Annotated in this window: 48 protein-coding genes and 1 pseudogene (1 of these 49 running past the window's edge); 20 read left to right on the forward strand and 29 right to left on the reverse strand. The window is 72.0% G+C overall.

The genetic code is table 11. The features are described 5' to 3' along the window. Positions 1–450: 450 nt before the first annotated feature. Positions 451–2,484 carry a thioredoxin domain-containing protein gene (locus KUM38_RS24235; RefSeq protein ID WP_217131548.1) on the reverse strand — a complete coding sequence of 678 codons (2,034 nt, stop codon included), beginning with the start codon at positions 2,482–2,484 and terminating at the stop codon, positions 451–453. A gap of 144 nt (positions 2,485–2,628) precedes the next feature. On the opposite strand from KUM38_RS24235, the gene KUM38_RS24240 reads away from it, so the two are divergent. The 3 genes from KUM38_RS24240 to KUM38_RS24250 all read left to right on the forward strand — a co-directional run bounded on the left by KUM38_RS24240 (position 2,629) and on the right by KUM38_RS24250 (position 10,740). Next, positions 2,629–3,003: a hypothetical protein gene (locus KUM38_RS24240; protein ID WP_217131549.1), complete on the forward strand. Its 375-nt coding sequence runs from the start codon at positions 2,629–2,631 to the stop codon at positions 3,001–3,003. Further along, on the forward strand, positions 3,000–7,424 hold the full coding sequence (locus KUM38_RS24245) for a caspase family protein (protein WP_217131550.1): 4,425 nt from the start codon (positions 3,000–3,002) through the stop codon (positions 7,422–7,424). Before KUM38_RS24240 ends, KUM38_RS24245 begins: the two co-directional genes overlap by 4 nt. Positions 7,425–7,539: 115 nt before the next feature. Next, positions 7,540–10,740 carry a tetratricopeptide repeat protein gene (locus KUM38_RS24250; protein WP_217131551.1) on the forward strand — a complete coding sequence of 1,067 codons (3,201 nt, stop codon included), beginning with the start codon at positions 7,540–7,542 and terminating at the stop codon, positions 10,738–10,740. 173 nt (positions 10,741–10,913) lie between these two features. Here the strand turns inward: KUM38_RS24250 and KUM38_RS24255 are convergent, their stop codons facing one another. Continuing rightward, positions 10,914–11,159: a hypothetical protein gene (locus KUM38_RS24255; RefSeq protein WP_217131552.1), complete on the reverse strand. Its 246-nt coding sequence runs from the start codon at positions 11,157–11,159 to the stop codon at positions 10,914–10,916. After that, complete coding sequence (gene mca / locus KUM38_RS24260; RefSeq protein WP_217131553.1) at positions 11,152–12,033, reverse strand: mycothiol conjugate amidase Mca; 882 nt, start codon at positions 12,031–12,033, stop codon at positions 11,152–11,154. The genes KUM38_RS24255 and mca overlap by 8 nt, the downstream gene beginning before the upstream one ends. A 149-nt stretch (positions 12,034–12,182) precedes the next feature. On the opposite strand from mca, the gene KUM38_RS24265 reads away from it, so the two are divergent. After that, complete coding sequence (locus KUM38_RS24265) at positions 12,183–12,581, forward strand: DUF4307 domain-containing protein (RefSeq protein ID WP_217131554.1); 399 nt, start codon at positions 12,183–12,185, stop codon at positions 12,579–12,581. A gap of 167 nt (positions 12,582–12,748) precedes the next feature. Next, positions 12,749–13,246: a transcription elongation factor GreA gene (gene greA, locus KUM38_RS24270; protein WP_217131555.1), complete on the forward strand. Its 498-nt coding sequence runs from the start codon at positions 12,749–12,751 to the stop codon at positions 13,244–13,246. 57 nt (positions 13,247–13,303) lie between these two features. Here greA and KUM38_RS24275 read toward each other — a convergent pair whose 3' ends face one another. The 3 genes from KUM38_RS24275 to ilvA form a co-directional block, all read right to left on the reverse strand. Next, on the reverse strand, positions 13,304–14,149 hold the full coding sequence (locus KUM38_RS24275; RefSeq protein WP_217131556.1) for an ABC transporter permease: 846 nt from the start codon (positions 14,147–14,149) through the stop codon (positions 13,304–13,306). Further along, entirely contained in the window at positions 14,146–15,141 is a 996-nt protein-coding gene (locus KUM38_RS24280) for an ATP-binding cassette domain-containing protein (protein ID WP_217131557.1), read from the reverse strand. Before KUM38_RS24280 ends, KUM38_RS24275 begins: the two co-directional genes overlap by 4 nt. A 184-nt stretch (positions 15,142–15,325) precedes the next feature. Then, a complete protein-coding gene (gene ilvA / locus KUM38_RS24285; RefSeq protein WP_217131558.1) occupies positions 15,326–16,555 on the reverse strand; it encodes a threonine ammonia-lyase in 1,230 nt (409 codons plus the stop codon). Between the two features lie 174 nt (positions 16,556–16,729). Between ilvA and KUM38_RS24290 the strand changes: the two genes are divergently transcribed. From KUM38_RS24290 to KUM38_RS42095, 3 genes are all read left to right on the forward strand, one after another. Next, on the forward strand, positions 16,730–17,218 hold the full coding sequence (locus tag KUM38_RS24290) for a MarR family winged helix-turn-helix transcriptional regulator (RefSeq protein WP_217131559.1): 489 nt from the start codon (positions 16,730–16,732) through the stop codon (positions 17,216–17,218). A gap of 246 nt (positions 17,219–17,464) precedes the next feature. Continuing rightward, positions 17,465–17,968, forward strand: a complete 504-nt coding sequence (locus KUM38_RS42090) for a sigma factor-like helix-turn-helix DNA-binding protein (protein ID WP_254397684.1) — start codon at positions 17,465–17,467, stop codon at positions 17,966–17,968. Beyond that, positions 17,965–18,213, forward strand: coding sequence for a hypothetical protein (locus KUM38_RS42095; RefSeq protein ID WP_308409032.1), 249 nt, complete (start codon positions 17,965–17,967; stop codon positions 18,211–18,213). The genes KUM38_RS42090 and KUM38_RS42095 overlap by 4 nt, the downstream gene beginning before the upstream one ends. A 3-nt stretch (positions 18,214–18,216) precedes the next feature. Here the strand turns inward: KUM38_RS42095 and KUM38_RS24300 are convergent, their stop codons facing one another. Further along, complete coding sequence (locus tag KUM38_RS24300) at positions 18,217–19,374, reverse strand: cystathionine gamma-synthase (RefSeq protein ID WP_217131560.1); 1,158 nt, start codon at positions 19,372–19,374, stop codon at positions 18,217–18,219. Between the two features lie 177 nt (positions 19,375–19,551). On the opposite strand from KUM38_RS24300, the gene KUM38_RS24305 reads away from it, so the two are divergent. Continuing rightward, positions 19,552–20,670 (forward strand): hypothetical protein, encoded by a 1,119-nt coding sequence (locus tag KUM38_RS24305; RefSeq protein ID WP_217131561.1) that lies wholly within the window; start codon positions 19,552–19,554, stop codon positions 20,668–20,670. A gap of 308 nt (positions 20,671–20,978) precedes the next feature. Here KUM38_RS24305 and KUM38_RS24310 read toward each other — a convergent pair whose 3' ends face one another. Next, positions 20,979–22,022 (reverse strand): NAD(P)-dependent alcohol dehydrogenase, encoded by a 1,044-nt coding sequence (locus KUM38_RS24310; RefSeq protein ID WP_217131562.1) that lies wholly within the window; start codon positions 22,020–22,022, stop codon positions 20,979–20,981. Positions 22,023–22,194: 172 nt separating this feature from the next. Between KUM38_RS24310 and KUM38_RS24315 the strand changes: the two genes are divergently transcribed. Continuing rightward, entirely contained in the window at positions 22,195–23,112 is a 918-nt protein-coding gene (locus KUM38_RS24315) for a helix-turn-helix domain-containing protein (RefSeq protein WP_217131563.1), read from the forward strand. Positions 23,113–23,221: 109 nt separating this feature from the next. Here KUM38_RS24315 and KUM38_RS24320 read toward each other — a convergent pair whose 3' ends face one another. The 5 genes from KUM38_RS24320 to KUM38_RS24340 form a co-directional block, all read right to left on the reverse strand. Next, positions 23,222–26,485, reverse strand: a complete 3,264-nt coding sequence (locus tag KUM38_RS24320) for a S8 family serine peptidase (RefSeq protein WP_254397693.1) — start codon at positions 26,483–26,485, stop codon at positions 23,222–23,224. A 447-nt stretch (positions 26,486–26,932) separates the two neighbouring features. Then, the gene (locus KUM38_RS24325) at positions 26,933–27,616 is read right to left on the reverse strand and encodes an ABC transporter ATP-binding protein (protein ID WP_217131564.1); all 684 of its coding nucleotides are present in this window, start codon (positions 27,614–27,616) and stop codon (positions 26,933–26,935) included. A 77-nt stretch (positions 27,617–27,693) separates the two neighbouring features. Next, positions 27,694–29,163 (reverse strand): ABC transporter permease, encoded by a 1,470-nt coding sequence (locus tag KUM38_RS24330; RefSeq protein ID WP_217131565.1) that lies wholly within the window; start codon positions 29,161–29,163, stop codon positions 27,694–27,696. A gap of 150 nt (positions 29,164–29,313) precedes the next feature. Next, the gene (locus KUM38_RS24335; RefSeq protein ID WP_217131566.1) at positions 29,314–30,564 is read right to left on the reverse strand and encodes an Ig-like domain-containing protein; all 1,251 of its coding nucleotides are present in this window, start codon (positions 30,562–30,564) and stop codon (positions 29,314–29,316) included. A gap of 240 nt (positions 30,565–30,804) precedes the next feature. Then, positions 30,805–31,164 carry a hypothetical protein gene (locus KUM38_RS24340; protein WP_217131568.1) on the reverse strand — a complete coding sequence of 120 codons (360 nt, stop codon included), beginning with the start codon at positions 31,162–31,164 and terminating at the stop codon, positions 30,805–30,807. Between the two features lie 109 nt (positions 31,165–31,273). On the opposite strand from KUM38_RS24340, the gene KUM38_RS24345 reads away from it, so the two are divergent. Beyond that, positions 31,274–31,588 (forward strand): hypothetical protein, encoded by a 315-nt coding sequence (locus tag KUM38_RS24345; RefSeq protein ID WP_217131570.1) that lies wholly within the window; start codon positions 31,274–31,276, stop codon positions 31,586–31,588. Positions 31,589–31,635: 47 nt separating this feature from the next. Here the strand turns inward: KUM38_RS24345 and hutH are convergent, their stop codons facing one another. From hutH to KUM38_RS24360, 3 genes are all read right to left on the reverse strand, one after another. Then, positions 31,636–33,174: a histidine ammonia-lyase gene (gene hutH, locus KUM38_RS24350; protein ID WP_217131791.1), complete on the reverse strand. Its 1,539-nt coding sequence runs from the start codon at positions 33,172–33,174 to the stop codon at positions 31,636–31,638. Between the two features lie 82 nt (positions 33,175–33,256). After that, positions 33,257–34,405, reverse strand: coding sequence for a GGDEF domain-containing protein (locus tag KUM38_RS24355; protein ID WP_217131572.1), 1,149 nt, complete (start codon positions 34,403–34,405; stop codon positions 33,257–33,259). Between the two features lie 64 nt (positions 34,406–34,469). After that, the gene (locus KUM38_RS24360) at positions 34,470–35,270 is read right to left on the reverse strand and encodes an enoyl-CoA hydratase/isomerase family protein (RefSeq protein ID WP_217131581.1); all 801 of its coding nucleotides are present in this window, start codon (positions 35,268–35,270) and stop codon (positions 34,470–34,472) included. Between the two features lie 217 nt (positions 35,271–35,487). Between KUM38_RS24360 and KUM38_RS24365 the strand changes: the two genes are divergently transcribed. Beyond that, entirely contained in the window at positions 35,488–36,087 is a 600-nt protein-coding gene (locus tag KUM38_RS24365; RefSeq protein WP_217131805.1) for a hypothetical protein, read from the forward strand. Positions 36,088–36,203: 116 nt separating this feature from the next. Here KUM38_RS24365 and KUM38_RS24370 read toward each other — a convergent pair whose 3' ends face one another. Both KUM38_RS24370 and KUM38_RS24375 read right to left on the reverse strand, forming a co-directional pair. Then, positions 36,204–37,310 (reverse strand): adenylate/guanylate cyclase domain-containing protein, encoded by a 1,107-nt coding sequence (locus KUM38_RS24370; RefSeq protein WP_217131583.1) that lies wholly within the window; start codon positions 37,308–37,310, stop codon positions 36,204–36,206. Positions 37,311–37,475: 165 nt separating this feature from the next. Further along, the gene (locus KUM38_RS24375) at positions 37,476–38,360 is read right to left on the reverse strand and encodes a biotin--[acetyl-CoA-carboxylase] ligase (protein WP_217131585.1); all 885 of its coding nucleotides are present in this window, start codon (positions 38,358–38,360) and stop codon (positions 37,476–37,478) included. A 300-nt stretch (positions 38,361–38,660) separates the two neighbouring features. On the opposite strand from KUM38_RS24375, the gene KUM38_RS24380 reads away from it, so the two are divergent. The 4 genes from KUM38_RS24380 (at position 38,661) to KUM38_RS24390 (ending at position 41,434) form a co-directional block, all read left to right on the forward strand. After that, positions 38,661–40,250: an acyl-CoA carboxylase subunit beta gene (locus tag KUM38_RS24380; protein ID WP_217131587.1), complete on the forward strand. Its 1,590-nt coding sequence runs from the start codon at positions 38,661–38,663 to the stop codon at positions 40,248–40,250. Positions 40,251–40,268: 18 nt separating this feature from the next. Then, positions 40,269–40,475 carry an acyl-CoA carboxylase epsilon subunit gene (locus KUM38_RS24385; RefSeq protein ID WP_217131589.1) on the forward strand — a complete coding sequence of 69 codons (207 nt, stop codon included), beginning with the start codon at positions 40,269–40,271 and terminating at the stop codon, positions 40,473–40,475. Between the two features lie 178 nt (positions 40,476–40,653). Beyond that, a complete protein-coding gene (gene mmpB, locus KUM38_RS42985; RefSeq protein ID WP_106979509.1) occupies positions 40,654–40,782 on the forward strand; it encodes a morphogenic membrane protein MmpB in 129 nt (42 codons plus the stop codon). Between the two features lie 31 nt (positions 40,783–40,813). Next, entirely contained in the window at positions 40,814–41,434 is a 621-nt protein-coding gene (locus KUM38_RS24390; RefSeq protein ID WP_217131591.1) for a nucleoside triphosphate pyrophosphatase, read from the forward strand. On the opposite strand, the gene KUM38_RS24395 is transcribed toward KUM38_RS24390, so the two are convergent. Continuing rightward, positions 41,403–41,894, reverse strand: a complete 492-nt coding sequence (locus KUM38_RS24395) for a hypothetical protein (protein WP_217131596.1) — start codon at positions 41,892–41,894, stop codon at positions 41,403–41,405. The two genes, KUM38_RS24390 and KUM38_RS24395, sit on opposite strands and share 32 nt — an antisense overlap. 364 nt (positions 41,895–42,258) lie before the next feature. On the opposite strand from KUM38_RS24395, the gene KUM38_RS24400 reads away from it, so the two are divergent. Further along, positions 42,259–44,031 (forward strand): acetyl/propionyl/methylcrotonyl-CoA carboxylase subunit alpha, encoded by a 1,773-nt coding sequence (locus KUM38_RS24400; RefSeq protein ID WP_217131604.1) that lies wholly within the window; start codon positions 42,259–42,261, stop codon positions 44,029–44,031. Positions 44,032–44,400: 369 nt separating this feature from the next. Here KUM38_RS24400 and KUM38_RS42100 read toward each other — a convergent pair. From KUM38_RS42100 to KUM38_RS24420, 5 genes and pseudogenes are all read right to left on the reverse strand, one after another. After that, positions 44,401–44,517 (reverse strand): annotated as a pseudogene (locus KUM38_RS42100) (ABC transporter); the annotation flags it as partial. A gap of 128 nt (positions 44,518–44,645) precedes the next feature. Further along, complete coding sequence (locus KUM38_RS24405; protein WP_217131606.1) at positions 44,646–45,035, reverse strand: DUF1048 domain-containing protein; 390 nt, start codon at positions 45,033–45,035, stop codon at positions 44,646–44,648. Between the two features lie 2 nt (positions 45,036–45,037). Further along, a complete protein-coding gene (locus tag KUM38_RS24410; RefSeq protein ID WP_217131608.1) occupies positions 45,038–45,367 on the reverse strand; it encodes a PadR family transcriptional regulator in 330 nt (109 codons plus the stop codon). Positions 45,368–45,988: 621 nt separating this feature from the next. Continuing rightward, positions 45,989–46,933 carry a DeoR/GlpR family DNA-binding transcription regulator gene (locus KUM38_RS24415; protein ID WP_217131610.1) on the reverse strand — a complete coding sequence of 315 codons (945 nt, stop codon included), beginning with the start codon at positions 46,931–46,933 and terminating at the stop codon, positions 45,989–45,991. 110 nt (positions 46,934–47,043) lie between these two features. Beyond that, complete coding sequence (locus KUM38_RS24420; protein WP_302181265.1) at positions 47,044–48,591, reverse strand: NAD(P)H-quinone dehydrogenase; 1,548 nt, start codon at positions 48,589–48,591, stop codon at positions 47,044–47,046. Here KUM38_RS24420 and KUM38_RS24425 point away from each other — a divergent pair. The 3 genes from KUM38_RS24425 (at position 48,590) to KUM38_RS24435 (ending at position 51,996) form a co-directional block, all read left to right on the forward strand. Next, positions 48,590–49,030 carry a gamma-glutamylcyclotransferase gene (locus KUM38_RS24425; protein ID WP_217131614.1) on the forward strand — a complete coding sequence of 147 codons (441 nt, stop codon included), beginning with the start codon at positions 48,590–48,592 and terminating at the stop codon, positions 49,028–49,030. The two genes, KUM38_RS24420 and KUM38_RS24425, sit on opposite strands and share 2 nt — an antisense overlap. 91 nt (positions 49,031–49,121) lie before the next feature. Next, on the forward strand, positions 49,122–49,946 hold the full coding sequence (locus KUM38_RS24430; RefSeq protein ID WP_217131615.1) for a purine-nucleoside phosphorylase: 825 nt from the start codon (positions 49,122–49,124) through the stop codon (positions 49,944–49,946). A gap of 415 nt (positions 49,947–50,361) precedes the next feature. Beyond that, positions 50,362–51,996, forward strand: a complete 1,635-nt coding sequence (locus tag KUM38_RS24435; RefSeq protein ID WP_217131618.1) for a phospho-sugar mutase — start codon at positions 50,362–50,364, stop codon at positions 51,994–51,996. Between the two features lie 264 nt (positions 51,997–52,260). Here KUM38_RS24435 and KUM38_RS24440 read toward each other — a convergent pair whose 3' ends face one another. From KUM38_RS24440 to KUM38_RS24460, 5 genes are all read right to left on the reverse strand, one after another. Next, on the reverse strand, positions 52,261–53,649 hold the full coding sequence (locus KUM38_RS24440) for a lytic transglycosylase domain-containing protein (protein ID WP_217131620.1): 1,389 nt from the start codon (positions 53,647–53,649) through the stop codon (positions 52,261–52,263). A 222-nt stretch (positions 53,650–53,871) separates the two neighbouring features. Continuing rightward, positions 53,872–54,699 (reverse strand): phosphate ABC transporter ATP-binding protein PstB, encoded by an 828-nt coding sequence (pstB, locus tag KUM38_RS24445; RefSeq protein WP_217131793.1) that lies wholly within the window; start codon positions 54,697–54,699, stop codon positions 53,872–53,874. Between the two features lie 116 nt (positions 54,700–54,815). Beyond that, positions 54,816–55,757, reverse strand: a complete 942-nt coding sequence (locus tag KUM38_RS24450; protein WP_217131622.1) for a sortase — start codon at positions 55,755–55,757, stop codon at positions 54,816–54,818. An 80-nt stretch (positions 55,758–55,837) separates the two neighbouring features. Beyond that, complete coding sequence (locus KUM38_RS24455) at positions 55,838–57,310, reverse strand: Ig-like domain-containing protein (RefSeq protein WP_217131625.1); 1,473 nt, start codon at positions 57,308–57,310, stop codon at positions 55,838–55,840. 110 nt (positions 57,311–57,420) lie between these two features. Continuing rightward, on the reverse strand, positions 57,421–57,551 hold the 3' end of the coding sequence (locus KUM38_RS24460; protein ID WP_217131627.1) for a hypothetical protein. Its footprint extends 868 nt past the window's final position; the window shows 131 of its 999 coding nt (coding positions 869–999); its start codon lies off the right edge, out of view — the gene reads right to left on this strand; the stop codon is at positions 57,421–57,423.

Consider the following 57,551-nt stretch of genomic DNA (forward strand, 5'->3'; position numbering starts at 1 on the left):
GGGGAACCACGGTCCGCCGCAAGGAACCGCAGGTCCGGCGCGGGGAACCACGGCCCGCCGCAAGGAACCGCAGGTCCGGCGCGGGGAACCACGGCCCGACGCAAGGAACCGCAGGTCCGGCGCGGGGAACCACGGCCCGCCGCAAGGAACCGCAGGTCCGGCGCGGGGAACCACGGCCCGCCGCAAGGAACCGCAGGTCCGGCGCGGGGAACCACGGCCCGCCGCAAGGAACCGCAGGTCCGGCGCGGGAAACCACGGCCCGCCGCAAGGAACCGCAGGTCCGGCGCGGGGAACCACGGTCCGCCGCGGAGAGCCGCGGGCCCGACGCGGCTGGTCGCGCCCGCGTGGCGGAGCCGCGTACCGGTACGGCCCCGCGCCCTCGTGGGGGGCTCGGCGCACCGCCGGACCGTTCTCGTCCGGGTGCGGCGGGCGGCCGGTACGGCCGCCGGTTCAGCCGCCCAGCGCCACCCGCAGCCGGTCGGAATCGGTCGTCGGCGCGTCACAGGTGAAGTTGCGGCAGACATAGGCGGCCGGTTCGCCCTGGACCAGCGGGCGGTCGGCGAGCAGCGGGAACTCGTCACTCCCCGGCGACCCGACGGCGACCACCGCGCCGGGCGCGGAACACAGGAGCGCCGTGCGGTGCAGGTCGGTCGTGGCCGGGTCGTCGAGCGCCGGACCGACCACCGCGACCTCCCGCGGCCCGTCCAGTACGGCCTCGGCGACCGCGAGCCCCCACCCGATGAACCGCGGGACCCGCGGGCCGAGCGCCTTCACCACGCCCAGCGCCCGTTCGGCGGCGATGCGGTGCGGCTCGGAACCGGTGTGCGCGGCATAGCTCAGCAGGGCGCCCGCGGCGGCGGTCCAGCCGGACGGGGCGGCGTTGTCGGTCGGGTCCTGCGGCCGCCGGATGAGCCGCTCCGCGTCGGACGCCGTGTCGTACAGGGCGCCCGACTCCGGGTCGGCGAAGCGGGCGAGCACATGGTCGAGCAGCAGTCCGGCGAACTCCAGCCACACCCCCTCCCCCGTCACCGACGCCAGCGCCAGGAAGCCCTCGGCGACATCGGCGTAGTCCTCCAGCACCCCCGCGTTGGCGCCCACCCGGCCGTCCTTGCTGGTGCGGGCGATCCGGGCCCGGTCGTCCAGGTGCAGCCGGACCAGCAGGTCACCGGCGGCGACGGCGGCCTCCGTCAGGTCCGGCCGGCCGAAGTAGGCGCCGGTCTCCGCGAGCGCGGCGATCGCCAGCCCGTTCCAGGCGGCGACCACCTTGTCGTCCCGGCCGGGCGCGGGCCGCGCGGAACGCGCCGCGAGCAGCCGATCCCTGATGCCGTCGATCCGCCCGGCGTCGAACACCTCGTCCCGCTGCGGGAGTTGCAGCACCGAGGCGCCCTCCTCGAAGGTGCCCTCCACGGTCACCCCGAAGTACCGCGCGGCGAGTTCCGCGTCCTCCTCCCCGAGGACCTCGCGCAGCTGCGCGGGCGTCCAGACGTAATACGCGCCCTCGACATGGCGCCCCGTGCCGTCGTCGCTGTCGGCGTCCAGCGCGGACGCGAACCCGCCCTCGGGCGTGCGCAGTTCGCGCACCATGAAGTCGGCGGTCTCCAGCGCCACCCGGCGGGCGAGCTCCGAGCCGGTGGTCCGCCACAGGTGGGCGTAGACCCGGCACAGCAGCGCGTTGTCGTAGAGCATCTTCTCGAAGTGCGGCACCACCCAGTCCCGGTCCACGGAGTAGCGCGCGAAGCCGCCGCCGAGCTGGTCGTAGATCCCGCCGCGCGCCATGCGCTCACAGGTGTCCTGCGCCATCTGCAGCGCGCCCTCGGCGCCGGTGCGGGCGTGGTGGCGCAGCAGGAACTCGATCACCATGGACGGCGGGAACTTCGGCGCCCCGCCGAACCCGCCGCGCTGCGGGTCGTACTCGCGGGTCAGCCCGAGCAGCGCCTGCGCGAGCTCCTGCTCGCCGGGCAGCCGGTCGTCGCCGTAGGACAGCTCCCGGCCGGCCAGGTCCCGGGTGATCTTCCCCGCCACCTCGTCGACCTCGCCGCGCCGCTCGTCCCACGCCTGGTGGACGCCCTGGAGCACCTGCCGGAAGGACGGCATGCCGTGCCGGGGGGCGGGCGGGAAGTACGTACCGAAGTAGAACGGCTCGGCGTCCGGGGTGAGGAACACGGTCATGGGCCAGCCGCCCTGCCCGGTCGCCGCCTGCACCGCCTCCATGTAGACGGCGTCCACGTCCGGGCGCTCCTCGCGGTCCACCTTGACGCTGACGAAGTGCGCGTTCATGTCGTCGGCGGTGGCCTGGTCCTCGAAGGACTCGCGCGCCATCACATGGCACCAGTGGCAGCTCGAGTAGCCGACGCTCAGCAGCACCGGCACATCGCGCCGCCGCGCCTCGGCGAACGCCTCCTCGGACCAGGACCACCAGTCGACGGGGTTGTCGGCGTGCTGGAGGAGATAGGGGGACGTGGCCTGCGCAAGTCGGTTCGCCATACCTCCATACTCGCGCACCCCGGCCGCGGAGACGCGCAGGCGATCGTCCGTCGTCCCGAACCTGCGCAAACCGGTGGTGGCGGGCACCACCGTCGCTAAGCTCACAACGGCGGTTGCACGTTCATCTGCGCGGGACGGTGGGGGATGAGGTTTCACATTCTGGCGGACGGCGACGAGGAAGCGCTGGTCGACCTTCAGTCGTGGCTGGCCGACGACCCGGGCACCGCCGGGGTGCCGGTCGCCACGGTCGGTGGCCACGGCCCCACGATGGGGGTGCTGGAGGCGCTGGACGTCGTACTGGGCAGTGCGATGGACATCGCGAACTTCGCTCTCGCCTATGCGACCTGGCGCTCCGTGAAGCGCGACGAGCCGCCCGGGAACGCCCAGGGCGGAGGGGCGGGCGCTCAGCGCCTGGTGCACGGGGACAGCACGGTGGACATCGGCCATCTCTCCGCGGAGGAACTGGCGGACCTGCTGCGCCGCCTGAACGGCACCCGGCCCGAGGGAGCGGACGAGTGACCACCGGCACCGGCCGGTCGCGGGCGGTGCTGTTCGGCGTCCACGACTTCACCGAGCTGACCCGGCTCGACGGCGTCCAGCACAATGTGCCGGCCCTGCACACCCTGCTGACCAGCACGGACGTCGGCGGATTGGCGGAGGAGGACTGCACCGTCGTACCGCCCGACGGAACGCAGCAGCAACTGCTGGACGCCTTGCACGACGCCGCGCAGGAGGCCACCGACCTCCTGCTGGTCTACTACGCGGGTCACGGGCACTTCGGCGGCCGGGACCGCTCGTTCCTCCTCGCCACGCGGGAGTCCAGCGGAAAGCGCCCCTACCACTCGGTGAAGTACAACGACATCCGGGATCTCGTCTCGGGGTCGGCCGCCCAGCGGAAGGTGGTCGTCATCGACTGCTGCTTCAGCGGCCGGGCGCTGTCCATGGCGGACGAGCAGACCCCGACGCAGCTGGACATGGAGATCACCGGTGCCTGCGTCCTCACCTCGGCGGCGGAGACGGAGCGTTCCCTGTGCCTGCCGGACGGCAGTGTCTTCACCCTGGAACTGACCGGGCTGCTGCGTGAAGGGCTCAGCGGCGAGCTGACCGGCGGGCGCCGGGGCGAGCACCTGCCCGACCTCACCATGACCGACGTCTTCAACGCGCTGCATCACAGACTGCACGGCAGGGAGGTCGACGGCCTGCGCGTCCCGCAGCCCAGGATGAGCACGCGCGACCTCGGTCACCAGATCGTGCTCGCCCGGAACCGCGCGTACACGGGAGCGCCGGACGACATCCTCGGGTACGGGGCGGCGGAGCCGTCCGAGGAGCACGAGTGGGTGACGGCGACGCGTGATCACCCCTTGTGGAACTACGCGTCGGACGAGCGCGGATTATCCCTCCTGCGCGACACCGCGACCGCACTCGTCGGCCGGGCCGCCATCGCGGCGGTACGGGAGAACGGGGCGCTCACCGGTGATCCGTGGCACTCGCCATCCTTCACCGACCGGCTGGCGGAGTGGACCGACAGCCTACTGCTCGACAGCAGCCTGCGCCCCGAGGAGCTGGAACTCTCCGCCGCCGAGATCTTCCTGCTCGTCACGCATCCGTACCTACACGCCGCGTTCTGGCACCACAATGCGAGCCAGTACAGCGCGCTCGACCCCACGGCCCTCGACGCGCAGAGCACGTCCCCGGCCCGGCAGAGTTACGAGCGCTTCCTCCAGAGCCAGCCGCGACTGGTGCGCCGGGCACTGCGCTGCAAAGACCGCGACGCATCCCACGCGATCGGCTGGTGGCTCTTCCACCGCTGGCTCGCCCGGCAGGCCAGGCTCTATGAACCCACCTCCGTCGAGACTCTGCTGGACCGGCTCGCGGTCCCCCTGGGCAAGCGCTCCCCGAGGGAGAAGCGGCTCATCGAGGACGTGCTGGAGCCCTCACTGATCGCCCAGCTCCTGCGCGCGCCTCAGTTCCCCGGACAGCCCGAGAAATCCGCTGCCACGCCCCGGGGCGTGGGAGCGGCGGAAACCGCACAGCTGGTCCGGGCGCAGCAGCTCGCGGAGCTGCTGCGCATCGCCCACCTCTTCGCCATCGACCCGATCGCCCTGCCCGACGTGGTGGCGGACCACATCGGCATCGGCTACGCCGTGGACCTCCACGACCTGCACCGCACCCTGGACGGCTTCCGGTGGGAACCGAACGGCAGGACCCGGATTCTGAGCGCCACCTGCCACCACCTCGCCGTCGACCTGGGGCTGCGCCACCACGCAGCCGCCCTGGACACGCTGCTGGCCCGGATCGACATCAGCACCGGCGACGAGGGGCGGCCGACGCTGCTGCGCAACCTCCCGTCGCACGTCACCGCCGACCGGGTGACGCCCGCGGCCGAGGCCCACGGCCGCGCGGCCTACGAGTCGACCGAACTGCGTTTCCGGCTGGCCGACGACCGTATCCAGGAACTGCTGATGGGCGAGGAGCTCTACGGAGATCCCGCTCTCGCCATCCGGGAGCTGTACCAGAACGCCCTGGACGCATGCCGTTACCGGGAAGCACGTACGGCGTACCTACGCGCCACCGGCTCCCAGATGGCACCGTACGACGGGAGGATCACCTTCACCCAGGGCGTCGACGAGAAGGGCCCCTACCTGGAGTGCCGTGACAACGGAATCGGCATGGGGGAGATCGAACTACGGGACCTTTTCTCGCATGCCGGAATGCGGTTCACGAACCTTCCGGAATACATCGAGGAGAAGGCCAGGTGGCGAGAGAAGAACATCTTCATGTACCCGAACAGTCAATTCGGGGTGGGTGTACTCAGTTATTTCATGCTGGCCGACGACATCACCGTCACCACCTGCCGCCTCACGCCCGACGGGCTGCCGGGCGAGCATCTCAGCGTGGAGATCGCCGGCCCCGGCTCGCTGTTCCGCATCCAGCGGCTGGAACGCTGCGCCGACCCCTACACCAGCGTCCGGCTCAGGCTCCGCTCGTCCGACGTCACGTCCTGCGTGGACGTGCTGCGCCGCATCCTGTGGCTGTCCGACTTCGACGTCACGGCAAGCGACGACCGGGGGCAGACGCAGATCTGGAAAGCGAAGACCCTCTGCGACGCGGCCCCCGCGGGCGCGTCCGATCCCCACCAACCGGGAGCCGTTCGCGAAGAGGGGACGGTCACAGTCGCCGGTTCCACACCAGCGGTGTGGTGGTGCAACACCAACGGCGCGGTACTGGCCGACGGCCTGTGGGCGGGTGAGCACCGTTTCGGGGCGGTGGTCAACCTGTCCGGCAGGCACACACCACGCCTGACCGTGGACCGGCGACGGATCATCGCCCCGGACACCGCGGAGATCGAACGACTGCTGCGCCAGGAGATTCCCAGCCTGCTCGCCGCGGGGGACACCGTGTTGCGGCATGACTGGCTGGCACAGGTCCTCCACGAAAGCCCGGGGCTGGCCGACGACATCTTCGCCGAAGCGGTGCGTGCTCGCTTCGCGCCGTGGAGGATCGCAGGCCGGGAGGTGGACATCACCGAATGCGGATACTTCGCGGGGGACGACTCTCTGGCAAATTGGGAGAACGTCCCTCCGAGAAGGGTTCCCACCCCCAACCTGAGAGGTGTCACCGAGTTCAGGGTAAAGGCTTTGACGAGATCTGGTTTCTTTCCAGGGTTCGTTGCCTCTGCTCCTCCCTCTTCGACACTCCCGGTACCCTCCGACGTTTACGTGCTGGCACCGACATGGAGGCCCTCTCGTGATATTTGGTCCTGGGTCGAGTTGATGTTCTTCTACCAATCCGTGGCGAGTATCGGGCTGATCTCACAGGCGGCGGACAGGCTGGGAAAAAGCCCCGAGGAGGTCGCCGCTCGTCTGAGAGAACTCGGCTTCAGCACCCCCGCCCCACCCCTGCCGAACCCCCAAGAGGACGACCTCCGCATCATCAGCCATGACCTGGACACACGCGCCCCCTGGCTCGAACCCGACAGCACCGTCAGCATCGCTCACATCATCCGAGCCGCCACCGCTGTCGGACACAGCCCCGACGAGATCGCCGCCCGCCTGAGAGAACTCGGCTTCAACACCCCCGCCCCACCCCTGCCGAACCCCCAAGAGGACGACCTCCGCATCATCAGCCGTGACCTGGACGCAGAGGCCCCCTGGCTCGAACCCGACAGCACCGTCAGCATCGCTCACATCACCCAAGCCGCCACCGCTGTCGGACACAGCCCCGACGAGATCGCCGCCCGCCTGAGAGAACTCGGCTTCAACACCCCCGCCCCACCCCTGCCGAGCCTCCAGAAGGACGACCTCCGCATCATCAGCCAGAACGCGGACGAAGCCTCACCTTGGCTCGACCCCGACAAGCCGGTGCACATCGCTCACGTCATCCGGGCCGCCGACCGGACGGAAAGCACCGTCGACCACATCAAGGCCCGCCTGACCGCACTCGGCCACCACGCGCCGGCCACTCACGTGCCGGACTTCGGACGGGACGACCTCCGCATCCTCAGCCGCAACCTGGACGGGCAAGTCCCTTGGCTCGATCCCGACAAACCGGTGCACCCCGCTCACATCGTCCAGGCCGCCGACCGGACGGAAAGCACCGTCGACCACATCAAGGCCCGCCTGACCGCACTCGGCCACCACGTGCCGGCCACTCATGTGCCGCTGCCGGAACCGGAGGATCTTCTCCTCATCAGCGCCGACCTGGATTCGAGGGCTCCCTGGCTCGACCACGACGATCCGGTCCAGCCCGCCCACGTCCTGCGAGCCGCCCGCGTCACGGCGCGCACCCCGCACGCCATCGTCACCCGCTTGACGGAGCTCGGGTACAGGCTGCCCGACTCCATCACCCTGAGCCCGGAAGCACACGCTTCGGAGTCGCCGACCGCCGCGCCCGCCAAACCCGTCCCCGATGGGCCGGTCCGTGCGGGCAAGTCGCCGTGAGAGGGGCGCCGTTCCCGCCCCTCCCGTCCCGGCACTGATCGTCGCCCCCTCGCGCTGACGCCCCGCCCGAAGCACACTCGTACGCAAAGGAGTCGCCGCCGGAGGGGGACATGTCATGCGGGACAGTCAACGGGCGGACGCCGAGCGGCTGTTGGCGCGGGCCGTGGAGGAGGAGGTGCGCAGATCGGGCGGGCGCACCGACGGCAGGGTGCTGCTCGCGCGGGCGCGCGGGGCACTGGACGCGATGGTGCGGACGGCGGCCGAGGAGTACGAGGCGTACACGCGCGCCCTGGACGAGGCGGAGGCCGGGCAGCTCACCTTCCGGCAGCGTTACGCCCGCGAGGGCGCCGGGACCCCGCTGCTGGTGGCCGGGGTGGCGGGGGTCGCGGCCGTGGTCGCCGACATGGCGCTGGGGACGGGCACCGGGACGGCGCTGGGCGCGGGCGTGACCGTCGGGGTCGTCGGCGCGGCGGCGACGGTGGTGAAGGTGGCGGGCGCGCACGTGCCCGCCGCGCACCACCGGGCCGGTGCGGTGAGCCAGCCGGGCGGGCCGGAACAGCTGCGGCTGCAGTGGCTGACGGCACTGGAGGTGCGGGGGATCCGGCCGTTCCTGGACCAGCAGCGGGTGCTGGCCGCGTCCACCGGGCCGAAGCAGACGGGGCCCCGGCTGCGCGGCGCGGACAAGAGCGCGGCGGCCCGCGGGCGGAGCGTGCTGGAGCAGTCGTTCGGGCAACTGCCGGAGCCGCTGGGATTGTTCGCGGGGCGGCGGCAGGAGATGGCGCGGATCCGGCAGTGGGTGCGGGCGGCCCGCGCGACCACGGAGACCCGGCCGACGGTGGTCGTGCTGCACGGGGCGCCCGGCAGCGGCCGTACGACGCTCGCGGTGCGCGCCGCGCACGACCTGAAGGACCACTTCCGCGGGGCCTGTGTCGTCGACCTGCGCGGCGACGGCCCGGGCGAGCCCCCGCTGTCCACCCGGGACGCGCTGCTGCACCTGCTGAACCGGCTCGGAGCGCCGCGCGAGCAGCTGCTGTTCCGCGAGCGGTCCTCCCCCGACCAGCAGGTCAAGCGGCTGAGCGAGTTGTACCACCAGCATCTGACCGGGATGCCGGTCACGATCGTCCTGGACGACGCCTCCGATCCGCAGCAGGTCCGCACGCTGATCCCGGAACGGTCCGACAGCCTCGTCCTCGTCACCTCCCGCGCGCCGCTCGGGCTGCCGGACGATCTGCCGGCCCGGGTGTACCAGCTGCCGGTGGAGCCGCTGGACCCCGCGGGTGCGGAGGAGCTGCTGACGGCCGCCGCGCAGGACTCCTCGGGGCCCTACGACGCCGAGTCCACCGAGCGGGTGCGGGAGCTGTGCGGAGGGCTGCCGCTGGCGCTGCGGGCCGCCGGCGCGGCCCTCGGTCCGCGCTCGCCCCTCGCGCTCGCCACCGACCTGGCCGCCTACGGGCCCGTCGAGCCGGTCGAGCGCGCCCTGTGGCTGCGCTACACCGACCAGCCGGAGACCCTGCGGCGGCTGCTGCGGCGGCTGGCGCTGGCCGGCCGGGCCTCGCTGGGCGCCGCCGCGGCCGCGGCCCTCCTCGCCACCGACGAGGCGGAGGCGACCCGGCACCTGGTCGCCCTGAACCGCGCCGGCCTGATCGACCGCGTCCGGCACAGCCGCTACCGGCTGCACGACCTCGTCCGCGCCTTCGCCCTCGCCCGCCTCCTCGACGAGGAGGACCCCGCCGAGCGCACCGCGGCGCAGGAACGGCTGATCGTGAACTACGCCGAGCTGGCCGACTCGGTGCTGCGGCTGGTCGACGGCAACATGTCGACCCGCTCGGACCGCTTCAGCCCGTACGGCTTCACCTCGCTGGACGAGGCGCTGCGCTGGCTGGACGACGAGTCGAGCTTCATCACGGCGGCGCTGCGGCACGCGGAGGGCGTCGACCGGCGGGCGGTGCTGAACCTGCTCGGCGCGCTGTGCGACTACTGCCTGCTGCGCGGCGACCTGTACCGGCTGGGTGAGATCAACGAGCTGGCGCAGGCCGTGGACGAGGGGCTGCTGGTGCGCTCGGTGCAGTGGCGCACGGGCATCGCGGCACGGCAGCTGGGCGAGCTGGACACGGCGCGGACCACACTGACGTCGGTGGTGGACCTGTACCGGGAGTCGCAGCACGACGCGGGGGCGGCGCGGGCGCTGACCTCGCTCGGGATCACGCTGCACCACCAGGGCAATCTGACGGAGGCGTCGGCGAGACTGCGGGAGGCGCTGGACCTGCAGGCCGCGCCCGAGCTGGCCACGGACCGCGCCTGGACGATGCACGCGCTGGCGGCGGTCGAGCGGGACCGGGCCCGGCTGGCCGAGGCGCTGGACCTGCTGACCGAGTCGCTGGTGCTGCACCGCGCGGGCGAGTCCGTGCACGGGCAGGCGTGGGCGCACTTCCAGCTGGGCCAGCTGAACCTGCGCAGGGGCGACGTCCCGCGCGCCGAGACCGAGCTGCGCACCGCCCTGGAGCTGTACGGCCGTACCCGCGACGCCCGCGGTGAGGCATGGGCGCTGACCGAGCTGGCGCGGGCCCGGCTGGTCGACGGGGACGCCTCACCGGCGGTGGAGGACCTGCGCCGGGCCGCCGCCCGGCACCGGGACAACGAGGACGTGCGCGGTGAGGCGTGGACGCTGTACTACCTGGGCCAGGCGCTGGAGGAGACCGGCGACCTGGACCGGGCGGTGCGGGAGCTGGAACGCGCCCGCACGATGTTCTCCCGGATGCGGGACGTGTACGGCCTGGCCTGCGCCCGGCACCACTCGGCGCGGGTGACCCGCGACCAGCGGGCCGCCCGGACGGGGTCGCTGCGGAACTCCGGGTTCGCCCGGCAGCTCCTCGTGGACGCGCGCGCCGACTTCCAGCGCATCGGGGTGGCGCACGGCGAGGCGTGGACCTGCCTGGAGCTGGCGGTCGTCGACGCGGGCAACGCGCGCACGCAGCAGGCGCTGGCGCTGTGCGACGAGGCGGTGTCCCTGTTCGTGTCGTACGGCGACCGGCGCGGCGAGGACTGGGCGCGCTTCCTGCGCTGCACGCTGCTGCCGTACGCGGCGCCGGGCGGCACGGAGGTCGGTACGGCGGTGGCGCAGGAGGAGCTGTCCCGGCTGGGCCGGGCCGGCCACGACTTGCGCGACGGAAAACTGGCCGACTGCGTGGAGGCGTACCAGCTCCTCCTGGAGCGGGGCGTCAGCCTGGAGGCCGGCTGGCAGGCCTGGCACCTGGGCATGGTCCCGAGCCGCCACGCCCGCGAGGTGATGGGCGTACCGGTGAACGAAAAGGCGTAGCCACCCACGCAATCCGCGGGCAGTCGTGCCGCTGGGGCGGCACGGGTGGGCGGTGGGGGAGGCACCCCGCGAGCGCCGGGCCGCGCGAACACCCCCCGCCCCACACCAACACCGGGCGCCCGGACTCACACGACCGTACGGCCCTCCAGCGCCTCCGGAGGGCCGTACAACGCTCAGCCCCGCTTCTCCGCGGCGGCCGCCGCCTCCGCCTTCTCCGCCCCGGGTCCCTCGGACTCGACGAAGTCGACGCGGCCCATGTGCCGGTTCATGGACTTCATCAGGGCCCACACCGCCAGAGCCATCACCGCGAACACGATGAACCCGAGGACACCGGGGGTCACCTTGTCCTCGTCGAGTTCCTTGGCCAGAGGCACCAGGTGGGTCATTGCCAGGCTTGCGCTTGCGCTCATGTCAGGCATTGTCCCGGATGCCCGCGAAGAGGTCGTCCTCGGGGAGGGACGTATCGACGAGCGACTTCGCGAGCTCGTACTCCTCCGTCGGCCAGACCTCCCGCTGGAGGTCCATCGGCACCCGGAACCAGCCCCCGTCGGGGTCGATCTGCGTCGCGTGCGCGATCAGCGCCTTGTCACGGATCTCGAAGAAGTCGGCGCACGGCACGTGCGTGGTGAGCGTGCGCTCCTTGCGCTCGAACTCGCTCCAGCGCTTCAGCCAGTCCCCGTACGGCGACTCCAGGCCGCGGTCCAGCATCGCCTGGTGCAGCGCCTCGGTGCGGGGACGGTTGAAGCCCTGGTTGTAGTACACCTTCAGCGGCTGGTACGCCGGGCCGTACTCGCCCTCCGGGTACTTCTCGGTGTCCGCCGCGCCCTCGAACGCCACCATCGTGATCTTGTGGGTCATGATGTGGTCGGGGTGCGGGTAGCCGCCGTTCTCGTCATAGGTGGTGATCACCTGGGGACGGAAGGAGCGGATCTTCCGCACCAGCTCACCGGCCGCCTTGTCGACGTCCTCCAGGGCGAAGCAGCCCTCCGGCAGCGGCGGCAGCGGGTCGCCCTCGGGCAGCCCGGAGTCGACGAACCCGAGCCACTCCTGCTTCACGCCCAGGATCTCCCGGGCCTCGTCCATCTCCTTCCTGCGCACCTCGTGGATGTGCTCCTCGATGTAGGCGTCGCCCTGCAGTTTCGGGTTGAGGATGGAGCCGCGCTCCCCGCCCGTGCAGGTCACCACCAGCACGTCCACCCCCTCGGACACGTACTTCGCCATGGTGGCCGCGCCCTTGCTCGACTCGTCGTCGGGGTGGGCGTGCACGGCCATCAGTCGCAGCTGGTCAGTCAAGACTCAATCCTCAAGTCGGTCGGCGCCCTCAGTGCGGCGGCGCAGTAGCAGGCTTCTATAGTGACCGAATCGGGGGACGAATAATTCCGGGGTTTTCCACTCCGGGGCCTGCCAAGGGACACCGGTTCCCTCCTGCCGAGGAGACGATCATGAGTACGCCGAGCGCGCGGCTGCCCGAGGGCCGTTACGGCCGCTCCTCCGACCAGCAGGCCGACCGCACCCTCAAGGCCGTCGGCGCCGTGCTGTCGGTGCTGATGCTCGCGCTGATCGGCTGGTTCGGCTACCACCACGTCGTCCAGAACGAGATCAGCGCCGAGGTGATCGGTTTCGACACCGCCGAGGACTCGGTGAAGGTGCACCTGGAGGTGCACAAGGACGCGGGGACCGCCGGCTACTGCACGGTCCGCTCCCAGGCCGAGGACGGCGCCGAGGTGGGCCGCGCCGACTTCCGCTTCGACGAGGACGCCACGCGCGTCGACGAGGTCGTCACGCTCCGCACCACCTCGCGGGGCACCTCGGCCGAGCTCGTCGGCTGCCACACGGACTGACACCACGGGGAATACCTGGCCACTGACCTGCGCTGACATGAGTCTGGTGGCTTATGTCCTCCCCCTACGGGCACTCAATTGTTAGGCTCGTGGTTTCGCCCATCCCTGAAGGAACATCCTTCAGAGAGGGCGATGCTTTGTATTCCCAGCACCTACGAGGAGCACCTGTGACCCAGACCAGCGAGAACGTCACCTGGCTGACCCAGGAGGCGTACAACAAGCTCAAGGACGAGCTTGAGTACCTTACTGGTCCCGCGCGCACGGAGATCGCCGCCAAGATCGCCGCCGCGCGCGAGGAGGGCGACCTGCGGGAGAACGGCGGGTACCACGCGGCCAAGGAGGAGCAGGGCAAGCAGGAGCTCCGTGTACGCCAGCTCACCCAGCTCCTCGAGAACGCCAAGGTCGGCGAGGCCCCGGCGGCCGACGGTGTCGTGGCGCCCGGCATGGTCGTGACGATCGCCTTTGACGGCGACGAGGACGACACCCTGTCTTTCCTGCTCGCCTCCCGCGAGTACGCGAGCGCCGACATCGAGACCTACTCGCCGCAGTCCCCGCTCGGCTCGGGCGTCATCGGCCACAAGATCGGCGAGGACGCGGAGTACGAGCTGCCGAACGGCAAGAAGGCCTCGGTGAAGATCCTGGAGGCGAAGCCGTACACCGGCTGACCCGCCCCCGCGAGTCCCCGACGGGCCCCCGGCACCCCTGTGGTGCCGGGGGCTTCGTCATGCCGCCGCCGAGCGGTACTTGCGCACGGCGAGCGTCCGGAAGAACGCGATGATCAGAATCGAGTAGATCAGCGACGCCCACACCGGGTGCTGCATGGGCCAGGCGTCCGAGGTGGAGACCCCGGGGTTGCCGAAGAGCTCGCGGCAGGCCTGCACGGTGGCGCTGAACGGGTTCCAGTCGGCGATGTGGCGCAGCCAGGGCGTCATGTTGCTGGAGTCCACGAACGCGTTCGACACGAAGGTCACCGGGAAGAGCCAGACCAGTCCGCCGGAGGTGGCCGCCTCCGGGGTGCGCACCGACAGGCCGATGAGCGCGCCGATCCAGGTGAACGCGTACCCGGCCAGGAGGAGCAGGGCGAACGCGCCGAGCACCTCGCCGACGCTGGTGTGGGTGCGCCAGCCGACCAGGAGGGCGACGACGGCGAGCACCAGCAGGGTGAGCGCCGTCTGCACCATGTCGGCGAGGGTGCGACCGGTGAGCACCGCGCCGCGCGCCATGGGCAGGGAGCGGAAGCGGTCGATGAGCCCCTTGTGCATGTCCTCGGCGATGCCCGCCCCGGCGCCGGCGGTGGCGAAGGTGACGGTCTGCGCGAAGATGCCGGCCATCAGGAACTCGCGGTAGACCTGCGGACTCGTACTGCCGCCGATGTCCATGGACCCGCCGAACACGTACGAGAACAGCACCACGAACATGATGGGCTGGATGAGCCCGAAGATCACCACTTCGGGAATCCGGGCCATGCGGATCAGATTGCGCTTGGCGACGACCAGGGAGTCCCGGATCGACCGGCCGATGGGGTTGCCGGGGGCCGTGACCCGGACGGCGTCGGTGACGGCGCTCACTTCGCGGCCTCCTTGCTGTCCTCGTTCTCGGCCCCGGCCTCCGCGACATGGCCGGTGAGGGAGAGGAAGACGTCGTCGAGGGTGGGGCGGCGCAGACCGATGTCGTCGATCTCGATGCCTTCGGTGTCGAGGTCGCGGATGATCTCGGCGAGGAGCTTCGCGCCGCCGGAGACCGGTGTGGTGATCTTGCGCATGTGGTCCTCGACCGTCGTGTCGCCCTGGCCGGCGCCGCGCAGGCTGTACTTGTCGAGGAGGGCGGAGGCGGCCCGGATGTGCTCGCGCTCGTGCACCACGACCTCGACGCGCTCGCCGCCGGTGCGGGCCTTGAGCTGGTCGGAGGTGCCCTGGGCGATGACCCGGCCGTGGTCGACGACCGCGATGTCGTGGGCCAGGTGGTCGGCCTCCTCCAGGTACTGGGTGGTGAGCAGCAGCGTCGTACCGCCGGAGACCAGCTGTTTGATCACTTCCCACAACTGCTGGCGGTTGCGCGGGTCGAGGCCGGTCGTCGGCTCGTCCATGAACATCACGGGCGGCGAGACGACCAGGGCGGCGGCGAGGTCGAGCCGGCGGCGCATGCCTCCGGAGTAGGTCTTGGCGGTGCGGTCTGCGGCGTCCGCGAGGTTGAACTGCTCCAGCAGTTCGTCCGCGCGGGCCTTCGCCGCCTTCGCCTTCATCTGGTAGAGCTGTCCGACCATCTGCAGGTTCTCGCGGCCGGTCAGGTACTCGTCGACGGCGGCGAACTGGCCGGACAGGCCGATGGAGCGGCGTACGGCGTCGGGTTGCTTCAGCACGTCGAGGCCGGCGACGACCGCCCTGCCGCTGTCGGGCCGCAGCAGGGTGGTCAGGCAGCGGACGGTGGTGGTCTTGCCCGCGCCGTTCGGCCCGAGCAGGCCCAGGACGGTGCCCTCGGGGACATCGAGGTCGACGCCGTCCAGCGCCCTTACGTTCCCGAAGGTCTTCACTAAGCCTTCGGCATGGATGGCGCCTGGCATATCAGTCTCCACGTCGTTGTGATTCTTCGGAAAGCCTAGGTTTGCGCGCTCCGGCGCGCTGAGGTTTTTCGCCGGGCGCGGGCGGCGGGACGGGCGACGGCACCCGGCGGCGAGAGAAACACCATAACGCGATGTATCGCGTCTCACAATGGACTTACCCGAAGGAGTGACGCCGCGTCGGGCGTCAGTCCATGACCGTGTAACCCGCCTCGCGCAGGGCCCGTTCGACCTCCGCGCAGTGCTCCGGGCCCTTGGTCTCCAGGTGCAGCTCGACCTCCGCCTCCGTGAGCCCGAGCCGGGGGTCGGTCCGTACGTGGCTCACGTCGAGGACGTTGGCGTCGGCCACCGACAGCGCCCCCAGCAGCGACGCGAGCGCGCCCGGCCGGTCCGTCAGGCGCAGCCGTACGGCCAGGTAGCGGCCCTGCGCGGCCATGCCGTGCCGCAGCACCCGCTCCATCAGCACCGGGTCCACGTTGCCGCCGGACAGCACCGCGACGACCGGTCCCTCGAAGGCCCCGGGCCGGCTCAGCAGCGCCGCGACCGGGCTCGCCCCGGCCGGCTCGACGACCAGCTTGGCCCGCTCCAGGCACAGCAGCAGCGCGGCCGACAACTCGTCCTCGGTGACCGTGCACACCTCGTCCACCAGCTCGCCGACGATCCCGAACGGCACGTCACCGGGCCGTCCCACCTTGATCCCGTCGGCCATCGTCGCCGGGTCGCGCACCGACACCGGACGCCCGGCCGCCAGCGAGGGCGGGTACGCCGCCGCGCCCGCCGCCTGCACGCCGACGATCCGCACGTCGGGCCGCAGCGCCTTCACCGCGACCGCGATCCCGGCGGCCAGCCCGCCCCCGCCGATCCCGACGACGATCGTGCGCACCTCGGGGCACTGGTCCAGGATCTCCAGGCCCACCGTGCCCTGGCCCGCGATGACGTCCGGGTGGTCGAAGGGGTGGATGAACACGGCGCCCGTCTCGTGCGCGTACTCCGTCGCCGCGGCCAGCGTCTCGTCGACCACCTGGCCCTGCAGGCGCACCTCGGCGCCGTACTCCCGGGTCGCGCTGATCTTCGGCAGCGGGGCGCCCTTCGGCATGAACACCGTGGACCGCACCCCGAGCAGCGAGGACGCCAGCGCGACACCCTGCGCGTGGTTGCCGGCGCTCGCCGCGACGACACCGGCGGCCCGCTCCTCGGGCAGCAGCCCGGCGATCCGGACGTACGCGCCGCGCAGTTTGAACGACCCCGTCCGCTGCAGGTTCTCGCACTTCAGGTGCACCGGCGCGCCCACCCGCCGGGACAGGTGCCTGCTGCCCTCCAGCGCGGTCGTCCGTGCCACGCCCGAGAGCATCTTCTGGGCGCCGCGCACGTCGTCGAGGGTGACGGTCCGCAGGTGTTCGGCCGTGCTGTAGCTCATGACTCCAGGATCGCAGTTCGCCTCCGGCGGCGGCCGGTGTGACCAACCCGCGGACTCGGCTTTGCGCAGCGCCGGTACGGGCCGTCGTCCGGCCGCGTACCCTGTCCCCCAATTAGCAGCCCTCCACGAAGTGAGCCCCCGGCCATGCCCACAACACCTGATATGTCGATGGACATGAGGACGGACCTGACGGCCGTCGGTGACACCGGTCTTCTCGACACGCTGCAGCACGAGGTGGCATTGTTCGCACGCCGTGCCGAACAGACGCGTCTGGGCGGGGTCGGCCAGGTGCGCAACTCGATGGACCGTGCCGCGTACCTGCTGCTCAACCGCCTCGACAAAGAAGGCCCGATGGGCGTCAAGGCGCTCGCCTCGAGCATGGGCATCGACTCCTCGACGGTCACCCGGCAGGTCGCCCCGCTCGTGGACACCGGCCTGGTCAAACGGACCTCGCACCCCGAGGACGGACGCGCGGTCGTGCTCCAGCTGTCCCCGCGCGGGCAGTCGCGCCTGGAGGAAGTGCGCTCCTCCCGCCGCCAGTTGATGGCCGAACTGACCCAGGACTGGGACGCGGAGGAACGTGAGGCGTTCTGCACGCTCCTGACGCGCTTCAACGGCGCGCTGTCCGCTCGGATGTCCGCGCAGGACCAGACGGACTCCTGATCTCCGGGGGCAGCGCTCCCAGACCCCCTTCGGCCTGAACGGCCTCGTCCTCAAACGCCGGAGGGGCTGATTTCAGCCCCTCCGGCGTTTGAGGAGCGGGGTCCGGGGCGGAGCCCCGGGTTCGGGACGGGAAGGGGCGGCGGGGGCGAAAAAACCGGAGCGTCACGCGCGCACGTCCCTTGACCCAGGGGTACACCCTGGCCTGATATGAGAACCGAGGGCTCTCACCGGCGACGGGAGGCGCGGTTGCACCCACGGCACACGTCCCAGGACGACCTCCGCGCCCGCGAGTTCGAGGCGTACGTCGCGGGCGCCGGCACCCGGTTGCTGCACACCGCGACCCTGCTCACCGCCGAGGCCCCGGACGACAACCCGCACGCGCGGCGCCTGCTGACCCTGGCGCTGGCCCACACGTACGCGGGCTGGCACCGGCTGCGCGGCGGGGACCCCTACGCCCACACCCGCCGGTACCTGGCGACCCGCTTCGCGAACGACGCCTGGCACCGCCGCGGCGGACTGCTCCCCTCCCGTGCCCGCCCGGAAGGCCCGCTGGCCCGGCTCTCCCCGCAGGAACGCCTGATCCTGGTACTGCGGCTGTACGAGGGGATCGCCGAGGAACAGACGGCGGCCCTGCTCGGCCTGTCCGCGGAGCGCGTGCGGACCGTCTTCCACCGCGCGATGGCCGCCGTACTGCGCCCGTCCCCGGGACCGGCCCCCGCGGTGGGCGGCGTCAAGGCGGTGCCGTCGTGACCCGGATGAGGCGTGAGGCGACCGTACGGCGGATGCTGGAGCAGTCGCCGCCGCCCGTGCCGCCCGGGCTGCACGCGGAGGCGGTGCGCCGCGGGGCCCGCATCCTGCGCCGCAGGACGCTCGCCCGCCGCGTGATGTGGCTGCTGTTGCTGGCGGGGAGCGTGGCGTTCGTGGTGTGGGCGCTGACGGCCCGTCCCTGGGTGGAGCCGCCGTCGGAGACGACTCCACCGCTCATGGGCTGGTGACCGTCAGCGCCCGAGCGCCTGCTGGAGGTCTTCGAGCAGGTCGTCGACGTTCTCGATGCCCACGGAGAGGCGCACCAGGTCGGCGGGGACCTCGAGCGCGGAACCGGCCGCGGACGCGTGCGTCATCCGCCCGGGGTGCTCGATCAGCGACTCGACGCCGCCCAGGGACTCGCCGAGCGTGAACACCCTGGCCCGGTTGCAGACCTCGACGGCCGCCTCCTCGCCGCCCTCCACGCGGAAGGAGACCATGCCGCCGAAGGCGCGCATCTGCTTGGCGGCGACCTCGTGGCCGGGGTGGTCGGGCAGCCCCGGGTACAGGACGCTCGTCACGCGCGCGTGGCGGGTGAGCATGTCGGCGACCTTCGTGGCGTTCTCGCTGTGCCGGTCCATGCGGACCGAGAGCGTCTTGGTGCCGCGCAGCACCAGCCAGGAGTCGAAGGGGCCGGCGACCGCGCCCATCGCGTTCTGGTGGAAGGCAAGCTCCTCGCCCAGCTCCGCGTCGCCGGTGATCAGGGCGCCGCCGACGACGTCGGAGTGGCCGCCCATGTACTTGGTCAGGGAGTGCACGACGACGTCCGCGCCGAGTGCGAGCGGCTGCTGGAGGTAGGGCGTGGCGAAGGTGTTGTCGACGACGAGCCGGGCGCCCGCGTCCCGGGCGACCTGGGCCACGGCGGCGATGTCGGTGATGCCGAGCAGCGGGTTGGAGGGGGTCTCCACCCAGACGGCCTTGGTCTTCGGGGTGAGGGCGGCCCGCACCGCGGCCGGGTCGGAGGTGTCGGCCACCGACCACTCCACGCCCCACCGTGCGACGACCTTGGCGAAGAGCCGGAACGTGCCGCCGTACGCGTCGTTCGGGATCACCACGTGGTCGCCGGGGCTGAGCAGCGTACGCAACAGGCAGTCCTCGGCCGCCAGTCCGGACGCGAACGCGAGGCCGCGGCGGCCGCCCTCCAGGGCGGCGAGGTTCTCCTCCAGCGCGGTCCTGGTCGGATTGGCGCTGCGGCTGTACTCGTAGCCGCCGCGCAGGCCGCCGACGCCGTCCTGCTTGTAGGTGGACACCTGGTAGATCGGCGGGACGACCGCGCCCGTCAGGGGGTCGGCGGTGTTGCCCGCGTGGATCGCGAGCGTCTCGAAGTGCTGACTGATGTGCCTGTCGCTCATGGGCACCGAGGGTAGTGCGCGCACGGTGCGGATGACGGACGCGGAGGGGCGACGCGGACGGAGCGGGCGGGTGGAGCGGGCGGACGGAGCGGGTGGAGCGGGCGGACGCCGGGAGTTTTCCACAGGGTCCGGCACCGGGTTGGCCAATTGTCGGCGTGGTCTGGTTCGCTTGGTGGCATGGAGATTCTCTGGGTCCTGATCGCGCTCGTCATGCTCGGCTTCGTGGTGGTGCCGTATCTGCGGCGCGGGCGCGGGACGATCATGCAGGTCCCCGCCGGCCACCCGGACGCGGCGGACCCGGCGAACTACCGCTTCGCCCGCGAGGAGGAGCTGGACATCCGCATGCCGGGTCCCGACCAGGACCTGCTGGACGTCCTGGACCTGGTGCAGCGCACGCAGGACTACCGCGCGGCGCAGCAGCTGCTGGCCGGCACGGACGCGGAGGACGAGCGGCGCTGGCAGCGCGTCCAGGCGTTCGCGGGCGCGGCCTCGCTGGAGCTGCAGCAGCGGCCCGGCGGAGTGGGCGAGACACCGGGCGGGCAGTGGCTGCGGGTGTGGCGGACCGAGATGCCCAAGGACGCGGGCGGCGCCGCGGTGCACGCCGAGTTCCTGGTGCAACAGGCGTGGCGTACGGCGGCGCCCGGGACGGACGAGTTCCGGATCATCATGGAGGAGGCGAAGGCGGCGTGCGGCGAGGCCGCGCTGCTGGCCCCCGGTGACCCGGTCCCGTACATCGTGGAGCTGTCGGTGGCCCGCGGACTCGGTTACCCGCGGCAGGACTTCGAGCAGCTCTGGCTGAAGATCCTGGACCGCGCCCCGGCCCACATGGGGGCGCATCTGGCCGCGCTGCACTACTGGTGCGAGAAGTGGCACGGCTCGCGGCAGCAGGCGTTCGCGTTCGCGGAGGCAGCGGCGGCGCGGGCGCCCCAGGGCTCCCTCCTCGCCGCCATGCCGCTCTTCGCGGTCTTCGAGCACCTGCCCGAGGTGAACCTGGTCGCCGGTTTCTACCGGAGCGAGACCGTCACCAAGGCGGTCCACGGCGCGCTGCACGCGGTGCACTCGGCCCGCCCCGACGACCCGATGTCGGCGCACGTGCGGCACCTGCTGGTCTTCTTCCTGGTCCGCGGCGAGCGCTGGGCGGAGGCCATGAGCCAGCTCATACACATCGACGGCCACGTGGGCGCCCTCCCCTGGACCCTCTCCCCGGACCCGGCCGCCGAGTTCGCCGTCTACCGCGCCCTGGCGGTGGCCGGCTACGAGGCGAACGGCGGCAGCCCGGCGACACTCCCGCACTGAGCACCGCGGTACGGATCCCGGCCGGATCCTGGACGAGGCCCACACGGCCGTCGGCCTCCCGCCCCGGTGAACACGGACTGGCGCTGGGAGTACGGCCACGACCACGTGGCGGGCGGCATTCCCTCTCATGTGGTGACGGAGGTGGAGCGCCTCGCCGGCCGGCCTGCGCCGTATGGACGCGGCCGGCGGCTGGTTCTCCTGCCTGGTGGCACCCCCGTGAGCCGCTGATCGTCGTCGTCCGGATCGGGCCCCCGTTCGAGGCGCTGTGACCGGCGCTCCCACCGTCGGTGGCCAGGGGGCGCCAGGCGTCAGATCGTCGCCGTGTCGATCACGAAGCGGTAGCGGACGTCGCTGTTCAGGACGCGCTCGTACGCCTCGTTGATCTCGGCCGCGCCGATCAGCTCGATCTCCGCGCCGATGCCGTGCGCGGCGCAGAAGTCCAGCATCTCCTGAGTCTCGGCGATGCCGCCGATCATCGAACCGGCGAGGGTCTTGCCGCCCCCGAGCAGCGAGAAGAGGTTGAGGGCGACCGGCTCCTCGGGAGCGCCCACGTTCGCCAGCGTGCCCTCCGTCCTGAGCAGGGACAGGTAGGCGCCGAAGTCCAGCGGGGCCGACACCGTCGACACGATCAGGTCGAAGGTGCCCCGCAGCTCCTCGAAGGTCTTCGGGTCGCTGGTGGCGTGGTAGTGGTCGGCGCCCAGCTTGAGGCCGTCGTCCTTCTTGCGCAGGGACTGCGACAGCACCGTCACCTCGGCGCCCAGCGCGTGCGCGATCTTGACGCCCATGTGGCCGAGGCCGCCCATGCCGAGGACCGCGACCTTCTTGCCGGGACCGGCGCCCCAGCGCTTCAGCGGGGAGTACAGGGTGATGCCGGCGCAGAGCAGGGGCGCGGCGACGTCGAGGGCCAGCCCGTCGGGGATGCGGACGACGTAGTTCTCGTCGACGACGATCTTCTCCGAGTAGCCGCCGTAGGTGGGCTCGCCGTTCTTGTCCAGGGCGTTGTACGTGCCGACCATGCCGCTGCCGGTGCAGTACTGCTCCCGTCCGGCCTTGCAGTTCTCGCACTCTCGGCAGGAGTCGACCATGCAGCCGACGCCCACGCGGTCACCCACCTGGTACCGGGTGACGCCGGGGCCGACCTCGGACACCACACCGGCGATCTCGTGGCCGGGGACCATCGGGAAGATCGCCTCGCCCCAGCCCTCACGGACCTGGTGGATGTCGGAATGGCAGATGCCGGCGAACTTGATGTCGATCAGGACGTCGTGCTCACCGACCGCGCGCCGCTCGACGGTCGTCCGCTCCAGCGGAGCCTTGGCGGCGGGTGCGGCGTATGCGGCAACAGTGGTCATGCCGGGTTCTCCTCGTGAGGTCGTGCGCCCGGCTGTCTCCTGTCCGGCCGGGCCCGGTCCCCAGCCTGCGACAGCGGCCCGGACTCACCCAGACCACGGCTCTGCCTACGTTGGCCGTGCGTACCACTGGCGGGGACAGGATGGCGTGCGTACGACCGGGAATACTGGAGGCATGGACGAGCAGCACACCCACCCGGCCGGCCCCGCTAGCGGCGGCCTCGACCCCCGGGCGGAACTCAGCGAGTTCCTGCGCACCCGGCGGGCCCGGCTGAAGCCGGAGGACGTGGGACTGCCGGACTTCGGACGGCACCGCCGGGTGCCGGGCCTGCGCCGCGAGGAGCTGGCCCAGCTCGCCGGGGTGTCCGTGGCGTACTACACGCGCCTGGAGCAGGGCAACGGGCGGAACGTGTCGGCGGAGGTGCTGGACTCGATCGCGCGCGCCCTGCGCCTCACCGACGCCGAGCGGTCCCACCTCACGCACCTGGCGAAGCCGAAGCGGCAGCGGCGGAAGCCGGTGGCCCGGACCCAGCAGGTCCGCCCCGCGCTGCGGCACCTGCTGGAGTCGATGGACGCGGTCCCGGCGTACGTCGTGGGCCGGCGCTCGGAGATCCTCGCCTGGAACCGGATGGCGGCGGCGGTCTTCGGGGACTGGGGTCGGCTCCCGGCGCAGGAGCGGAACTGGGCGCGGCTGGTGTTCCTGCACCCGGACCACCGGGAGCTGTTCGTGGAGTGGGAGCAGAAGGCGTACGACATGGTCGCCTATCTCCGCATGGACGCGGGCCGCCACCCGGACGACCCGCAGCTGTCCTCGCTGGTGGGCGAGCTGTCCGTCAAGAGCGAGGAGTTCCGCAGGCTGTGGGCGGCGCACGACGTCAAGGAGAAGAGCCACGGCGTCAAGCACGTCCGGCATCCGCTGGTCGGTGAGCTGACGCTGCTGTGGGAGTCGTTCCGCCCGGCCGGCGACGACACCGGACAGTCGCTGGTCACGTACTTCGCGGAGCCGGGTTCGCCGTCGGCGGAGGCCCTGAAGCTGCTGTGCAGCTGGGGCGCGGACGCGAGGCGGGCCGGAGCGGGAACCACGGCTCCCTGAGACCGACGGCCCACGGCTCCCGGCTCTCGACGCCCGGGTCCTCCCGCGTCCGAAGGAAACGGAACGGCCCGCCGGAAGCGGTGCTTCCGGCGGGCCGTCCGTTCACGGACTACTTGCCGTAGTACGCGTTGTAGATCGAGATCGTCGACTTGTTGCCCTTCTTGTCGGCGATCTTGGCGTGGAAGGAGATGGCCTTCCCCTTCGACGGGTTCTTGAAGGTGATCTTCCCCTTCGTGACCGTGGTCTTCTTCCAGGTCTTGCCGTAGTCGTAGGACACGTACACCGACAGGGACTTGAGGTTCTTGCCCTTGGCGGCGCCCTCGACGGTGACCGGGACGGTGACCTTCTTGCCGGCCGTCACCTTGCTGTCCAGTCCGGTGGCCGCCTGGAAGCGGACCGTGGAGGCGGGCAGCTGCTTGAGGTCGGCGGTCTTCTTGGAGCGGAAGGTCCAGCTCGCGTCGATCCGCGTGGAGGCGGCGGCGACCTTGGCGCTGCGCTTGACCGAGGTGGTCAGCTTGTAGGAGGCGTCCGCGGACGGAACCTTGAACTCCTTCTCGCCGAACAGCGGGTCGTCGTGCGAACCGACCTTCTTGCCGTTGCGGTAGAGGCTGGTGGTGACCGACGTGAACACCGAGGAGCCGTCGTGGCCCTTGCCGTCGGCGAACAGCGGGACCAGCCCGGAGATGCTGTTGCCGTCACGGAAGATGCCGTAGTCGGAGGTGAGGCGCGGCCCGAAGACGGCCGTGTTCACGGTCTCCTTGTACGACTTGCCGCCCTTGTAGCCCTTCGCGTAACCGATGACGTAGCCGGCCTCCGAGATCGGCCAGCCCTCGGCGTCGACACCGCCCTGCTGCTCGAAGTCGAGGTCCCACTTCACCCCGGCCACGGTGGACAGGTGCAGCGTGCGGGTGCCGGGCAGGTTCTGTGCCTGGCCGAACGAGGAGGCGCCGCTGCTCTCGGGCAACGTGCCGAAGGCGCTGACGACGCCCTTCTTGCCGCTCGCCGCGGCGCCCATGCCGACCTTCACCGTGGCGAGTTCGCCGGCCTTGTAGTTCCGGGTGTATCCGGTGGCGAGGTTCTTGACCTTGGCGCCGGTGACGGTGCTGTACTGCTCCTTGGCGCCCTTGCTGAAGTGGGCGTCCCACTGCTGGTACAGCGAGCCGTCGGTGACCTGCGGGCCGAGGTGGGCGGAGCGGAAGTTGTCGTACGAGTCCAGCCACCAGCCGAAGAGGTTGGCCGAGTTCTTCGTCTCGACGGTGTAGTCGGCGGAGGCGAACCCCTGCTTGACGCCCTTGTCCGGCACGGTGATCTTCACCGGCTTGGCCTTGCGGGCGTCCAGCGTGATCGTCGTGTTCTTGGTGACGCTCAGCTTGGGCTGGGCGAGCCAGTCGGCGCCCTCGTACTTCTCCGAGCCGGGGTCGGGGTTGACGAAGATGCCGGTGTCCAGGACGTAACCGCCCTTGGGCACGCGGGCGGTGACGGTGCCGTCGGCCTCGTAGGGCTGGTACCACCGGCCGGCGCCCAGGCCGGAGAGTCCGGCGAGGTTGGCGACGTAGTTGGTGGCCGGCTTGCCCGCGCGGTCGAGGAACTTCAGCGTCACGTCGTACGACTCGACCTCGCGCTGCACCGCGGCCGCCGTGCGCACGGTCTGCCCGTCGCCCGTCGCGACCACGTACGCGGAGTAGGCGCCGTCGACCGTGCCGCCCAGCCTGGTGTCGACCGTGAGGTCCACGGAGGCCTTGCCGCCCGCGGGGACCGTGACCGTCGTGGCGCCCAGGGTGAAGAAGCCGGCCGGGGCCGCCTTGCCCTGGGGGTTCTTGGCGGTCGACGTCAGCTTGAGGGTGACGTCCTGGGTGCCGAGGTTGCGGTAGGTGAGCTGCTCGGTGACGGGCTTGTCGTCGGCGTGCGGCCACTGCTGGACGCCGAAGCTCAGCGACACCGGCTCGGCGATCACCGTCTGCTTGACGGCCTTGTCGACCTGGACGCGGCCCGAGCCCTGCTCGAACGGCGTGTACGCGCCGCCCTTGGTGGAGCCGGTGAGCGCGCCCTTCAGCTCCGCGTAGGTCCACTCCGGGTGCTGCTGCTTCAGGATCGCCGCCGCGCCCGCGACGTGCGGGGTCGCCATCGACGTACCGGAGATGGTCATGTACCCGGCCGGCTTCTCGCCTTCCTCCTCGGCGATGAGGTTGCCCTTCGCCGAGGCGGCCGTGATGTCCACGCCGGGAGCGGTGACGTCCGGCTTGATGGCGCCGTCGCCGACGCGCGGGCCGGTGGAGGAGAAGTCGGCGAGCTTGTCCTTGTCGTCGACGGCACCGACGGTGAGGGCGGCGTCCGCGCTGCCGGGCGAACCGACGGACTGCGGGCCCTCGTTGCCGGCCGCGATGGCGAACAGGACGCCCTTCTCGGCGGACAGCTTGTTGACCGCCGCCTCCAGCGGGTCGACCTCGGCGGTGTCCATGCCGCCCAGGCTCATGTTGACGACGTCGGCGCCCTGCGCGGCCGCCCACTCCATGCCGGCGAGGATGCCGGAGTCGTCGCCGAAGCCCGCGTCGTCGAGGACCTTGCCGTTGAGGATCTTCGCGCCGGGCGCGACGCCCTTGTACTTGCCCTTGGACTTGGCGCCCGTGCCGGCCGCGATGGACGCGACGTGGGTGCCGTGGCCGACCTTGTCCCCGGCGGTGGCCGCGGAGGTGAAGTTCTTGGACTCGGTCACCTGGCCCTTGAGGTCCGGGTGGGTGGCGTCGACGCCGGTGTCGAGGACGGCGATCTTCACGCCCTTGCCGTCGTAGCCGGCCTCCCATGCCTTCGGGGTGCCGATCTGCGCCACCGACGTGTCGAGGGAGGCCTTGCGGACCCCGTCGAGCCAGACGTGGGCGATGCCGGAGGCGGTCCTGTCGCCGTTGGTGACGGCGTCCCACAGCTCGGGCGTCTCCTCGTGCGGGGTCTGCACCGCGTCCGCGTTCAGGGACTTCAGGGTCCGGCGGACCGTACCCGCGTCACGGACGTCGGCCTTGGCGGCCTGAGCGGCGCCCTTGTAGCCGACGATGACCTTCAGGCCCCGCTTCTGGGAGCCGCGGGTCGTGGCCTTGTTCAGCTCGGTGACGTCGAACAGCCGCTGGTCCAGCTTGCCGCTCGCGATCAGCCGGGCGGCGTCGGCCGGCACCACCAGGGTGTGGCCGTCGGTGCGGCGGACCTGCACGGGTATGTGCTCCCGGCCCTCGGCCCGCTCCAGGCCGACCACGCGGCCCTTGGCGTCCACCGCGACCCGGTCACCCGTGATCAGCGTGATCCGGTGCTTGGCCTTCAGCGAGGACGTCTCCGTCGTGGCGGCGGCGGTCGTGCGCTCCCCGTTCGCCGACGCCGGGCCGGCCATGCCCGCCGCGAGTGCCACGGCGGTCGCCGTGGCGATCGTGGCCGCGCACGCCCTCTTCACTTGTCTGCGCAAGGTTCCCCCTAGCGAAGTCGCCGGGCGAACTCGACGTCACCCGGCCGGGGGTGGTCTCGTACGCATGCGCGCACCCCCCGGATCACGCAGTATGCCGAGGGGTGATCAATCGTCTCAAGGGACACCGGAAAGGGTGCCGAAGTCGACGGGTGGCTGTAACCCCACCGCCGGGACTCCGTTACACGATCGCGCGGTTGACGGTTCCACGCGCGGGAGTTCCCCTTTCCACGCGCGGGGGTTCTCCTTCACCGTTTTCCACGCGCGGGAGTTCCTCTTCACCGTTTTCCACGCGCGGGAGTTCCCCTTCCTCGCTTTCTACGCGCGGGAGTTCCCCTTCCTCGCTTTCTACGCGCGGGAGTTCCCCTTCCTCGCTTTCTACGCGCGGGAGTTCTCCTTCACCGTGATCCGTCCCTTGCGGATCGTCGCCAGGCGCGGGGCCGCCTTCGCGATGGCCGAGTCGTGGGTGACCATGACGAAGGTCAGCCCCAGCTCCTTCCACATGCGGATGAGCACGTCCATGATCTCGTCGCGCATCGACTCGTCGAGGTTTCCGGTGGGTTCGTCGGCGAGCAGCACCTTCGGCTCCTTCACCAGCGCCCGCGCGATGGCGACGCGCTGCTGCTGGCCGCCGGACATCTCGCCGGGCAGGTGTCCGAGCCGCTCGCCCAGACCGACCGACGCCAGCGCCTCGGCGGCCTTCTCCCGGCGCTCCTTGGCCTTCACGCCGAGCGGGACGAGCGCGGTCTCGACGTTCTCCTGCGCGGTGAGCGTGGGGATCAGGTTGAACGACTGGAAGACGAAGCCGATGTTCTCGCTGCGGACCCGGGTGAGCCGGGCCTCGGGCAGCCTGGCCAGGTCGGTGCCGTCCAGGACGATCTCGCCGGAGCTGGGCCGGTCGAGCCCGCCGAGCATCTGCAGCAGCGTGGACTTGCCGCCGCCGGTGGGGCCCTGGATGACGAGCCGGTCGCCGTCGGGGATGGTCAGGTCGACTCCGTCGAGGGCGTGGACGGTCTCCTTGCCGCGCGTGTAGCGCCGGGTGACGCCTCTGAGTTCGTACATGGGTCTGCTCCTGGATCGCGTACGAGGGTGGGGCCCGTCCGCTGCGGGCGGGCCCCGGGGCAGGTGCCGGGCGGGTGCTACTCGACGCGGCGGAACGCGTCGGCCGGCCGCAGCCGGGAGGCGCGCCAGCCGCCGAAGGCGCCGGCGACGAGACCGCCGGCCACGGCGAGGCCGACCGCGAGGGCGACGGTGGTGAGGCTGACGGGCGCGGTGAGCGCGATGTCGAGGGTCTTGGCGGCGGTCTGCCGCCCGGGGCCGCCCATGCCTCCGCCACCGCCGGGTCCGCCCATGCCGCCGCCACCGCCGCCGAGCTGGGCCTGCAGGGTGGGGCTGACGGCCGTGACGGCGTAGGCGCCCGCCAGGCCGAGCGCGATGCCGAGGGCGCCGCCGATCAGGCCCTGGACCATGGACTCGCCGACCACCTGCCGGGTCACCCGGCCGGACTTCCAGCCCAGCGCCTTGAGGGTGCCGAACTCGCGCACCCGGCGGGAGACCGCCGAGGAGGTGAGCAGACCGGCGACCAGGAACGCGGCCACGAGGACCACGACCGACAGCCACTTGCCGACGCCGGCGGCGAGCGAGGAGGCGGTGGACAGGGAGCCGGAGACGGTGTCCGCGAGGTCGGCGGAGGTCGTGACGGTCGTACCGGAAATGTTCTTCTGGATCCCGGACTTGACGCTGTCGATCTGCTGGGAGTCGGTCGCCTGGACGTAGATCGTGGTGACCTTGTCCTTGGCGTCGGCGAGGGTCTGCGCCTGCTTCAGCGGCAGGTAGAGGTTGGCCGCGGCGTCCCCGCTGGTGGCGGTGGCGATGCCGATGACCTTGTACTCGGTACCCTTGACGGTGACGGTGTCACCGGTCTCTAGCTTCTTCTCCTTGGCGTAGGCGGAGTCGGCGACGGCGACCTTCGCGTCGGTCTCGGTCGACTTGAAGGTGCGTCCGTCGGTGATCTCGGAGGAGGTCAGCGGGCCGAGGGCGGGCTCGGTGACGTCGGTGCCGTAGACGGTGTAGCTGTTGACGTCGAAGCTGGCGCCGCCGCCCTCGACCCGGCCCTGCGGGGAGGTCTGGCCGGCCCCGGGACCGCCGCCCTGGTCGCCCTCGGCTCCTTGGCCGCTCTGGCCGTCCTGCTGGAACTGACCCCGGGTGAACTCTCCGCTCACCTTCATCACTTGGAGGCTCAGTCCGCCCACCGCGTCGGCGACGCCGTCCTGCTCGCCGACCTTGTCCACGGTGGAGCTCGCCAGGGTCTGGAAGCCCTGCACCATGACGCGGTCGCTGCTCTGTTCCTCGCCGGAGTCGTCGTCCTGGGCGTCGAACCGGAACCGGGGGCGCTCGCCGGCCGTCTGGGACTCGGCGGCCTTGGTGACCGTCATGTCCGTGCCGAGCCCGTAGAGGGACTGCAGGACCTTCTCCTGCGCCTTGCTCATGCCGGAGGACACGGAGTTGACCACGACGACCAGGGCGATGCCCAGGGCGAGGCCGGAGGCGACGACGAGGGCCGCCTTTCTGCGGCGGCGCAGCTCGCGCCTCAGGTAGGTGAAGAACATGGCGGCAAGCTAGGGACGGTGGGTGATGAAGCGATAAGCGCCCCATAAGAGCCCCATGAGAAGAAGACCGATGCCGCCGCCCGCTCCCCGAAGGGGCGGGCGGCGGCATCGGTCAGGTGGTGGGGTGAGGCGCCGCGTGCGCGGCCGGCGTCAGACCGCCGAGCCCGCCTTCCACTGCTCCCAGCTCATGTTCCAGCCGTTGAGGCCGTTGTCCGGGGCGATGGTCTTGTCGCCGGTGTTCTGGACGACGACCACGTCGCCGATGATCGAGTTGTCGTAGAACCAGGCGCCCGGCGTGCTCGGGTCGTTCGCGCCCTTGGTGTCGGACAGGCCCACGCAGCCGTGGCTGGTGTTGACGCTGCCGAAGATGGACTTGGCGCCCCAGTAGTTGCCGTGGATGAAGGTGCCGGAGGTGCTCAGACGCATGGCGTGCGGCACGTCCTTGATGTCGTACTCGCCCTTGCCGTCGTCGTCGGTGAAGCCGACCGTCGCGCCGTTCATCCGGGTCTCCTTGAACTTCTCGGAGATCACCATCTGGCCCTCGTAGGTCTTGTTCTCGGGCGCCCCGGCGGAGATCGGGATGGTGCGGACGGTCTTGCCGTCCTGCGTGACCTTCATCTGCTTGGTCTTGGCGTCGACGTACGTCACCTGGTTGCGGCCGATCTTGAAGGTGACCGTCTTCTGCTGGACGCCGACGACGCCCTCGGCGCCCTCGACACCGTCGAGCGCCAGCTTCAGCGTGACGGTGGAGTTCTCCTGCCAGTACTCGTCGGGCCGGCAGTCCATGCGGTTGGCGTTGAACCAGTGGCAGACGACCTCCTGGCCGCTGCTGCTGGTGACGGTGACGCCCTTCTGCACCTCGGCCTTGTTGGTGATCGCCTTGTCGAAGTTGATCGACACCGGCATGCCGACGCCGACGGTGGTGCCGTCGTCCGGGGTGAAGGTGCCGATGAAGCTGTTGTCCGGGGCGACCGTGGTGAACGAGGCGTTCTCGTGGGCGGCGAGGCCCGCGGCGTCCTCGGCGGTGGCCGACAGCTTGTAGGTGGTGGCCCGCTCCAGCTGGGCGCTGGGCTTCCAGCTCTTCTTGTCGGCGGATATCTCACCGGCGACGGCGGTGCCGTCGGCGGTGGTCATCTTCACCTCGGTGAGCGTGCCCTTGGTCACGGTCACGGTGGCGGAGTTGTTGATGGAGGCGTTGTTGGAGCCGTCCTTCGGCGTGATCTTGATCTGCGCCTCGGAGGACTTCTTGGCCGCCGCCTCGTCGACCTGGGCCTGCGAGTCGCCCTTGCCGCTGTCGCTCGAGGCGCTGCTGTCGCCACCGGAACACGCCGAGAGCACCAGTACTCCGCCGAGCAGAGCGGACGCGGCCGCCAGACTCCTGCGCCGCTTACCGTCCGTCATCACACGCTTCTCCATCGTTGCCGAATCCCAACCCCACGAGTCCCCGGCGCGAAGCCGAAGGACCTCGTCCACAACCTTCAACGCTACGACCGGGTGCTCCCGTTCCCCACGGCTCGCGGGTGTGGGGCTCGCCACGTCCGCCGGGGCGGACGGCGAGGGCGCCGGTCGGTGCCCCGTCGCTTGAGACGTCATCACCCGGGCGGCGGTTGCCGCCCGGGGTCACGATTTCCCCAAAACGCCTCAGCCTGCCCTGCCCGCCCCTTCTTCCTCATCGCCGTGGGGCTCGTCGTCATCGTCCTCGTCGAGGTCCCACTCCGGCGAATCGGGGTCGTAGTCGATCTCCTCGCCGCTCCAGGAGGCCTGCAGCAGTTCCACGCCCGGTACCTCGTCGATCAGGGCGAACGGATCGACGAGCTGGGCGAGGGCCTCCGCGGTGTCCTCCGTCACGGCGCTCTCGGCGTGTACCCGTTCCTCGTCCGGCATATCGCCGTCGTCCGCGATCCTGCGCAACGCGGCCCCGGTCACCGCCTCCTCGTCGTCGATCTCGAGGACGAGTTCCACACGAAGCCGTACAAACCGTGATGTCTCTGGGGTGCTCATGCTCGGAGCGTACGGCCTCGGGCCCCCGTGACTTTCCCGTGACCCGCGCTGTTCACTAACATCGCCCCACACGGCCAATTCGCCAGCACCACAAGGGGATCGATATTCCGTGTCATCCGCGCTCCGTCCGTTGCTGACCGCCACCGCCGCGGGCACCCTGCTGTGCGCCCTGTGGTTCGTCCCGTCCGCGAACGCGACCTCGAACACGCCGGTCGCGGACGCGGTCTCGGCAAGTCCGTCGCCGCAGGTCACGGAGCAGGCGAGAGTCGTGTCGACGTCCGTCGACAGCGCCGGTGGGGACGTCCGCCTCGCGGACACCGGCAGCTTCGACAGCACCCCGTACATCGTCGGCGGCACGACCTGCCTCGCCCTCGGCGCCGGTTTCGTCGTCTACTCGGTCCGCCGGGAACACCTGGGTCTGTAGACGCGCGCACCGGGGCCCGGCGGAACGGCCGCCGGGCCCCGGCCGGTTCAGGCCAGCGGTCCGGTGACCGTCTCCACGGCCGCCACCAGCCGCCCGTCCCGCACGAACGCGTCCGCCGCGGCGAGGTCGGGGGCGAGGTGACGGTCGGGCCCGGGACCGCCCACGCCCGCCGCCCGTACGGCCTCGACGACCGCCCGCGTGGCCGGTGCCGGGGTCAGCCCCTCGCGCAGTTCCACGGCCCGGGTGGCGGCGTACAGCTCGACGGCGACGACCCGGGTGAGGTTGTCGACGGCCGTCCGCAGTTTCCGCGCCGCCGACCAGCCCATGGAGACGTGGTCCTCCTGCATCGCGGAGGACGGGATCGAGTCCGCCGACGCCGGTACGGCGAGCCGCTTCAACTCGCTGACCAGGGCGGCCTGCGTGTACTGGGCGATCATCAGCCCGGAGTCCACACCGGGGTCGTCGGCGAGGAACGGCGGCAGCCCGTGGCTGCGGTTCTTGTCCAGCAGCCGGTCGGTGCGGCGCTCGGCGATGGAGGCGAGGTCGGCGACGGCGATGGCGAGGAAGTCCAGCACGTAGGCGACCGGCGCCCCGTGGAAGTTGCCGTTGGACTCGACCCGTCCGTCGGGCAGCACGACCGGATTGTCGACGGCGGAGGCGAGTTCGCGCTCGGCGACCAGCCGGGCGTGCGCCAGGGTGTCCCGCCCGGCGCCGGCGACCTGCGGGGCGCAGCGCACCGAGTAGGCGTCCTGGACCCGGGGCGCGTCGTCCTGGTGATGCCCCGTCAGTCCCGAACCCTTCAGTACGGCCAGCATGTTGGCGGCGCTGGCGGCCTGACCCGGGTGCGGGCGGATGGCGTGCAGTTCGGGGGCGAGCACCTTGTCGGTGCCGAGCAGTGCCTCCAGGGTCAGGGCGGCCGTGACGTCGGCGGACTTGTACAGGACGTCGAGGTCGGCGAGGGCCATGACCAGCATGCCGAGCATGCCGTCGGTGCCGTTGAGGAGGGCGAGCCCCTCCTTCTCGCGCAGTTCGACGGGCTGGATGCCGTGCTCGGCGAGCAGTTCACCGGCCGGCCGCACGCCCCCGTCGGGGCCCTCCGCCTCTCCCTCGCCCATCAGCGTGAGGGCGCAGTGGGACAGCGGGGCGAGGTCGCCGGAGCAGCCCAGGGAGCCGTACTCGTGCACGACCGGGGTGATCCCGGCGTTCAGCACGTCGGCCATCGTCCGCGCGACCTCGGGCCGGACGCCGGTGCGTCCGGAGCAGACGGTCTTCAGCCGCAGGAACATCAGGGCGCGGACGACCTCCCGCTCCACGCGGGGCCCCATGCCGGCGGCGTGCGAGCGGACGATGTTGCGCTGGAGCTGGGCACGGAGTTCCGGGCCGATGTGCCGGGTCGCCAGGGCGCCGAAGCCGGTGCTCACCCCGTACACGGGGTCCGGCTTCGCGGCCAGGGCGTCCACGATCTCGCGGGACGCGGCGAGGGCGGCCACCGCCTCCGCGGACAGTTCGACGCGGGCGCCGCCGCGCGCCACGGCGAGCACGTCGGACGCGGTCACGCCGGTCGTCCCCACCACCACAGTGTGCATATCCATATTCAGGAGCGTACGCAGTGAATTCAATAATGTCACCACCGGTTCGGCACCTCACCCCTTACCGAGGGGTCGCGCGCTACGGCGAATGCCGCCCCCGGAACCGGCGCCGTTCCCCGTCCGCCGCCCGTGAGGGCTCGTCCGCGAGCCGTACGACGGGATCGCCGGGCCCCTCCCGCCCGGCCACGACGGGATGCGCGGCGTGCTCGGCCTTGGCCCGGTACTGCGCCGCGTCGGCCAGCCGGAACAGCCGCCGGGCGGAGTGCACCGGCCCGACGGGATCCCCGGTGGACGCCACACCGCAGGCGACACCGTCCCCGATGCCCAGTTCCACGGCCCGTCGGCACACCTCGTCGGCCGCCTTGACGACCTCGTCGGCCGGCGGCCCCACGGCCAGCAGACAGAACTCGTCCCCGCCGAGCCGCGCCGCCAGGGCCCCCGGCAGCATGGCCCCGCACAGCGACAGCACGGTCCCGAACCGCTCGAGGAGCCGGTCCCCCACGGCGTGCCCCAGCGTGTCGTTGACCCGCTTCAGCCCGTTCAGGTCGCACACCACGAGGCTGACGACGGCCCCGTCGCGCCGGTGCCGCTCGACGGCCTCGTCGAGCCGCGCGTCCACGGCACGCCGGTTGGCCAGCCCGGTCAGCGAGTCCGTGTACGCCAGCCGCCGGACCTCCTCCAGCCGCTCGGTCTGCGCGAGCCCGGCGGCCACGACGGCGGCCAGGACCGTCGCGAAGTCGGCGTCGTCCCGCCCGAAGACGGGCGCCCCGGCCGGCCGGGCCACATACAGCTCGCCCCAGGCCCGCCCGTGCAGCACGATCGGCGCGACCACGCAGCACCCGCGCCCCCGCCGCCTGAGCGCGGCCACCCGCTGGTGGCGGTACCCGGCGCCCCCCGCCGAGGGCCCCTCGGCGGTCTCCACCCACGCGTCGGGCTCACCGCCCCCCGCCCACCGCTCGTGCAGGAACTCGGTGATCTCGGCGAACTGGTGCACCGGATAGGACTCGTCCTCCGGGAACTCCTCCTCGCCCTCGGCCAGCTCGCCGACGTTCACCAGGACCCGCAGTCGCCCGAGCTCCCGCTCCCACACCGACAGGGCGGCGAAGCTCCCGCCCAGCGCCCGGCAGGCCCCGCGGGCCGCGGCCCGCCAGGCGTCCCGCGAACCGTGCGCGGCGGCCATGCCCTGGGCCAGCGCCACCACGGCCGCCAGCCGGCTCTCCTCACCCATGACCCCAGATTAGGGAGATTTGCCGCCAACCGGGACATCGAGGAAGCGGGTGAAGGGCGCTCCGCTACTCCCCGGGCCACTCCGGCCTGCGCTTCTCGTTGAAGGCGGCGACCCCCTCCGCCCGGTCCCCCGAGAACGCCACCGACCGCCAGGCGGCGTCCTCGACCTCCAGCCCGGCGGACAGATCCAGCCCGTGCCCGAGCCGCAGCGCCCGCTTGGCCGCCCGTAGCCCCACCGGCGAGTTCCCGGCGATCCGGGACGCCATGGCGAGGGCCTCCTCCCGGTCCCGGCCCTCCTCCACCAGCTCGTCGACGAGCCCCAGCTCCCGGGCCTCGGCGGCCTCCACCCGCCGCGCCGTGAAGATCAGCTCGGCGGCCCGCGCCGCCCCCACCCGCCGGGGCAGCAGCTGCGTACCGCCCCCGCCCGGAATCACCCCGACCGACACCTCGGGCAGCCCCATGACGGCCGTGCGGTCGGCGACGATCACATCGCACGACAGGGCCAGCTCGAACCCGCCGCCGAGCGCGAACCCGTGCACCGCCGCCACCGTCGGCACGGGCAGCTCGAGCACCCCGGCGTACGCCCCGCGCGCCACGGGCCGCTGACGCACCAGATCGGCGTCGCTGAAGGAATTGCGCTCCTTCAGATCGGCCCCCACGCAGAACGCCCGCTCGTGCGAGGAGCTCAGCACCACCGCCCGTACGCTCCGGTCCTCCCCCAGCGCCGCGCAGGCACCGGCGATGGAGCGGGCCATCCCGGTCGACACGGCGTTCATGGCCTTGGGGCGGTCGAGGACGAGCTCCGCGACATGCCCCCGCTCATGCCGGCGCACCAGCACGAACTCCCCGAACCGTTCCTCACTCATCGACACCCTCCGGTTAACGCGGGTTAACTTCCACTCGTCCCGATCATCGCAGCCCGCGGCCACCGGGGAAAAGGGCGCACGCCCGGTTCCCTCGTCACCCCCCGCCCACCCGTTCGAGTGACATCACCCCGACTTCCCGGCCCGGCCCCTCACGGAAGCGCATAGCGTGCGCACACCGCGGCGCGTCGGGGGCGCGCACGCAGGGGAGGGGATCACGATGACACCGACCGCACCGATCGAGGAGCCACCGGCGGGCACCTCCCGCTTCCGGGGCCGCCACCGCAAGCCCCGCCCCCGCAAGGCCCTGCTGGCCGCGGGAAGCCTGGCCATGGCCGCGAGCGCCGTGACCCTGGTCCGCCTGGCCACCACCCAGGGCGACGGCACGGACATCGGCGCGGAGACGGGCCCGCGCCCCGTCCTCCACACGGACACCGGCACACCCACCGGTTCCTCCACCGGCTCCCCCACGACGAGCGAGGCCACCGGGCCCGCCCCCGAGGCGAGCCCGTCCTCCCCCACGGCCCTGGGCGGCAAGGACCGGGCCCCGCTCACCGCACCCGAACCGTCGTCCCCGGCCCGGCCCCCGACGACCGCCCCGGCCGCGGCGAGCACCCCGGCCACCCGGCTCCCGGCCACCCTGCGGCCCCAGCCGCCCGCACCCCCGTCACCGAGCACCCCGGGAACACCCCCACCGGCGCCCCGGGACCCGGCACCGGAACAGCCGGACGGACCAGACCCCGGCCACGACCACGACCACGACCCCGGCGGCCTGTGCGTACCGATCATCGGTCTCTGCGTGGGCGGCGACCGGGACTAGGACGAGAAGGCCGAAAGCAAGCCGAGACGGCCGGAAGCAAACCGATACGGCCGGGACCAGGACGAGACGGCCGGAAGCAAGCCGAAACAGCTGAGCCCAGGACAGGACGGCCAGAACTAAGCCGAGGCGGAAGCCCCGTTCCGGCGCGTGAGCAGCCAGGGCTCCACCACACCGAGGCCACGCACGGGCCGCTGCCACATCGGCTGGAGCGCGAACCGGTAGCTCGGCGGCTCCTCGCCCTCCTTCTCCGCCGCGGCCACCGCCTCGGCCGCCGCCGCCTCGGAGGCAGGGGCGTCACCGGTGCGGATCAACTCCTCGGCGAAGGCACTGTCGACCAGCACGGCGTCCCGGGGGGCTATGGACGTGAGCCGGGACGCCAGGTTCACGGTCGTGCCGAACACATCACCCATCCGGGTGGTCACCGTGCCGAACGCCATGCCGACCCGCAGCTCCGGCATGGTCTCGTCGTTCGCCATGGTCTCGATCAGCCGCATCGCGATGTCCGCGGCGACACCGGCGTCGTCGGCGGCGTAGAGCACCTCGTCGCCCAGCGTCTTGATGAGCCGCCCGCCCCGTGCGGCGACCAGATCGGCGGCCGTGGTCTCGAAGGCCTCGACGAGCTCACCGAGCTCCTCCTCCTCCATCCGCCGGGTCAGCCGCGTGAACCCCACGAGATCCGCGAAGGCGACGGCGAGCCGCCGGTCGACCATCTCCTCGTCGTCGGCGCCCTGCACGACCCGCCCGGCCGACGCGGCGAGCTGCCGCCGCCAGACGTACACGAGGAACTCCTCCAGCTCGGGCAGGAGCAGCTCGACGATCGGATACGTCACCTCGGTACGGGTCATGCCCGGCTCGGGCGGCTCGGTCAGCCCTTCCAGGAACGAGTCGATCTGCCACTCGGCCAGCCGGGCGGTGGTCTGCCCGGTGGACCGCGCCACCTGGACCGCCATGGCCTCGCTCAGCAGACCCGCCTCGACCAGACCGGCGAGCCGGCGCAGCGCGAGTACGTCGGCCTCGGTGAGGGCCTTGGCCTGGCCCACGTCGGCGAAACCCATCGCCCGCCAGAAGCGGGTGGCCAGCTCCATGGTGACGCCGGCGCTGCGGGCCGCCTGGAACGGTGTGTAACGGCGCTCGGCACCCAGGATGAGCTGTTCGAGGCGCAGGGCAAGCGGATCCTCGCCGTCGCCCTGCGCGTCCGTGGAACCCGAGTCGTCGACGGTCACGCGTGCCCTTCCGATCTGCCATGGCCAGGTGTCGACCGGGCTCAACTCTACGGCAGGTGTGCGCCAGCTCACTCCGTCGGGTTGAGCCGTGAGGTGGGGCGATCGGCGTCGCCCCGGAGGCCGGGGCCGGGTGCGGAACCCCGGCGTTCCCGCGGCCCCCCGGCGTCAGCGTGCGCGCAGGTGGACGATGTCGCCCGCGCCCACCGGTTCCTGCACGCCCTCCCCCGTGGCCAGCACCAACCGGCCGTCGCCGTCCACCGCGACCGCCTCCCCCACCAGCTCCCGGTCCCCGGGCAGCTCCGCCCGCACCACCCGCCCCAGCGTCGCGCACCCCGCCGCATACGTCTCCTGCAGGCCGCTCGGCCCCGGGTCGCCCCCCGCCGCCCGCCACCGCCCGTACCAGTCCTCCAGCGACCGCAGCACCCCCCGCAGCAACGGATCCCGGTCCGTACTCACCGCCCCCGCCAGCACCAGCGACCCCGCGGTCGGCACCGGCAGCTCGTCGGCCCGAAGGCTCACGTTGATCCCGACACCGATCACCACCCCGTCGTCACCGGCCCGCTCCGCCAGGATCCCGCCGGCCTTCCGCTCCTCGCCGCCCACCGTGACCAGCAGGTCGTTGGGCCACTTCAGCGCCGTGTCGACGCCCGCGGCCCGCGACAGTCCGGTCGCCACCGCGACGCCGGTCAGCAACGGCAGCCAGCCCCACCGCGCCACGGGCACCTCGGCGGGCCGCAACAGCACGGAGAAGAACAACCCCGACCGGGCCGGCGCCGTCCACCGCCGGTCGAGGCGCCCGCGCGCGGCGGTCTGTTCCTCGGCGACGAGGACGACACCCTCCTCGAGCGGCCCCTCGGCGGCCCGCGCCACCAGATCGGAGTTGGTGGACCCGGTCCGCTGCACCACGTCCAGCTGCGTCCACAATCCGCCCGCGCGCACAAGTCCCCGGCGCAGTCCGGCGGCGTTCAACGGCGGGCGGCCGAGGTCCGACCAACGTCCCGACCTCGGCTCACTGGGCCCATTGGGCTTACCTTCACCATGTGGTGTCATGCGACCCACACTAGATTTGACATCCTCCGCCCCGCACAGGGGACGGATGCCGGCCCCGAGGGCCGAGGTTCACGGGCGCTCGACCGTTCTCACGGTGTCACCCCTCCGACGTGTCCCGCCGCGACGCCTCGACCGTACCCAGGAGCACGGTGATGACGTGGGCTCTTCGAGGATCTCCTTCCCGCGTCTGTGAAGGGGGAGGCGGTGTGGGAAAGACCGCACTGCCGAACGGAGGGCCCCCCACTACGCTACGGATGAGTAACCGTCCCCCCTTTTGAGCAGGCAGGGAGCCGCATCCCGATGTCCGAGCCGGAAGAGCAGCAGCCTGACATCCACACGACCGCGGGCAAGCTCGCGGATCTGAAGCGTCGTATCGAAGAGGCGACGCACGCCGGCTCCGCACGCGCCGTCGAAAAGCAGCACGCCAAGGGCAAGCTGACGGCCCGTGAGCGGATCGACCTCCTGCTCGACGAGGGGTCCTTCGTCGAACTGGACGAGTTCGCCCGGCACCGCTCCACCAACTTCGGCCTCGACGCCAACCGCCCCTACGGCGACGGCGTCGTCACCGGCTACGGCACCGTCGACGGCCGCCCGGTCGCCGTCTTCTCCCAGGACTTCACCGTCTTCGGCGGGGCGCTGGGCGAGGTCTACGGCCAGAAGATCGTCAAGGTCATGGACTTCGCGCTGAAGACCGGCTGCCCGGTCATCGGCATCAACGACTCCGGTGGCGCCCGCATCCAGGAAGGCGTGGCCTCCCTCGGCGCGTACGGCGAGATCTTCCGCCGCAACACCCACGCCTCCGGTGTGATCCCGCAGATCAGCCTGGTCGTCGGCCCGTGCGCGGGCGGCGCGGTGTACTCCCCCGCGATCACCGACTTCACGGTCATGGTCGACCAGACCAGCCACATGTTCATCACCGGCCCGGACGTCATCAAGACCGTCACCGGCGAGGACGTCGGCTTCGAGGAGCTCGGCGGCGCCCGCACCCACAACACCGCCTCCGGCGTCGCCCACCACATGGCCGGCGACGAGAAGGACGCGATCGAGTACGTCAAGCAGCTCCTGTCCTACCTGCCGTCGAACAACCTCTCCGACCCCCCGGCGTTCCCGGAGGAGGCGGACCTGACGGTCACCGACGAGGACCTCGAGCTCGACACGATCGTCCCGGACTCGGCGAACCAGCCCTACGACATGCACACGGTGATCGAGCACGTCCTCGACGACGCCGAGTTCTTCGAGACCCAGCCGCTGTTCGCGCCGAACATCCTCACCGGCTACGGCCGCGTCGAGGGCCGCCCCGTCGGCATCGTCGCCAACCAGCCGATGCAGTTCGCCGGCTGCCTGGACATCACCGCCTCCGAGAAGGCGGCCCGCTTCGTGCGCACCTGCGACGCCTTCAACATCCCGGTGATCACCTTCGTCGACGTCCCCGGCTTCCTGCCCGGCGTGGACCAGGAGCACGACGGCATCATCCGCCGCGGCGCCAAACTGATCTACGCCTACGCCGAGGCCACCGTCCCCCTCATCACCGTGATCACCCGCAAGGCCTTCGGCGGCGCCTACGACGTCATGGGCTCCAAGCACCTGGGCGCCGACCTCAACCTGGCCTGGCCGACGGCCCAGATCGCGGTGATGGGCGCACAGGGAGCGGTCAACATCCTGCACCGCCGCACCATCGCCGAGTCGGAGGACCCGGAGGAGACCCGCGCGAGGCTGATGCGGGAGTACGAGGACGCCCTCCTCAACCCCTACGTCGCGGCCGAGCGCGGCTACGTCGACGCGGTGATCATGCCGTCCGACACCCGCCGGCACATCGTCCGCGGACTGCGTCAGCTGCGTACGAAGCGGGAATCCCTGCCCCCGAAGAAGCACGGCAACATCCCCCTCTGACCCCGGTAAGGAGCCGACGTGATCAAGGTCGTACGGGGCAACCCCACCCCGGAGGAGCTGGCCGCCGCACTGGCGGTGGTCCGGGCGCGCGCCGCGGCGGCGTCAGCCGTGCCGCCCGGCGCGCCCGCCCCCCGCGACGCGTGGTCCGACCCGTCCCGCCTCGCGGCCCGGAGCGTCCCGAGCCCGGGCCCGACGTCCTGGACCCGCACATACTGGCCCGGCTAGCGACGACCAGCCCAGGGGCGCGGGGCTGGGCCCATGTGCGGCGGCCCCGCCACGCGGGCGCACGGCACGACAGCCCCGCGTCCCTGCTCGAGACGGCACGACAGCCCCGACAGCCCCGCGTCCCTACTTGAGTACGCGTACTCAGGCACCCCGGCCGGCCAAGCCCCACGCTGGTGGCATGCTGTGGTCCGACCCCGAGAACGAGCCGCCCAAGGAACTGCGGGACACGCAGGACATGCTGCGGCGGCTGGGCGTTCTCATGGCGCTGGCCATGGTGCTCGCCATGCTCGTGATCGGCGTGAGATGAGGCATCCGGGCCACGTCGATACGCTGACCGCATGACAGATCAGCCGCGCCGCCGACTCGTGCTCGCCTCCCAGTCCCCCGCCCGGCTCGGGCTGCTCCGCCAGGCCGGGCTGGACCCCGAGGTGATCGTCAGCGGGGTCGACGAGGACGCCGTCACCGCCCCCACCCCCGCCGAACTGGCGCTCGCCCTGGCCGAGGCCAAGGCCTCCGTCGTCGCCGCGAAGCCCGAGGTCAAGGGCGCGCTGGTGATCGGCTGCGACTCGGTCCTGGAACTGGACGGCCAGGCCCTCGGCAAGCCCGCGGACGCCGGGGAGGCCACGGCGCGCTGGAAGTCCATGCGGGGCCGTGCCGGCACCTTGCAGACCGGCCACTGCGTCTACGACACCCTCAGTGGCCGCTACGTCTCCGCCACCGCCTCCACCGTGGTCCGTTTCGGTGATCCCAGCGACGAGGAGATCGCCTCCTACGTGGCCTCCGGCGAACCGCTCCACGTCGCCGGGGCGTTCACCCTGGACGGCCGCTCCGCCCCGTTCATCGACGGCATCGACGGCGACCACGGCAACGTCATCGGCATCAGCCTGCCCCTGGTCCGGCGCCTCCTCGCCGACCTCGGCGTCGGCATCACGGAGCTGTGGGCGCCGCCGGAGGAGTGACCGGAGGCGTGACCGGAGAGCCGTCACCGCCGGCGCCGCCCTCGGGAGCGGCGTCGGCCGGCTGCTCCGGACGGCCGTCGTACGTCATCAGCAGCAGCACGATCAGCCCGAGTACGAGCACCATCCAGAGGAACGCGAGCGGGCCGACCAGGCCCCATGTGACCGCGCCCAGCAGCGCGTGCACCACCGCCGCGCTGACCAGCAGCACCCGGCCGAGCCCGGCGGGCGCCCGGTCGCGCAGGGCGGTCAGCAGGGCCACCAGGCCGCACAGCGCGAAGTAGAGCCCGAAGACGATTCCGCCGGTCTTCGAGGACGTCGACATCACGTCCGGATCGAGACCGGCCAGCGACATGTCCTGCCGGTCGACGACGACACCCAGGAACCAGTTCAGCGCCGCGATGCCGAGCGCCTCGGCGAACAGCACGAGCGCCACGACCCACGCCACCGGTCTGCGCACCACCGGCCCCCACCTACTTTCGAGCACACTTGTGGTTACCCCGAGTATGTTCGGGCCGACGCGAAGGCTACTAACGGGTAAACCTCGGTACAAGGGGTCCGCGCAGGGCAAAGAATCATTGGGCCATTCGTAGGGACTCCACAAAGAAACGGAGTGGGCCGCAGCACGCTCTCACAGAGACCTTGACCACACAGGACGGCTAGGGTTGCCGGGAGGAGCCCTGCGCACCGAGGTGCGACAAGGGCTTTCGCGGGTCGAGCGAGCCTCGTATCACGCTCCGTGTGGGCAAGCTCACCAGTGGGGACGGGTCGAAGTGTCGTGTCGGCAGTCCCTAAACTCGGCTTGTTTCAAGGAGGGAGCCTCAATCGTGCGCAAGGTGCTCATCGCCAACCGTGGCGAAATCGCTGTCCGCGTTGCCCGGGCCTGCCGGGACGCCGGAATCGCGAGCGTTGCCGTCTACGCCGACCCGGACCGGGACGCTCTGCATGTCCGCGCAGCGGATGAGGCGTTCGCCCTGGGCGGTGACACTCCGGCCACCAGTTACCTCGACATCGACAAGGTGCTGAACGCCGCGCGTGAGTCGGGCGCCGACGCCGTCCACCCCGGCTACGGCTTCCTCTCCGAGAACGCCGAGTTCGCCCAGGCGGTGCTGGACGCGGACCTGATCTGGATCGGCCCGCCGCCGCAGGCCATCCGTGACCTCGGTGACAAGGTCGCCGCCCGGCACATCGCGCAGCGCGCGGGCGCTCCGCTGGTGGCGGGTACGCCCGATCCGGTGAGCGGGGCGGAGGAGGTCGTCGCGTTCGCCGAGGAGCACGGGCTGCCGATCGCGATCAAGGCCGCGTTCGGTGGTGGCGGGCGCGGTCTGAAGGTCGCCCGCACGCTGGAGGAGGTGCCGGAGCTGTACGACTCCGCGGTGCGTGAGGCGGTCGCCGCCTTCGGTCGCGGGGAGTGCTTCGTCGAGCGCTACCTCGACAAGCCCCGGCACGTGGAGACGCAGTGCCTGGCCGACCAGCACGGCAACGTGGTCGTGGTCTCCACCCGTGACTGCTCGCTGCAGCGGCGGCACCAGAAGCTGGTCGAGGAGGCGCCGGCGCCGTTCCTGTCGGACGCCCAGATGGAGGAGCTGTACTCCTCCTCCAAGGCGATCCTGAAGGAGGCCGGCTACGTCGGCGCGGGCACGGTCGAGTTCCTCGTCGGCCTGGACGGCACGATCTCCTTCCTGGAGGTCAACACGCGTCTGCAGGTGGAGCACCCGGTGACCGAGGAGGTCGCGGGGATCGACCTGGTGCGGGAGATGTTCCGCATCGCCGACGGCGAGGAGCTGGGGTACGGCGACCCGGTGCTGCGGGGGCACTCCTTCGAGTTCCGCATCAACGGTGAGGACCCGGGGCGCAACTTCCTCCCGGCGCCCGGTACCGTCACCCGTTTCGACGCGCCGTCGGGGCCGGGTGTGCGGCTGGACGCGGGCGTGGAGTCGGGGTCGGTCATCGGCCCGGCGTGGGACTCGCTGCTGGCGAAGCTGATCGTCACCGGGCGTACGCGCAAGGAGGCGCTGGAGCGGGCCTCTCGTGCGCTGGCGGAGTTCCAGGTCGAGGGCATGGCCACGGCCATCCCGTTCCACCGCGCGGTGGTGCAGGACCCGGCGTTCGCGCCCGAACTCACCGGTTCGGCCGAACCGTTCACGGTGCACACGCGGTGGATCGAGACGGAGTTCGTCAACGAGATCAAGCCGTTCGCCGCCGCCGTGGACGCGGGGGCGGAGGAGGAGGTGGACCGCGAGACGGTCGTCGTCGAGGTCGGCGGCAAGCGTCTGGAGGTCTCGCTCCCGGCCTCGCTGGGCATGTCCCTGGCCCGTACGGGGCTGGCGGCGGGCGCGAAGCCGAAGCGGCGGGCGGCGAAGAAGTCGGGCCCGGTGGCCTCGGGCGACACCCTCGCCTCCCCGATGCAGGGCACGATCGTCAAGCTCGCCGTGGAGGAGGGGCAGGAGGTCGAGGAGGGCGATCTGGTCGTCGTCCTGGAGGCCATGAAGATGGAGCAGCCCATCAACGCCCACCGGTCCGGCACGATCAAGGGCCTGAGCGCGGAGGTCGGCGCCTCCATCACGTCCGGCGCGGCGATCTGCGAGATCAAGGACTGACGCGTTCGACGCGTTGACGCCTGCGGCGCAGCGTCCGGTCCGGTGGGGGCGGGCGTAGCGCCTGCGGTCGGTGGGTGGGTCGGGGCCGCGTCGGGGGTGTCCGTCCTCGGACCGGCGCGGATCACGTTGCTCGGACGGGGCGCGGACGCGCCGCCCACTGCGGGCGGCCACCCCCGTCCCCGTCCCCTTCCCGCCGTACGCGGCTGCCTGCCGCCGTACCCGCGGGCAGTCGTGCCGCTGGGGCGGCACGGGTGGGCTGGGTACCCCCTCTGGGGGAGGCACCCCGCAAGCGCCGGGCTGCGCAACCACCCCCCGGCCCACCCCAACGCGGGGCACCGGTGAAGCCGACGGTCGAGTACGCCGCCCTGGAGCCGGGATGTGCAGGTCGATGCCGTCGAGCACGGTCTTGTCGCCGTACGACTTGCGCAGGCCGGCGGCGGAGACGGCGGCCGACGGCGCGTGACCACCACTGCTGGACGTGAACATGACAGATACATGCATGAGGCTCTCCCGTTCGAGGCAAGCGACTGGGGGCGGCGAATCGAGGGTGACCCTTCCGGGGCCAGGCCCGGGCGCGGCGGATGTCGACGATGCCGCGCCCGGCGGGTGCTGATCTAGGCGGTGCTCTCGACGCCCTCCGGGGCCCCGCCCTCGGCGTGCGCGAGGTCGTCGGTCAGCCGCTTGCGCGCACGGGCGGGCACGTAGCCGCCCTCCGAGTAGTTCCGGGCGAACGTGTCGACGAACTCCACCGGGTCCTCCCCGACGATCTCGCGGATCGGCGTTCCGTTCACCGCGGCCTGCTCGAACAGGTCGGCGAGGTCTTCGAACATCGCCGCATTGCTGTCACCGTCGGTCGGCACGAAGTGCATCAGGTACCGCTCGATCGCTTCGACCGCCGTACGGTACCCCTCGGGAAGCTCCTTGACGCGCGCCTTGTACGCCCTCCAGCGCCTCTTGGGCCCGATCAGCTTCGAGACGAAGCCGCTCTTTTCGGTGTCGGACATGGTCACTTACTCCCTTCGCGGAGCTGTTCCAGTCGTTCCGTGAGGAAGCTCCAGGTCTTCCAGAACTCTTCGAGGTACTCCCGCCCCCGGGCGTTGAGGGAGTGCACCTTGCGCGGCGGCCCCTTCTCGGAGGGAACCTTCTCCACGTCGACCAGACCTCGCTTCTCCATCCTGAGGAGCAGCGCGTAGACGGTCCCTTCGGCGATGTCGGAGAAGCCCTGCTCCCGCAGCCGGGCCGTGATCTCGTAGCCGTAGGCGGGTCGGCCGGACAGGGACGCGAGAATGATGCCTTCCAGCGTGCCCTTGAGCATCTCCGTCTCCAGCTTGGGCATGGAGCGCCTCCTCCTTGCGCTAGTCAGCGCCGTTGAGTACCGGTACACCGTAATGCTGACTACCGGTACTTAGCAAGACGGAATAGTGGAGGCGTTCGGCTCGGTACCCGCGGCTCCCGCGGCGGACCTGCCGCTCACACACGTCGTCCGGGGATGCGGCAACCCCGTTCTGCGGGGTTGCCGCATCCCCGGACGGGTCGGAACAGTGGCGGCAGCAGTCGGCGCCGCAGCACATCCCTCGACACCGTCTCCCTGGTGGCCATCGAGGCGAACTCGGCGCACTCCAGGACCCCGTCCGGCAGGTCGCCGGCCCCCGGCGTCCTGCGGCCGGTCCAGCGCGGCACAGGGCACGTGCCGGTCGCCCTCGCAGTCCGCCGACAAGCCGTCCTTCGCTCGTTCAGCTCGACGAGGCGGCCGGCCCCGGGAGACGAGGGCTACGGCAGCCGCTCGGCGCCACACGCCACTCGGCGGCAGCCGTACGAGAAACAGGGCCGGCCACAGCAGCGCGGCGCCTCCCACAAAGCGCCGGGCCGCGCAACTCCCCGGTCGGCACCGGCGCGGAGCCCTGTACGCACAAGGGCGCCGGGCGCCCCACAAGGCACCGTCCGCCCAAGTCGTGCGTCAGCGCCTCCGCAGGTCCGCCACCCGCGCCCGTTCGGCCCCGGCTCCCTGCGCCGACTCCGCCGCCCCCAGCGCCACAGCCGTACGCAGCCCGGGACCCTGTCGCCGCGGCCCGGGGAGAGGAACGTCCCGGCGCTGGCGCCCCGCCGAGCCCCCCTCTCCCCCCGCCCCCGCGACAGCGATCTGCACACCCTGGTCGGCCAGCGCCTGCAACTCGGTCGACGCCCGCTCGTCGTGCCCGGCCGGCTCGTCCGTCACCAGCCGCGTGATCAGATCCGTGGGCACCGTCTGGAACATCGTGTCCGTCCCGAGTTTGGTGTGGTCCGCGAGGACCACCACCTCCGCCGCGGCCTGCACCAGCGCCCGGTCGACCGACGCCGACAGCATGTTGGACGTGGACAGCCCCCGCTCGGCGGTGAGGCCGCTTCCGGAGAGGAACGCCCGGGACACCCGTAACCCCTGCAGGGACTGCTCGGCACCACTGCCCACGAGGGCGTAGTTCGAGCCGCGGAGCGTACCGCCGGTCATCACGACCTCCACCCGGTTGGCGTGGGCCAACGCCTGGGCGACCAGCAGGGAGTTGGTGACGACCGTCAGGCCGGGCACCCGGGCCAGCCGACGGGCCAGCTCCTGCGTGGTGGTACCCGCGCCGACCACGATCGCCTCGCCCTCTTCCACGAGGTTCGCGGCGAGGTCGGCGATGGCGGTCTTCTCGGCGGTCGCGAGATGAGACTTCTGCGGGAAACCGGACTCTCGCGTGAAACCGCCCGGCAGTACCGCACCGCCGTGCCGGCGGTCGAGGAGTCCTTCTGCCTCCAGCGCGCGCACGTCCCGCCGTACGGTCACTTCGGAGGTCTGGACGACGCGGGCGAGCTCACGGAGCGACACGGCTCCGTTCGCTCGCACCATTTCGAGGATCAATTGACGACGTTCTGCAGCGAACACGAAACTGACAGTAACGCCAGCGACCGTCTGCTTTCAGCAGTTTGCGCTGAATAGCAGAAGTTGTTCGCACGGCCCTCCAGCAAGTGGTATAGGGCCGTCGTTTCCCTCCGTCAGGCCTCCGCGCCCGACTTCCGCGTGTGCAACTGCCGTGCCACCTCGGCGATCGAGCCCGACAGCGAGGGATAGACCGTGAAGGCGTTCGCGATCTGTTCCACCGTCAGATTGTTGTCGACCGCGATCGAGATGGGATGGATGAGTTCCGAGGCGCGCGGCGCGACGACCACGCCGCCCACCACGATGCCGGTGCCCGGACGGCAGAAGATCTTGACGAAGCCGTCGCGGATGCCCTGCATCTTCGCGCGCGGGTTGCGCAGCAGCGGCAGCTTCACCACACGGGCGTCGATCTTGCCGGCGTCGACGTCGGCCTGGGAGTAGCCGACGGTGGCGATCTCGGGGTCGGTGAAGACGTTCGACGAGACCGTCTTCAGGTTCAGCGGGGCCACCGCGTCGCCCAGGAAGTGGTACATGGCGATGCGGCCCTGCATCGCCGCCACCGAGGCGAGCGCGAAGACGCCGGTGACGTCACCGGCGGCGTAGACGCCGGGAGCCGTGGTCCGGGAGACCTTGTCGGTCCAGATGTGGCCGGACTCGCGCAGCCGGACCCCGGCCTCCTCCAGGCCCATGCCCTCGGAGTTCGGGATGGCGCCCACGGCCATCAGGCAGTGCGACCCGGTGATGACGCGGCCGTCGGCGAGCGTCACCTCCACCCGGTCCCCGACCCGCTTCGCGGACTGCGCCCGCGAACGCGCCATGACGTTCATGCCGCGCCGCCGGAAGACGTCCTCCAGCACCGCCGCGGCGTCCGGGTCCTCGCCCGGCAGCACCCGGTCGCGCGAGGACACGAGCGTCACCTTCGACCCGAGCGCCTGGTAGGCACCGGCGAACTCGGCGCCCGTGACACCCGATCCGACCACGATGAGCTCCTCGGGGAGCTCGTTCAGGTCGTACACCTGGGTCCAGTTCAGGATCCGCTCGCCGTCGGGGCGGGCGTCCGGCAGCTCGCGCGGGTGCCCGCCGGTCGCGATCAGCACGGCGTCCGCGGTGAGCGTCTCCTCGGTCCCGTCCGCGGCGCGCACCACGACCTTCCGCGACCCGTCGAGCGCCTGCATGCCCTCCAGCCGGCCCCGCCCGCGCAGGACGCGCGCGCCGGCCCGGGTCACGGAGGCGGTGATGTCGTGCGACTGGGCCAGTGCGAGCCGCTTCACACGCCGGTTGACCTTGCCCAGGTCCACGCCCACCACCCGGGCGGCCTGCTCCATGGGCGGGGTGTCGTCGGCGACGATGATGCCCAGTTCCTCGTACGAGGAGTCGAAGGTGGTCATCACCTCGGCCGTGGCGATCAGGGTCTTGGACGGCACGCAGTCGGTGAGCACCGACGCCCCGCCCAGGCCGTCGCAGTCGACGACGGTCACCTCCGCGCCGAGCTGCGCGGCGACCAGCGCCGCTTCGTATCCGCCGGGTCCGCCACCGATGATCACGATCCGAGTCACGTACTCCATTGTCCCGCACACCTCACCGTGCGACCGCCCGGGGGCCTCAGCCGTGGCCCCCCTGTTACCGGAGGGGTGCCGGTTCCGGCTGCCGTACCCTTCCCCCATGTCGCTCTACGCCGCGTACGCCGGCAATCTCGACGCGCGGCTGATGTCCCGCCGCGCCCCGCACTCGCCGCTGCGTGCCACCGGCTGGCTGAACGGGTGGAGGCTGACGTTCGGGGGCGAGCACATGGGCTGGGAGGGCGCGCTGGCCACGCTGGTCGAGGACCCGATCTCGGCGGTCTTCGTCGCCCTCTACGACATCGCCCCGATGGACGAGGAGTCCATGGACCGCTGGGAGGGCGCGGGCGGCCTGGACCTCTACCGCCGCACCCGGGTGCGCGTGCACACCCTGGACGGCGAGGAGCCGGCCTGGACGTACGTCCTCAACAGTTACGAGGGCGGCCTCCCCTCGGCCCGCTACCTGGGCGAGATCGCCGACGCGGCCGAGTCCGCGGGCGCGCCCCACGACTATGTGATGGAACTCCGCAAGCGTCCCTGCTGACGCCCCCTCGTGGGAAACGACAAGACAACGATCGCCAACCCGTCAGCTCAGACATCTACGCGCGTAGGCGAATACCGGCTACCCTCTTCGCGTGAATGCTTCTCTTCTTCCGGACGACATCCAGGGCGACCCGTACGCCGCAGCCGACGCCGCCGCCGCGCGCCTGCGCGAACTCACCGGCGCCGAGACCCACGACGTCGCCCTCGTGATGGGCTCCGGCTGGGCCCCGGCCGTGGACGCCCTCGGCACGCCCGAGGCCGAGTTCCCGGTCACCGAACTGCCCGGCTTCCCGCCGCCGGCGGTCGAGGGCCACGGTGGCAAGATCCGCTCGTACGCCATCGGCGCGAAGCGGGCCCTGGTGTTCCTGGGCCGTACGCACTACTACGAGGGACGCGGGGTCGCGGCCGTCGCCCACGGTGTCCGTACGGCCGTGGCCGCGGGGGCGAAGACGATCGTCCTGACCAACGGCTGCGGGGGTCTGCGCGCGGGCATGCGCCCCGGTCAGCCGGTCCTGATCAGCGACCACATCAACCTCACGGCGACCTCCCCGATCGTCGGCGCGAACTTCGTCGACCTCACGGATCTGTACTCGCCACGGCTGCGGGCGCTGTGCAAGGAGATCGACCCGACCCTGGAGGAGGGCGTCTACGCGCAGTTCCCCGGGCCGCACTACGAGACTCCGGCGGAGATCCGGATGGCCCGGGTGATCGGGGCGGACCTGGTGGGCATGTCGACGGTCCTCGAGGCGATCGCCGCGCGGGAGGCGGGGGCGGAGGTGCTGGGCATCTCCCTGGTCACCAACCTGGCCGCGGGGATGACGGGCGAGCCGCTCAACCACGAGGAGGTCCTCCAGGCGGGCCGCGACTCCGCCACGCGGATGGGGTCGCTGCTGGCGCAGGTGCTCGGGCGCCTGTAGGGCCTCGGGCGCCCGTAGGGCGCGGTGGCCGGTTCGCGCGGGGCGGGGCCGTGCGGCCCGGTGTCGTACGGGTGCCCCGCGTCGGGGTGGGCCGGGGGTGGGTCACGCAGCCCGGCGTTTGCGGGGTGCCTCCCCCAGAGGGGGTACCCCCAGCCCACCCGTGCCGCCCTGGGGGTACCTCCCAGGCCTTTAAGGCACTGGGGGAGGCACGACTGCCCGCGGCTGACGCGGCATGCGACTGCCCGCGGTCGCGGGAGACGGAAGGGGACGGACACCCCCGACGTGGCCCCGACCCACCCGCCAACCGACCGCAGGCGCTACGCACGCCCCCACCGGACCGGACGATGCGCCGCAGGCGCACGACCCGCACCCCATGAAATCCTGACTGACGACCAACGAGAGAGGCCGACCGACCGTGCAAGACGACGCCCTCATCGCACAGGCCCAGGCGTGGCTCGCCGAGGACCCCGACCCGGACACCCGCGAGGAACTCGCCCGCCTCATCGACGCCGGCGACCACGCCGAGATCGCCGCCCGCTTCGGCGGCACCCTCCAGTTCGGCACCGCCGGCCTCCGGGGCGAGCTCGGCGCCGGCCCGATGCGCATGAACCGCTCCGTCGTCATCCGCGCGGCCGCCGGCCTCGCCGCGTACCTGAGGAAGCACGGCCACACCGACGGCCTCGTCGTCATCGGCTACGACGCCCGCCACAAGTCCCGCGACTTCGCCGAGGACACCGCCGCCGTCATGACCGGCGCAGGTCTCAGGGCAGCCGTACTCAACCGCCCCCTCCCCACCCCCGTCCTCGCCTTCGCCATACGGCACCTCGGCGCCGTCGCCGGAGTGGAGGTCACCGCCAGCCACAACCCGCCCCGCGACAACGGCTACAAGGTGTACCTCGGCGACGGCTCCCAGATCGTCCCCCCGGCTGACACGGAGATCGCCGCCGAGATCGAGGCCGTGGCGTCCCTCACCACGGTCCCCCGCCCCACCGAAGGCTGGGAGACCCTCGACGACACCGTCCTGGACGCCTACCTGGCCCGCACGGACGCGGTCCTGTCCAAGGACTCCCCCCGCACCGCCCGCACCGTCTACACGGCGATGCACGGCGTCGGCAAGGACGTCCTCCTCGCCGCCTTCGCACGGGCCGGCTTCCCGGAGCCCGTCCTCGTCACCGAGCAGGCCGACCCCGACCCGGAGTTCCCGACCGTCGCGTTCCCCAACCCGGAGGAGCCCGGCGCGATGGACCTGGCCTTCGCGAAGGCCCGCGACACCGACCCCGACCTGGTCATCGCCAACGACCCCGACGCCGACCGCTGCGCCGCGGCCGTCAAGGACGGCGCGGACTGGCGCATGCTGCGCGGCGACGAGGTCGGCGCGCTGCTCGCCGCCCACCTGGTCCGCCGCGGAGCGACCGGCACGTTCGCGGAGTCGATCGTCTCGTCGAGCCTCCTCGGCCGCATCGCCGAGAAGGCCGGCCTCCGCCACACCGAGACCCTCACCGGCTTCAAGTGGATCGCCCGCGCCGAGGGCCTGCGCTACGGCTACGAGGAGGCCCTCGGCTACTGCGTCGACCCCGACGGCGTACGCGACAAGGACGGCATCACCGCAGCGCTGCTGATCACGGAGCTGGCGTCCACCCTCAAGGAGGAGGGCCGCACCCTCCTCGACCTGCTCGACGACCTCGCCGTCGAGCACGGCCTGCACGTCACCGACCAGCTCTCGGTCCGCGTCGAGGACCTCTCCGTCATCGCCGGCGCGATGCGCCGTCTGCGCGAGCGGCCCCCGGCCCGCCTCGCGGACCTGCCGATCACCAGCGCCGAGGATCTCACCCGGGGCACGGCCGACCTCCCGCCCACCGACGGCCTGCGCTACACCCTCGACGGCGCCCGCGTCATCGTCCGCCCCAGTGGCACGGAGCCGAAGCTGAAGTGCTACCTGGAGGTGGTCGTCCCGGTCGGCACGCACGCCGACCTCCCGGCGGCACGGGCCCGCGCGGCCGGACTGCTGGCGGCGCTGAAGCGCGACTTCGCCGCCGCGGCCGGTATCTGAGAGCCGCACGGCAGACCGCACGAGCGCACGCCCCGGCGCACACCCCGGTGTGCGCCGGTTCACGGGGAGTTGGGCTGCCGCACGCACCTCGGCTGCCCGCACAGCCACCCCGCGTCGCACCCTGAAAGAGCGCGGATGCACTCCTTGCCCCCCTTGGACGCATCCGCCCGGTGTCCCGCGCCACCCTGCTTCCGGCAGGCGGGATGCCACGTCAGGGCCTGACACGGGGTCGGCTCCCCGCCCCCCGGGGCACCCCTCCCCGTGTCAGGTCTCCGCCCCGACCCCGGCCATGTCCGTCGCCCCGGGATCCGGAGCACCGCTCTCGGACTCGGACGGGCTGGGCTCAGGGCTCCCGGTCGGCGTCGGAGAGGCCGTGTCACCCGGCTCAGGAGCCGTGGGCTCCCCGGTCGACGGCTCCGGAGCCGGTGAGGTCGGAGACGGAGAAGGCCCGGCACTGCCGTCGGGGGACGGCGCCGGAGAGGTCCCCGTGGGCTTCGGCGACGGGCTCCCACCGGGCGAAGCGGACGGCTTCGGCCCGGGCGTCGCGGACGGACTCCCGCTCGCCGGGGCCGAGGGGGACGGCGCCGGGGACCCCGGCCGCCCGCCCCCGCCCGGAGCCGGGGAGGCCCCGGGCGCACGGGTCGGCGTACCGGCACCGCCCGACGAGTCCCCGCGCCCGTGCCCACTCCCGCCCTCCCCGACCGGCTTCGTGGCCGGCGTGTCGCTGCCCGCACCGGGGCTCTCGGGCACGACCCCGCGTCCATCGGGAACGGTGTGCACGCCCCGCAGGTAGAACTCCATCCACCCGAGCACGAGATTGAGGTAGTCGCGCGAGTGGTTGTAGCTGAGGACGGCCCGCTCCAGCCCGGCGGCGGTCCGCAGGTCCCGGTCCCCGGCGCACAGGTAGTGCCCGGCGGCGAGCGCGGCGTCGAAGATGTTGTTCGGGTTCGCGACCCCGTCGCCGTTGCCGTCGGCGCCCCACGACTTCCAGGTGGTCGGCAGGAACTGCATCGGCCCGACGGCCCGGTCGTAGACCGCGTCCCCGTCCCAGGCGCCGCCCTCGCTGTCGTGGATGAGGGCGAAGCCGTTGCCGTCGAGGGCGGGCCCCGTGATGCGGCCCAGGGTGTCGCCGTTCGCGTCCACGGCACCGCCGCGGGCGTGCCCGGACTCGACCTTGCCGATACCGGCGAGCAGTTCCCAGCGCAGACCGCAGCCCGGATCGGTGCCGGCGACGGACTTCGCGGCGTCCCGGTAGGCGGCGAACACGCTCACCGGCAGCCCGGCCTCGGCGGCGGTCCGCCGCGCGGAGTCCGACCCGCCGGCTCCGGCAGCCTCGACCGCCTCCTTGCCCCACACCTTCTCGGCGGCCGACACGCCCTTCAGCGGCGGCAGTTCGACGTGGTAGGAGTCGTCACCCTGGGAGGGCACGTCCGGCAGCGGGACGTCCGGCCCCACGAACCCGCCGGGCACGCCCAGTCCGTCGTCCTGCCCCGCCCGTCCGGCGTCGAACTGCAGCCCCGGCGCCTGCGAGCCCGCGGTGAGCAGGGCCGTGGCGACGGTGGCGGCGGTGGCGACCCCGGCGCCGCGCAGCCCGCGCCGAGTGAGCAGCCGTGCGCCCGCACGACGGAGGGGTCTGCTGAACGGACGGGGCATGAGGACGCTCCTGCCGGTCGGGAGTTCAAAGGGGTACACGAGGTGCGGAGTCGGTTCCGTTTCCCGCGCCCGACGCTAGGCAGCGGGCGACGGCCCCAGGACGCCTGGCCGACTCCGAGGGGGAAAGGGGAAGTGAACACGTTCCGCAGGGGGCGAGTGCGCCTGGTCGGCCGGGGGCGCCCGGGCGGCGTGCCCCCGGCCGTGCGGAGCTCCCCGCGGCCGCTAGCCGAAGCGGCCCTGGACGTAGTCCGAAGTGCGGGAGTCCTGGGGGGAGTTGAACATGGCGTCCGTGGGGCCGTGTTCGACGATGACGCCGGGGGTGCCCTGTTCGGCGAGGAAGAAGGCGCACTGGTCGGAGACGCGGGCCGCCTGCTGCATGTTGTGGGTGACGATGACGATCGTCACCTCCTCGGACAGTTCGTGGATGGTCTCCTCGATGCGCCGGGTCGACGTCGGGTCGAGGGCCGAGCAGGGCTCGTCCATCAGCAGCACCCGGGGACGCACCGCCAGCGAGCGCGCGATGCACAGGCGCTGCTGCTGGCCGCCGGAGAGCGCGCCGCCCGGCTGCCGCAGGCGGTCGCGGACCTCCTTCCACAGGCCCGCCTTGGTCAGGCACTCCTCGACCAGCCGGTCCTTGTCCTCGCGGCCCGCCTTGACGCCGCCCAGCTTCAGGCCGGCGGTGACGTTGTCGTAGATCGACATCGCGGGGAAGGGGTTCGGCTTCTGGAAGACCATGCCGATCTCCCGCCGGGCGTGGGTGATGCGGCGGCCGCGGTCGTAGATGTCGTCGCCGTCGAGCAGGACCCGCCCCGCCAGCGACGCGGAGCCGACCAGTTCGTGCATGCGGTTGAGGATCCGCAGGAACGTGGACTTGCCGCAGCCCGACGGGCCGATCAGCGCGGTGACCTTGCGGGCGGGCATCGTCAGCGAGACGCGTTCCAGGACCTTGTGGTCACCGAACCACGCCGAGATGGCGTCGGCCTCCAGCGTGGCCGGGGCGCTGAGGACCGTGGCCGCGCCGCGCCGCCGGCCGGGCTTGACCGCCGGCATCCTGGTGGTCGGGCCGAGGAGTTCGCCGAGCGATACGGTCTCGTCGGCCGGGCCGGCCGTACCCTTCACGCCGGTCGTGTCGGTGGTGTCGGACATGTCGCTGAACTCCTCGTGGGTCAGAGCAGGTTGGGCAGCAGCCGGGTGGCGGCGCCGGAGACGGCCAGGCCGAGGGCGGCGAGGACGGGGGCGCCGACGATCCAGGTCTGCCAGCGGCCCCAGGCGCGGTGCGCGGCCATGGTGAGCAGGGCGGCGAGCAGTAGCCCCTGGGACCAGAGGAAGACCGGCAGCCAGGCGGCGTTCTCGGTGCCGAGGGCCTGCTCGGACTCGTCGATCCAGCCCAGGCCCAGCGGCCGGGGCGGGCTGGGCTGTGCGTCGCTGGTCAGGGTGGCGTCGACGCGGACCGTCCCGGACGGGGTGTACGGCGACCCCTCGGCGGTGATGAGCGTGAGCCTGCCCTCGCCCTCCTTGAGCACGGGCGGCAGCGGGTCGCCCTCGCGGCGGACGGCCGTGACCTCGTAGACGGCGGTGCCCTGCCCGGTCGTCACCCGGATCTCGGCGCCGGGCGGCAGCTGGTGCAGGTCGTTGAACGGGCTGCCGTATCCCCACTGACGGCCCATGAGGACGCTGGTGCCGGCCTGGCCCGGCAGGGGGGTGTCCCGGCGGTGGCCGGGGCCGGCCATCAGGACGCCGGAGGCGGTGCCCTCCCCGACGACCTCCTTCAGGCCGAGGGCCGGGATGCGCAGGAGGCCGACGGGAGCGCCCGGCCGCAGCATCTCGCCCTCGTACGTCTGCTGGCCCACCGGCGCGATTCCCAGGGCGAGTTGGCGGCGGAGTTCGTCGTAGGAGGTCTGCTGGTCGCGAGCGTGCTGGAGGTGGCCCACGACGGTGAGGTTGGCGGCGAAGCCCAGCAGCAGGGCGGCCAGCACGCACAGTGCCGCCCCGGCGAACGCGAAACCGGGTCGCTCACGTCTCGGCTTCGCGGAGCCCGGCGCCGGACCGGGGGGAGGCGCCGGGGTCGGCGGTGCCTCGGTCGGCGGAGGCGGGGACAGCACGGTCACGGGGTGCGCTCCTGTGGAGAGGGGTGGAGGGGGTGTGCGTGGGCGGCGGAGGGAGTCCGCCGCCCGCGCACCGCGGGCCGTCAGGCGCCGGGCTGGCCGAAGCCCAGCAGGCCGTTGCGGCGGGCGAACCGCATCGCGAACACGCCGCCCGCGGTGAGGAGGACGGCCCCGAGGCCGCCGAACAGCGCGACCTGGCTGCCGGTGGAGGCGAGACCGCCGGTCGGGGACGTGCCCCCGGTGCCGCCGGTACCGCCGGAGGTACCGGTGCCTCCGGTGCCGCTGCCTCCGGTGGTGCCGGACGGGTCACCGGAGGGGTCGGACGAGGGGTCACCGGACGGGTCGTCGGACGGGTCGTCGGTCGGGTCACCCGACGGGTCGTCCGTCGGGCTGCCGCTCGGGGACTCGGACGACGGTTCGGGGACGGTGAAGGGCGCGGAGGTCACGTCGGCTCCGACGCCCCCGTTGGCCCGGCATCCCTTGTCCGCCTCGAAGTCCCAGGCCGTCCGGCCGGCGACGGCGTCCTCGGGCACGGTGAGCGTCTTCCAGGTCACGACGCCCTCGGCGTCGGCCGTGGCATCCGGGAACTCCGCGTCGTTGCCTCTCATGCTCATCGCGTAGGCCGTTCCGGGTGCGCATCCCCGGACGATCAGTTCGACCGTCTGGCCCCGTCGCAGCTCCGGTGTGTCGGGCAGCCGCTCGCCCGAGGCGTCCCGGATCTCGAAGTCCGGGGGGAACACCGACACCGTGAAGGGAGCGGACTCGGAGGCACCCCACTTCGACGCGTCGTCGGGCGTGAACGCGGCGACGACGGCGTGCTGTCCCTGAGGCAGGTCCGAGGTCGTGAACTCGGCCTTTCCGCCGCTGACCGGCGCCGAACCGATCGTGGTTCCCCCCTCCCGGAAGGCGACCGTTCCCGTGGCCTCGGAGGGCGCCACCGTGGCGGTGAGCTCGACCTCCTCACCGATCTCGGCGTCCGAGGGCTGAGCGGCGAAGCTGAGGCTCGTGGACTCCGCGCCCTCGCCGACCACCCAGGTGTCGCCGGTCACGGTGATCTTCTGGGACCAGTAGGGGTCGCCCGGTACGTACTCCCCGTCGGCCGGCTGACCGTCGAAGTTGTCCACGCACCGCAGCCGCAGCTCGTACGTGCCGTCACCGGTGAGGACGGTCGACGGGTCGGTCACGCCGGCCCCCGGGTTGTCCGCCGCGGCCAGTGACACCGTCGAGCGGGCTCCGGTGTACGGCGCTCCGCTGCTCAGCGACCGCAGCACCGTCTGCTCGGTGCCGTCGGGCTTGACCACGTAGAGGGAAACGAAGTTGTTCCAGTTGAGGTCCTCGATGGTGAAGGCGGGGCAGGCGCCCGGAATCTCCAGGGAGTCGCCGAACGGCTGCGGGTCGCTGAGCCTGCCGTTTCCGGGGCTCATGGTGAACTCACCGACGGAGGCCGCCCGGGCAGGCTGGGACTGGGACACGACCAGGGCCACCAGGCCCGCGGCCAGTGCGGCGCAGGCGGCCACGATCGCGGCCGCTCTTCGGAACGGATGTAGCGCTGTCATGCTGAGGGCCCCCCGGGGGACGGTCGACGAAATGTGCTGGGACAGCGCGTGGGGCCGGGCACCTGGGAGGTGCCCGGCCGTCACGCGTGGATCAGAGGTCGGTCATCGGGTCAGCGCTCGGCCTTGAGGGCGGTGCTGCCGCAGTCCGCGCCGAGGGTGCCGAAGCCGTAGTTGGTGAGGGTGGCGGTGTCCGCGCAGACCTTCGAGTCGGAGCCGGTGAAGGTCTCGTCGATGACGGCGT

The sequence above is a fragment of the Streptomyces sp. AC558_RSS880 genome, from assembly GCF_019049255.1.
In the GTDB taxonomy this organism is placed as follows: domain Bacteria; phylum Actinomycetota; class Actinomycetes; order Streptomycetales; family Streptomycetaceae; genus Streptomyces.

Coding starts and splice junctions, on each gene's coding strand:
- KUM38_RS24340 (WP_217131568.1), bottom strand. CDS start 31,164: ATGAGCACCCCAGAGACATCACGGTTTGTACGGCTTCGTGTGGAACTC.
- KUM38_RS24360 (WP_217131581.1), bottom strand. CDS start 35,270: ATGAGTGAGGAACGGTTCGGGGAGTTCGTGCTGGTGCGCCGGCATGAG.
- KUM38_RS24355 (WP_217131572.1), bottom strand. CDS start 34,405: ATGGGTGAGGAGAGCCGGCTGGCGGCCGTGGTGGCGCTGGCCCAGGGC.
- KUM38_RS24325 (WP_217131564.1), bottom strand. CDS start 27,616: ATGTACGAACTCAGAGGCGTCACCCGGCGCTACACGCGCGGCAAGGAG.
- KUM38_RS24335 (WP_217131566.1), bottom strand. CDS start 30,564: ATGACGGACGGTAAGCGGCGCAGGAGTCTGGCGGCCGCGTCCGCTCTG.
- ilvA (WP_217131558.1), bottom strand. CDS start 16,555: ATGAGCTACAGCACGGCCGAACACCTGCGGACCGTCACCCTCGACGAC.
- KUM38_RS24455 (WP_217131625.1), bottom strand. CDS start 57,310: ATGACAGCGCTACATCCGTTCCGAAGAGCGGCCGCGATCGTGGCCGCC.
- KUM38_RS24255 (WP_217131552.1), bottom strand. CDS start 11,159: ATGCCTGACATGAGCGCAAGCGCAAGCCTGGCAATGACCCACCTGGTG.
- KUM38_RS24380 (WP_217131587.1), top strand. CDS start 38,661: ATGTCCGAGCCGGAAGAGCAGCAGCCTGACATCCACACGACCGCGGGC.
- hutH (WP_217131791.1), bottom strand. CDS start 33,174: ATGCACACTGTGGTGGTGGGGACGACCGGCGTGACCGCGTCCGACGTG.
- KUM38_RS24330 (WP_217131565.1), bottom strand. CDS start 29,163: ATGTTCTTCACCTACCTGAGGCGCGAGCTGCGCCGCCGCAGAAAGGCG.
- KUM38_RS24440 (WP_217131620.1), bottom strand. CDS start 53,649: ATGCCCCGTCCGTTCAGCAGACCCCTCCGTCGTGCGGGCGCACGGCTG.
- KUM38_RS24420 (WP_302181265.1), bottom strand. CDS start 48,591: ATGGGGGAAGGGTACGGCAGCCGGAACCGGCACCCCTCCGGTAACAGG.
- KUM38_RS24310 (WP_217131562.1), bottom strand. CDS start 22,022: ATGACCACTGTTGCCGCATACGCCGCACCCGCCGCCAAGGCTCCGCTG.
- KUM38_RS24425 (WP_217131614.1), top strand. CDS start 48,590: ATGTCGCTCTACGCCGCGTACGCCGGCAATCTCGACGCGCGGCTGATG.
- KUM38_RS24280 (WP_217131557.1), bottom strand. CDS start 15,141: ATGCCAGGCGCCATCCATGCCGAAGGCTTAGTGAAGACCTTCGGGAAC.
- mmpB (WP_106979509.1), top strand. CDS start 40,654: ATGCTGTGGTCCGACCCCGAGAACGAGCCGCCCAAGGAACTGCGGGAC.
- KUM38_RS24365 (WP_217131805.1), top strand. CDS start 35,488: ATGACACCGACCGCACCGATCGAGGAGCCACCGGCGGGCACCTCCCGC.
- KUM38_RS24405 (WP_217131606.1), bottom strand. CDS start 45,035: ATGTCCGACACCGAAAAGAGCGGCTTCGTCTCGAAGCTGATCGGGCCC.
- KUM38_RS24390 (WP_217131591.1), top strand. CDS start 40,814: ATGACAGATCAGCCGCGCCGCCGACTCGTGCTCGCCTCCCAGTCCCCC.
- KUM38_RS24250 (WP_217131551.1), top strand. CDS start 7,540: ATGCGGGACAGTCAACGGGCGGACGCCGAGCGGCTGTTGGCGCGGGCC.
- KUM38_RS24235 (WP_217131548.1), bottom strand. CDS start 2,484: ATGGCGAACCGACTTGCGCAGGCCACGTCCCCCTATCTCCTCCAGCAC.
- KUM38_RS24290 (WP_217131559.1), top strand. CDS start 16,730: ATGAGGACGGACCTGACGGCCGTCGGTGACACCGGTCTTCTCGACACG.
- KUM38_RS24240 (WP_217131549.1), top strand. CDS start 2,629: ATGAGGTTTCACATTCTGGCGGACGGCGACGAGGAAGCGCTGGTCGAC.
- KUM38_RS24410 (WP_217131608.1), bottom strand. CDS start 45,367: ATGCCCAAGCTGGAGACGGAGATGCTCAAGGGCACGCTGGAAGGCATC.
- KUM38_RS24320 (WP_254397693.1), bottom strand. CDS start 26,485: ATGGCCGGCCCGGCGTCGGCGAACGGGGAGCGCACGACCGCCGCCGCC.
- KUM38_RS24375 (WP_217131585.1), bottom strand. CDS start 38,360: ATGACACCACATGGTGAAGGTAAGCCCAATGGGCCCAGTGAGCCGAGG.
- KUM38_RS24265 (WP_217131554.1), top strand. CDS start 12,183: ATGAGTACGCCGAGCGCGCGGCTGCCCGAGGGCCGTTACGGCCGCTCC.
- KUM38_RS24315 (WP_217131563.1), top strand. CDS start 22,195: ATGGACGAGCAGCACACCCACCCGGCCGGCCCCGCTAGCGGCGGCCTC.
- pstB (WP_217131793.1), bottom strand. CDS start 54,699: ATGCCGGCGGTCAAGCCCGGCCGGCGGCGCGGCGCGGCCACGGTCCTC.
- KUM38_RS24300 (WP_217131560.1), bottom strand. CDS start 19,374: ATGAGCGACAGGCACATCAGTCAGCACTTCGAGACGCTCGCGATCCAC.
- KUM38_RS24305 (WP_217131561.1), top strand. CDS start 19,552: ATGGAGATTCTCTGGGTCCTGATCGCGCTCGTCATGCTCGGCTTCGTG.